A 55727-nucleotide genomic window follows, 5' to 3' on the forward strand; every position below is an offset into this window, starting at 1 on the left:
GCTCGACCAGGACGGCCTCCGCACCGAATTCCTCGCGAGCGACGCGCTCCAGATCCGGTCGACGACCAGCGAGAGCTGACCAGCGCGCTCGGGCAGGTTCGCGCCCTACTTGCCGAGTTGGGCCTCGAAGGCGATGCGGTCGCCGCGGTAGAGGGAGCGCACGCGTTCGACCGGCTCGCCGTACCGGTCGACGCTGCGCCGATGCAGCAGCAGTAGCGGCAGCGATGTGGTGCATTCGAGTAGGGCGGCCTCGCGCGGAGAGGCGAGCACCGTCTCGATTCGCTCGGTGGCGCTGCCGAGCTCCACGCCGGCGGCGCGCACCGCCGCGTACAGCGAGGTGGTCGGGTCGTAGGTGCCGCGCAGATGGCCGAAACGAGCGAGCGACATGAAGGTGCTCTCCAGCCCGATGCGCTCGCCGTCCGCGAGCAGCACCCGCTCCAGGTGCATGACCGGAGTGCCGATGGTGAGCCCGAGGTCGCGGGCGGTGTCGGCGTCGGCGGGCACATCGTCCCAGCCGACGAGCAGACGCCCCGGCACCCGGCCGTAACTGATGGCGCCCTCGGTATAGGAGCGCAGCTGCAACGGCTGCACCATCTTCGGCCGCGACACCACGGTGCCGCGGCCCTGGCGGCGGATCCGCCCCTCTACCAGCAGATCTCGCAGGGCCTGCCGGACGGTTTCGCGGGCGACCTCGAACCGAACGGCCAGATCCCGCTCCGAGGGGACCGGATCGCCCTCCTCCAGATCGGTCAGCAGCTGTTCGAGTTCGGTGCGCACCAGGTAGGACTTCGGCAGCCGCGGCGCTAAATCGATGCGCCCACTGCGCATTTCATCGCCATCGGTTCCCGTCGCACCTGATGTCTCCATGCCGACAGCCTACCCGGTATTGGTCTATACCAATTGTTAACCTGCCGTTCGCGCACGAAACACTCCTTGGTCTAGACCATTGCCCACTATGTACCCATGCGATTGGTCATCATCGGCGGCGGCATCCTCGGCACCGCACACGCCATGGCCGCCATCGGCCGTGGTCACGAGGTCGTGCAGCTGGAGCGCGAGCCCGAGGCGCGCGGCGCGACGGTGCGCAACTTCGGTCTGGTGTGGGTGTCCGGACGTTCGGCCACCGAACTCGACTTCACCCTGCGCTCCCGACAGCTATGGGAGGAGATCGGCGGCAAGGTTCCCGGTGTCGGTTTCCGACCCATCGGATCGGTCACGCTGGTCAAGACGCCGACCGAACTGGCGATCGCCGAGGCCGCCGCGGCGAGCCCGCATGCCCAGGCCCGCGGCTTCGAACTGCTCGAACCCGAACAGGTGCGCGCGATCAATCCGGCGCTGCGCGGTAAATTCCTTGCCGGACTGCGCTGTTGGACCGATGCCGCCGTCGAATCGCGCCAGGCGCTGCCCGCACTGCGCGCCCATATGACCGCATCGGACCGCTACACCTTCCATGCCGGCACCGAGGCTCGCACGGTTACCGATACCGGTTCCGGTGCAACGATTCTCGACGATCATAGCCGCATCTTCGAGGCCGATCTGGTGCTGGTCTGCCCCGGTGCCGCGCACACCGGCCTGACCCGCGAACTCGTCGGCACCATCCCGGTCCGCCGGGTCCGGCTGCAGATGATGCAGACGGCACCGCTGGGCGAAGCGCTGACCACCGCGATCGCCGACGGCGACAGCTTCCGCTACTACCCGGGCTTCGCCGGGCCGGAGTTGGACGTGCTGAACGCCGAGCAGTCCCAGACCGCCATCGCCGCCGAGCACAAGATGCAACTGCTGTGTGTACAGCGCCTGCACGGCGGCCTGACCATCGGCGACACCCACGAATACGAGGAGCCGTTCGCCTTCGACGTGGACGAGGCCCCGTACGAACACCTCACCGCCGTCACCGAGGAACTGCTCGGACGCAAACTGCCGCAGGTGATTCGGCGCTGGGCGGGCGTCTACAGCCAGAGCATCGATCCGGCCACCATCGTGACCCGCGCCGAGGCCGATGCGCACATCTGGGTCGTCACCGGGCCGGGCGGCCGCGGTATGACCCTCGGCCCCGCGATCGGCGAGGAAACCGCCGATCTGCTCAACCTCTGAGGAGCGCTGTGTCGGATAAGAACATTGCCCTGGCCGTCCTCGATATGGCGGGCACCACGGTCGCCGACGGCGGACTGGTCCTTCGCGCCTTCGATATCGCCGCCACCAGCGCCGGTATCGAAACCGAAGGGCCGCAGCGCGATAGCGCCCGCCAATATGTGCTCGACACCATGGGCCAGTCGAAAATCGCGGTCTTCCGTGCCCTGCTCGGCGACGAGGAGCACGCGCAGGCCGCCAACCTCGCCTTCGAGGCCGCCTATGACGCATTGATCGACGAGGTCGAGATCAGCCCGATTCCCGGTGCGGCCGAGGCGATTACCGCGCTGCGGGCCGCGGGCGTCAAGGTCGCACTCACCACCGGCTTCAGCCGCACCACCCAGGATCGACTGCTGAATGCGCTGGGCTGGAACGAGATCGCCGATCTGACGCTGGCGCCATCGGATGCCGGACGCGGCCGTCCCTATCCGGACATGGTCCTGACCGCGCTGCTGCGCCTCGACATCGATGCCGTGCATCAGATCGCGGTACTCGGCGATACGACCAGCGATATCGCCAGCGGTCTGGCCGCTGGTGCCCGCATCGTCGCTGGCACGCTCACCGGCGCACATGACGCGGCACAGTTGCGTGCCGCCGGAGCCACCCATGTGGTGGCCTCGGTCACCGAATTCGCCGAGCTGATCCTCGCCAGCAGAACCTGACAGCCTCCCGGCGAAAGCCGGGCCCAGAACCGCGATCCCGGCGTCGGCCGAGATGACGGAAACCCCCGCCCCTTCGATTCCACACCCACACGAACCGAAAGTTGCAGTCATCGTGCGTACTTCGAACACGCAGGGCCGTCTGGCACGCACCATTTCCCGGACCGCGCTGGCCGTCGCCGCCGTCACCACCGTCGCGCTCACCGCGGCCTGTGGCGGCACGGGCACCGACAGCGGCGACGGCAAGACCATCACCGTCTACTCCGCCGACGGCGTCGGCAACTGGTACACCACCCAATTCGCCGAATTCAAGAAGAAGACCGGCATCTCGGTCAACCTGGTCGAGGCCGGTTCGGGTGAGGTCGTCAACCGGGTGGACAAGGAGCAGTCCAACCCGCAGGCCGATGTGCTCGTCACGCTGCCGCCGTTCATCCAGAAGGCGAAGAGCTCGGGGCTGTTGCAGGACAGCGGAATCGACACCAGTTTCGTCGCGGCGACCGATAAGGATGCCGACGGCAAGTACGTCACGCTGGCGGGCAACTACCTGTCCTTCATTGCCAATCCGTCGGTCGACACCACCAATCTCACCTGGGACGACCTGCTGAAGCCGGAATTCAAGGGCAAGCTGCAGTACTCGACGCCAGGTCAGGCCGGTGACGGCACCGCGGTGCTGATCCTGCTGCAGAACCTGCTCGGCAAGCAGGGTGCACTGGATTACCTCGCCAAGCTGCAGGCCAATAATGTCGGTCCGTCCTCGTCCACCGGAAAGTTGCAGGCCAAGGTCGACAAGGGTGAGCTGGTGGTCGCCAATGGCGATGTCCAGATGAATCTGACCACGGTCAAGGACAAGGGCTCGAAGTTCACCGTCTTCTTCCCCGCGGCCGCCGACGGCAAGCGCTCCACCGTGGCCGTGCCCTATGTAATGGGACTGGCCAAGGGCGCGCCGCATCAGGGCGAGGCGAAGCAGCTCATGGAGTTCCTGCTGTCGGCCGATGCGCAGAAGTCGCTGCCCGACACCTTCGCGGTGCCCGCGCGCAAGGAGCTGCGTGATGCCCCCGCAACCGGTACCGGTCCCTCGGCGAGCGCGGTGCTCAAGGGCGTCGAAGTCGTGAATGTCGACTGGACCAAGGTGCTTTCCGAGCTGGACGCCGATGTGTCCGCCTATCAGAAGGCGACGGGACAGTAGCCGAATCCGGGAAGTAAGGAGCCGCAATCATGTTCGACGGTGACGCGCATTCGAAATCGGCCATCGCGACTGCCATGGCCGGAAAGGTCACGGCCGCAACGGAACCCGCGATCGTCTTCGACCGGGTCGGCGTCCGCTACGGCCGCGGCCGTAAGACCACAGTCGCCCTGACCGATTTCAATCTGCGCGTCGCTGCCGGTGAAACGGTGGCGCTCCTCGGACCGAGCGGATCGGGCAAGTCGACCGCACTCAAGGCGCTGGCTGGCTTCGTCCGTCCCACCTCGGGTGCGGTCCGGCTGGCCGGGCGCGATGTCACCGATCTGTCCCCGGCCAAGCGCGGGATCGGCGTGGTCGTCCAGTCATACGCCCTGTTCCCGCATATGCGGGTGCACGACAATGTGGCCTTCGGGCTGAGGGCGCATCGGGTGCCGCGCAAGGATATCGACGCGCGCGTGGCCGAGGCGCTGGAGATGGTCGGCATGGCGACCTACACCAAGCGGCTGCCGCGCGAGCTGTCCGGCGGTCAGCAGCAGCGGGTGGCGATCGCCCGTGCGCTGGCGATCCGACCGAAGGTGCTGCTGCTCGACGAACCGCTGGCCGCGCTCGACGCACAGTTGCGGCAGTCGATGCTCGGTGAGCTACAGGAGTTGCGAAAGGCGCTGCCGGATACGGCGATGCTGTATGTCACCCATGATCAGGCCGAGGCGTTGGCCTTGGCAGACCGGATCGCGGTGATGCGCGATGCCCGACTGGTCGATATCGATACCGCCGAGAATTTGTGGCGTCGCCCGCCGAGTGATTTCACGGCGGCGTTCCTCGGTGGTGCGAACCTGTTGTCCTGCACCGTGAATCGAGTATCGGGCACCTCGGCGCTGGTTACTGCCGGCACCTTTACGCTGCGGGCCGAGGCACCGGACGTCAGGCCGGGTGGTTGGGAGGTCAACGCACCCGGATTGCTGTGTGTGCGTCCACATACGGTGCAGATCGGTGCCACCTCGGAGCGCAATGCGGTACGCGGCACCGTCGTATCGAGTGTGTGGCGCGGGGCTTCGACTCGGTTGCGGCTGGCGGTCGACGGACTGACCGACGAGATCACCGCCGATGTGCCGGGGCATCTCGATACCGAGGTCGGCGCGGTCGTCGGCGTAAGGTTCCCGGACCCGGCGGGTGTGTTGATTCCGCCGATGTTCGGTGCCGAAACCACCAGTGCGGCAAAGACATCGGCCGCATCCGAGCCGGGCGCGCCGAAATGAGGGGCGGCGCGAATCCGGCTCGCTGTGTCGGCATCGTGTTCCCTGCTGTCCGGAGAAGTCTCCGTGGTCCCGGCGGCGACCGCAGCCCAACCGCCGAGCGCGCGCTGGTCTCCGTCGGGACGGACGGACTCACTGGCCCGGGGGTCCGACGATGAGCACTTCCGCACTGCTCGAACCCCAGATCCACGATGCAGCTCCGACTGCGGACACCGCGCTGCGGCGGAATTGGCGGCCGGTGCTGTGGACACTGCCGCCGCTGCTGGTGGTCCTCGTCATCGCGGTGTACCCGATCGCGCGGGTGCTCGCCGAATCGACCGAGACCAAGGACGGTCGAGGTACGGCGGTCTGGTCGCAGGTGCTCGGCTCCGAATCGTTCCGCAATGCGTTGTGGCGCACCATTTCCATTGCGGTGTGCGCCACCGCGGGATGTCTCGTGCTCGGTACCTTCCTCGCGATCGTGCTGGCGTTCGTGCCGTTCCCCGGTTCGTCGCTGGTCGGCAGATTGATCGATACGGTGCTCACGCTGCCGTCGTTCTTGATCACACTCGCCTTCACCTTCCTCTACGGCACCGCCGGTGCGGTGAATGCCCTGATCGCCCGGATCACCGGCAATCGAACGCCGGTGCTCGACTTCCTGAGCACCCCGCTCGGGGTGATCCTCGCCGAGATCACCTTCTTCACCCCGTTCGTGGTTCGCCCGCTGCTGGCCGGGTTCGCCCAGCTGCCGCGCGAACAACTGGATGTGGCCGCCAGTCTCGGCGCCTCGCCCTGGCGGGTGCTGCGTCAGGTGGTCCTGCCGGAGGCGTGGCCCGCGCTGGCGGCGGGCGGCAGTCTGGTCCTGCTATTGACGCTCAACGAATTCGGCATCGTGCTGTTCACCGGCGCAAAGGGCGTGACAACCCTGCCCGCGCTGATCTACACCCGCGGCATCGTCACCTTCGACCTGCCCGGCGCAGCGGTCCTCGCCACGGTGCAGGTGCTGCTGTCGCTGAGCCTGTACATCGGCTACCGACTGATCTTCGTCCGCTTCGGGCGCGCCGGAAAGGAGAGCTGAGCATGCTGGTCTGGACCCGTCGTGGCCGTGCGGCGGTGCTCGTGGTCTTCGCGGTCGTCGTGGTCGTGGTGTTCCTCGCCCCCATTGCGACCGTGATCGCGGCCGCGCTGGCGGGCAGTTGGACCGGCCCACTGCCCTCGAATCTCGGCCTCGCCAACTTCCGAGCGGCACTGTCCGGGCAGGATGCGGCGAGTCTATCGGTCAGCCTGCAGACCGCACTGCTCTCCGGCGGCTCGGCCCTGTTCCTGGGCACCTGGGCCGCACTCGCCGCCCGCGAGGCACCCGGCTGGTGGCGCAAGATCACCGACGCGGTCTTCCACCTGCCGGTGGCGGTGCCATCGGTGGCCATCGGCCTCGGCGTGCTGATCGCCTTCAACGAGCGACCGCTGCTGCTCGGCGGCACCAAATGGATTGTCATCGTGGCACATTCGGTGCTGGTACTGGCCTACGCCTTCAGCGCCGTCTCAGCTGCCCTGGATCGGCTCGATCCCGGCTATCGCCAGGCCGCGGAATCTCTTGGGGCAGGGCCGGTTCGAGTCTTGCTGCTGGTGACGCTGCCACTGCTGCTGCCTGCACTCGGCGCCGCCGCCGGGTTGGCCATCGCGCTGTCCATGGGCGAACTCGGTGCGACCATCATGGTGTACCCGGCCACCTGGAAAACATTGCCGGTCACCATATTCGGTCTCACCGATCGCGGTGAAGTCTTCGATGCGGCCGCGAGCACCTGTTTGCTGCTCATGGTGACGCTGGTCGCCTTGGTCGCGCTGGGTCGGCTGCGTGGCCGCGCCGCGCTGCGCTGACCCGGGGCGAACACCATACGATGACGCAATGTCAGCACTGCCCTTGATCTTCACCGCAGGCTGGGCGAGCGGGGTCAACGCCTATGCGGTGGTCCTGCTGCTCGGCATCTTCGGCGCGACCGGCCTATCCGACGATGTGCCGCAGGCACTGCAGCGCACCGATGTGCTGATCGCGGCCGCGGTGTTGTTCCTCATCGAGGCCGTCGCCGACAAGATCCCCTACCTGGATACGTTTTGGGACGCCGTGCACACCATCGTGCGTCCGGCAGCCGGCGCCGTTGTCGCCGCACTGCTCGCCGGGCAGGACGGCTCGCTGCCCCAACTCGCGGCCGGTGCCCTCGGCGGCACCACCGCCCTGGCCAGCCATCTCGTCAAGGCCGGTACGCGCATGGCGATCAACACCTCACCGGAGCCCGCGAGCAATATCATCATGAGCCTCGTCGAGGATCTGGCCGTCGGCGGCATTATCACCATCGCGATCTTCCATCCGATCGTCGCGGCCTGCTGTGCTGGCACCCTGCTCGTGATCGGCGTGATCCTGGTCTATCTGCTGGCGAGCCGGATCCGCCGCTATCTGAACCGGCGCAGACAACGCCGTGCCGCCAAACGCGCTGCCGCCGCCGTCTGATCGCGCACGGTAGCCGGTCCGAAAGGTCTGCAGCGCTAGCGATTTCAGTCGGATTCAGGCGGGTTTGCGCCACACCAATGAGTAACGCCAAAAGACCAGCCGTCGCACCCGCACACCGGGAAGTATCGTTGCCACCTGCTCTCGCACCTGCCGCGTCGTCAACGGCGGATCGAGCACAACCGGCATGACATCATGGGTCGCCTCGACCGCATACCAACGCCCCCGCCCCCGCGCGCGCAGGATCCGAAACACCAACCCCAGCACCCGATGCCCGATCGCCGCAACCAGCTCAATGGGCGCCTCCCGCACCAGATCATGGCGCGGCAAGGCCACGGCAGCGAGCACACCGCCCGGTCGCAATGCCCTCGCCAACAGCGGCAACACCTCATCGAGCGGCAGATGGTGCAACGTGCTGATCGACACGATGGCGTCGTAGGTTCCCTCGGGCAACGGCTCGGTCTGCACATCGCCGAGGATGCAGCTGACATTGTCCGGCGTTGCCTGCTTTGCGGCATCGATCATCACCGGTGATCGATCGATGGCGTCGACCTGCTCGACATGTCGGGCGAGTTCGGCCGCGAAAGCTCCTGCCCCACAACCGACATCCAGCACACGAATGCAACGGGCGGGCAGCTGCCGTATGAGAAACCGGTGGTAGTACGCGTTGTGACTCCAGCTGAACTTATTCATCGAGCACACTCCCGGTCGCCGGACACAGCCGCTGTGCCGATGCTCGCGCACCACGCCGCCACCGCGGGAATGGTGAACACTCGCCTGACTCCACCGATCACCGAATACCGGGACTGCCGTCGCACCACCACCCAGCCATAGTAGGTCGGTTGTGTACTCCCGTTCCTGCCGATCGACCTGACCGGCGTGCGCCCCTTCACCGGGCTCCCGTTCGCAATGGCCGGACTCGTCGTCGGGATCGTCGGCTGCACCGGACAACGCCGCGGCAGGGGCCTGGCGGTCACCGGAATCATCCTGTCCGCCATCGCACTTGCCCTCGAGTTCATCATGATCGTCAACCAGGTCGGCTGAACAGCATTGTCGAGGTCGTCCAGACAATCTGAAAAGGGTCCGGTCCAGGTCGAGCCCGAGGTCTAGATCGAGCGGCTACCTCGGATGTCACAGCGAATCTTGCGCACCATGTACCGGGCCCTCGGCCGCGGCCAGCGCACCCGGCTGGCCGACCCGTGCGGCCGGGAAGTGCGGCGCCGTTTCGGAGACGCGAGGCCGCGCGGGTCCTGCCGAATCGCGAGGCCGATGGTCACTGAATATTTGCCGGAGCTCGGCTACGTCGTCGGGAACTGGGCGGCATTGGGCCGCAGACACATCGATGCGGTCCTCGATCATGTCAGAGGGCACGCGACACAAGCGGGCGAGGGCGGATCGGCCGGGGCTATGGGAGTGGATCGCGGCGGTAGCGGTCCCCGTCGCGCCACGATCCTGCTCGGCGGCAAGCACTTCGGCTGGTCGACACCGTGGATTGAACTTCTCACCGCATTGCGCCCACCCGATACGGCCGATATTCGCGCCGCGGCGGCATCGACGTGGACGGGTTGCCGAATAAATTCCGACACTGCGTAATTCGATGGCGGGCGTGCCGCGCCAGTCGACCACGCGGCACGCCGGGCGGGGCGCCCCGTTGCGCCCGCCGTCACTGTTTCGGTGACGTTAGCGTCCGGGACGGGCCATTGGTCGGATAACGCGGACCCGGGACGTCACCTATTGCGCAGTGACGCTGTCGGGGCAGTGTCACTATTGCGGACGAGGGTCGCCGTCGGACTTTACTGCTCGGGCAGACGGCGGCGGCCACCGGCCACGTCGGTTACCAGATCAGTGTAGCCGTCAACGAGTTCTGCTAGGTGGTACCAATGTTTATGGGTATTGTCGCTGCGCGCGCCGTCGACATCGATGGCCGTGTTCGCGTCGACCCAACTGCGCGCCATCCGATCCACCACCGCCCCGAGGCTCTCGGTATGTAGCGAAGCACCGTTGCGATGCTGCGGGACCTCCTGCGTAATCCACTCATTGATATCGTCGACGAGTTCGCTACGACGGCAATCAATTTCGGCGATCAGGCTCATATCGCGGACTTGTGCACGACGTGCGTGCAGCTCGGCCAGCGCGTGCGCAGAACGCAGCAATTCAAGATCTTGGAAACGACGCCCCTGAAATGCGCACAAAATCTGCGGAGCGGTCGGCAGCACCCCTACCGTCGGCGCGCTCATCGCCATACTCCGAATTCACTCGACACCAACGCGCTTTGTACCAACATGATTGGCTCTCGATTCGGTTATCCCGGTCATCGGATCGGTTGTTCTCAACTAGCGTAGCTGGATCATGCTCTTACAAATGCAAGAACGCAAGAGTGCGTTCTCACTGCTGCGGTCCCCACCCCGATCACCAAGCCCCACCCCCACAACCACCTAGCAACAACAACTTTCACACGCGGCACACACCGACAACAGCACCAGTCGCCAAGAATTTGCCACCCCACCCCGCACCCCCCAACACTCCGACACCACACCGATCAGCGCCCACTCAGCGACGCGTCACAAATACGCCCTAGGCGCACACTCAGCCACCAACGAGCCCCCACAAGTCGACCAGCTCGACACCCCCACACCCCGATCCCATACCACCACCAAGCACCGACGAGAATGCACTGACGCTGGTGCGCTCTCGACGTTTACCTACATGAGCGCATGGTGATCGCTCGTCCAAGAGGCAACACCGGGTAGGTCTGCTGCCTGGTGGTGGTGAGTTAGATCGGGTGGTGTTGGTCGTCGTCGAGCCCGGTGGAATTTCGCCTCGTGTTCGGTCCGGTCGCCACCGGTGACAGGGCGGGGTGGGGGCTGGCGAAATCGTCATATTCTCGGAGGAAAACTCCGAACTTCCTTGCTATCAAAGGCGGTATTGTCTGCGTTATGGCAGGTAAGCGCACAGTCCTCACGGCGGGTTTGCGGCGGCTCTCGGTGCTGCTGACCGAGATGCGCGAACATGCGGGCCTCAGCAAAGAGGAGGTCAGCGGCAAGACCGGAATCAATATCACCACGCTCTACCGCATCGAGACGGCGCAGGCGCGGCCGCAGCGCCGCACGCTGATGGCGATGCTCGACCTCTACGGCGTCACCGAACAGCAGCGCGCGGATGCGGTGGAGTTGTTGTCGGACGCGCTCAAGCCCGGCATGTCGCGGCCCTACGAGGCGACGCTGACCGAGGTGCACGCGGCCTATATCAACTTCGAATCCGAGGCACTCTCGGCCCGGCACTACCAAACTTCCTATATCCCCGGGCTATTGCAGACCTCGGAGTACGCCGAGGCGGTCATCGACACCAATATGCCGAAGCTGGACGCGGCCACGGTGCAGCACAATGTGCGAGCGCGAATGGATCGGGCCATGCACCTCACCAAGACCGATCCGCTCGAGCTCTGGGTCGTGCTCGATGAGGCGGCGATCCGGCGCGTGGTCGGCGGGGTCGATGTCATGAAGGGGCAGCTGAAGCGGCTCCTGGACGATTCGCAGATGAAAAACGTTATCCTGCAGATACTTCCGTTCTCCGCAGGGGTGCATCCGGGCATGGCCGGTGCGTTCACACTGCTGGACTTCAAGGATCCGGCCGATCCGGAGCTGGTCTATGTGGAGGGCATCGCGGGCGACCAGCTGATCGAGGGGCATCCGCAGATCCGCCGCTTCGGCATTATTTTCGATCAGCTGCGGGCCATGGCTTTGAGCCCGCGCGACTCCATGATGCTGATCGCCAAGGCGTCCGACGAGATGCGCTGATCAGCTGCGACTGGCCCGCCGATAGCCCAGTGCCGCAGGTATCGCGAAAACTACGAGCGCGCCGACACACCAGGCGAGGGTGGCCAGCAGCGGCTCCCGCACCGGACCGCCGAGGGACAGACCACGCATGGCGTCGATGGCATAGGACATCGGCTGGTGGCGCACGATCGGCCGGGCCCACGCCGGATAGGCGGCCAGCGGTACGAACCCGGAACTGAAGAACATCAGTAGCGACGAGCCGAGCGAAACTGCCTCCACCAGTGCGGCTTTCGCACTGAAAACGGCAACCGCGGTGACCATGGTGGCGAAGGCGATACCGAACAGCAGCGGCACCCCGAACAGCGCGATACCAGCGAGCAGCCCCTGCTGGAATCGGAAGCCGAGCACCACCCCCACCGCGAACAGCACCGCGGTGCACAACAGGATCCGGATCCCCTCCGCGACGATGCGCGCGACCAGTCCGGACGCGCGGTGCACCGGCAGCACCCAGAAGCGGGCCAGCAAGCCCTCATCGCGCTCGCGTCCGAGGGTGATGGCACCGGCCACCGAACCGGACATCACTCCGACCAAGGCCACCATCGGCACCGAACCGTAGAGCGCGTTCACCCCGGAGAAGGCCGAAATCTGGTTTCCGAGAATGGTATTCAGCACGACCAGCAGGAGCGCGGGAAAGACGAGAGACTGTATGACGGTCAGCGGATCACGCCACCAGCGCACCAATAGCCGCTTGGTCTGAATCATCGTTTGCGGGATCAGCAAACGCCAGGTCTCGGTCCGACCGCTGACCCGCGGCAGTTCCCGGGCAGGATCCAGTACCTCGGTCATGACGACCTCCGCATCGACATGTATACCGCCCCGGCGCCGAACACCATGGCGGGGATGGCTATCCAGGCCAGCGCGGGCCCGAAGATCGACCAGCCGACCACGCCCGCATGGCCCGATGGATCACCGGCCAGCGCCCGCAGCCCGTACACCATGTGCGAGATCGGCTGGTTGCGTGCGAAACCCTGGATCCAGTGCGGGAATTGGTTGGCCGGTGCGAATCCGGTGGAGACCATGCCGAGGATCAGCTGGGGCAGGATGAGTGCCTGGGTGGTCGCCTCCGGGCTCTTGGTCGCGGTGCCGAGCAGATCCGCGCCCAGGCACAGGTCCAGTGCTATCAGCATCGCGAACCCGAGGAAACCGATTGTGTCCCACCAGCTTCCATAGAAGCGGAAGCCGATCACATGGGCGGACACCAGGGCCGCGGCCAGAGCGACCGCCGCCCGGAACAGTGCGGTCGTAACCCGCGCCGCGAGCGGCACCACCGAAACCATCGGCATCGATCCGAACCGGGTATTGAGCCCGTCCCTGGCATCGGAGGCCGACCGGAATGCGGCTGTGATAGCGCAGAAGGCGACCGCCTGCATGACGATCATCGGCGTGAGGTATTGCGCATAGCTGCTCAGCCCGTGCCCGCGCACGGTCATCACCAGATTCAACGGCACGTAGAACCCGACGGTGAAGACCGCTGGCGCGAGTAGTGCCATGATCAGTTCGCCATTGCGCCAGGACGGCCGGACCAGGCGCCAGGTCAGCGCCCACCATTGCGCCATGGTCGCCATGCGCGGCGGTGGCGCGTCCACCAGCCGCTGGCTGCTCAGACGGCGGGTTTCCCCGTCGCCGCGTTCCTGCTGGACGGTGCTCGATCCAACGTCGCTGCCGATGCTCATCCGCACGCTCCCATCTGCGCGTCACCCGTGCCCGTTGGTGGGGAACCAGCTGTTCTCAGCATGTCGCACACACCCGCGGCCGGTCCAGCTTTCCGCGCTGCTCCACTACCAGCGCAGTCCCCGACAGCACCTCAGCGGCCGTCATCGCGTCGCGGGCGATCCCGAGCACGTGCCCGCAAATGCGGTCTCTGACGTGCGGGCGCCAGCACCGCCCCGCGCCTCCCGAATCCCCCTCGGCCGAGCCGCCGAGTTCCGGCGCGACGAAGGAACCACTCACGCGTCCCGGATGGCCATCGTCGATGGCGGTCACGATCCCCGACGAACACCGCTCGCATAACATTGCGGTATCGATCACCCGGAGGTAGCCGGTGCCGAACGCACGACCGGCCCACAGACCGAACTGGGCCGGCACATCGAGATGCAGATCGCCGACTATCTCGATGTATCGGGCCACGGCCATCGGCGCCGACCCGGCTACCTGCTCGGGGAACCGGATACCGCGCTGGGCAGCCGACAACGGACACCGTTCGGCCGCCATATCGCGCCGAGACGTGTCCTCGCTATCCGATTCCACCGGCCTATACCGCATAGTTCCCTCGTCCGCTTTCGTCCCTGCCCACCGAAACCGGGCGCGCCGCCAGATCGCGTCGTGCATCAAATCTCGTAGACGAGAGCATGTTTGGATACCGCCCCCGGGTGTCGGAACGACGACTCCGAGGGGTCCGGAAATCCCCACCAAGGTGTATGAGCGTGATTTCCGTCATATCTCGCTTCGCGCGCCACGGACCGTGAATTATGCTGTGCCGCTATCACTCTCGGCGGAATGTCCGAATCGTGGGGTGACGACCGCGCACAGGGTGGGTAAGGTGTGCCCCGATGACCAGCATGGAAGCCCGTTTCCGTGACGCCGCACGGACCGTGCCCCTCCCCAGCCCTTGGAATCTGTCCGCCTACCTCGCAAATGTCGCCGCGCACCGTGGCCGTTCCATCTCGTTGCAGGCGGTCCCCGCGTCCGCGCTGGCGGATATCGGCTGCCGCGGCAGCGGACTCTGGGTGGCGCGCGGCCGCGACGACATCATCGTCTACGACACCTCCGCGACCGAGCGCAATGCGGACCACATCATCCTGCATGAAGTCGGACACATGCTCTTCGGACATGGCCGGAGCGAGAAAGATGCCGCCGCGCCGATCGCCACAACGCTGGCCGCACTGCTCCCTTCCATTTCACCGGCCTCCATCGAACATGCGCTCGGCCGCAACGAATTCGGCGCCGAGCGCGAACGGGACGCGGAGGTCTTCGCCGATATGACCATGGTCTATGCGACGCTGCCGCGCCGCAGAGACCGGTCGTTTCGCCTGTTCGGGCGCGGTCGCTAGGGACCGTCGGGTAACCGACGAGTTCCGGCGCGCAACTCGTCGACGAGATCCTGATAGGCGTCGGCCAATTCGTTGAGCTGCACCCATGCGTCGTAGAAGACCGACTCGGGCGCATGCGCGAGTGGAACGAAGGCCTGCGTGGTCATCCTGGCCAGTCGATCCACGATCTGGCCGACGGTCTCGGTGTGCAACCATGCGGCGGTGCAGGGCACCGGCATAGCCAGCGTTACCCAGAGGTCGATCGCCCGGACCAACTGAGCGCGCCGCCGATCCAGTTTGGCCATCTCACTTATCGGCGTCCGCTCGCGAATCTCGTGCAGTTGCGCCAGTTCCCCCGCCGCTTCCAACATCGGGTGGTCCTCATGCGGCAGCCCGCGAAACGCGGCCAGCAGCAGATCCCGCCCCGGCATCATCCGGTTGCTTCCGACATATCTCATCTCGGCCTCCCGTCGACGTCCGACCTCGTCGGCAAACCTCCCGACCAGCAATATCGTTGCCGCACCGCCCGACGGCACTCACCCCCCGATTATCGACCCGGATCCCCGCCCACGGCCAGAAACCGCCGATATCAATTTGTTATGGACCAGCCATCGGCGGCACTACCTGCCTCAATTGGGTGCGAAGAGTCGAGGCAGGGGGTTGCCGCGATGCCGATCAGCATCCGATGCCCCACCCGAGCACTGGACCGGCGCAGGACTCGAGCGGAGCAGGCACGGCCTCGATGACGAGGTGCTCGAACCGTTCGACACCAGAACCGACGCCACCGACCGTTCGACTACGCGGGTATGCCCTCCGCGCCGTCGGCCAGGTAGTCCGGACCACCGACATAGAAGGTACGGCCGGATTCGGTTGCGGCACTTGCGGCCTCGGCGACGATGGCGGCGAACTCCGCGATGGTGGGGAGTGCGCCGTGATCGCGGCGGGCCGAAACCGCATCGGGATTGCGGCGTTCGAGCAGGCGCACGATCATCGTGCCGTCGATCATGTCGCCGGACACCACATTCAGTCCGATCCCCCGCGCGGTCAGCTCGGGAACCATGGCGCGCAACGCGTCTTCGCCAGCCCGCTTACTCGCGGCGATCGGCTCGTAGTCCGCCGGAACAGGCTTGCGGCCGTGGAAGTGCGCTTGATGGCTGGTCACAAAGACGATCCGGCCGCCGGAGGGCAGATGCGGCGCGGCCTGGTGGACCAATCGAACCTGCGCGTCGCGGTTGAGCGCCATCGCATAGCCGGGACCGGCATTGCGCTCGAGTCCGCCGGATGCGTTGAGCACCAGCACATCCAGCCGCCCGAACTCCGCTACCACACCGGCGATCAGCGCGGCGGTCGACTCGGCATCCGCGATATCCGCGCCCGCGATCGATGCACTGCCACCGGCCGCGATGATCTCCCCGGCGATCGTCTCGGCGCGCTTGCGCTTCTCGCGGTAGTTGACGATCACGTGGTCACCGCCCGCTGCCAGCACCTTCGCCGTCTCGGCCCCGATCCCTCGCGAAGCACCGGTGATCAGCACAATCCGTCGTTCCGTCGAGTCGCCCACCGTTTCCCTTTCACCCATCAACCCACAGCAGTGCTTCTAATTTAGAATCACTATGGTAGTTCGAAATGAGAAGTGCAAGTGGAGCGAAACCGTCCAGGGGTCGAACCGACCCGGCGCACGGGCCGATATTGGCGACCATGGACCTGATCGGCCAACGCTGGATCCTGCGCGTCCTATGGGAACTCGAACCCGGCCGTCTGGGCTTCCTCGAACTGCGCCGCCGCATGGGCAACTGCTCATCGAGCATGCTCTCCACCCGCCTGCAACACCTCCAGTCCGCAGGCGTGATCATCAAAAGTCCGGACAAAACCTACGAACTGACCCCTGCCGGACAAGAACTCACCGAAGCCCTGCAACCACTCTGGAACTGGTCCGAACGCTGGCCCCCACCACCCTCCGACTAGCGGCACATCCCGCCGTCATCGGATCATGGGAGCTGGACACGACAGGTCTCCACTCTCGTGATGCTTCGCTTATTGTCGTCCAGATCCGCAGCCCCGTTCGGTAGCCGCATCTCGCGGGCGGTTCCGGCTGGTGGATACGACGAAGGCGGCCCCCGGAGCGAGCACATCCGGGAACCGCCTTCGGGGACAGCACTACTTCAGCCGAAGCTTGCCGAACAGACCTTCCTTCTCGTCCTCCGGCCCGGCGGTGAAGTACAGCGAGTCGGCGTCGCCGAGGCTTTCACCATTGCCGAACATCAGGGCCCACAGACCAGGGATCTCGACCGGCTTGCCCTTCTCATCGCGCAGGTAGTCGACGAACTTGCCGGTGGCGTCGTCATAGGCGAGCACATGGCCGAGGCCGCCGAAATTGCCGACGAGCAGCTTGCCGCTGATCGGACCGAAGTTCGCGGGAGCCACCGCGACACCCCACGGCGCGTTGAGGCGACCGCCGTCGTCGAGGATGCGGACCAGCTTGCCGTTGGCGTCGAACTCGGCGAGCTTGCCCTTGGCGGGCTTACCGTTGGCGTCCTTCTCCTGGTCCTTGTCGAGCGAATCCTCTTCGGCCTTGTCGAACTTCGTCGCGTCCTGTTCATCCGGCTTGGTGTCGGCGTAGGCGACGAAGACGCGGTTGCCGATGGTGGTCACATTGAACGGGGCCGGATCGCCGGGCTCGGCCTTCTTACCCTTTTCGGCTGCGGCCGGATCGATCTGGTCGCCGGTGGCGAACGGGTTGGCAAAGCCGACGGTCGGAATCAGCTGCCAGTCCTTGTCGAACGTGCGGATCTGCGGGTTCTCGCCGAAGTCGGCGGCGAGCAGCTTATCGGCGGACGGAGTCAGCGCGATGCCGAAGAACGCCATGCCCTGCGACTCGCCGTCGAAGACCAGATTCGCGGGACCGTCGTGCCGGATGATCGCGCCCTCCGGGCCGAGTTCGGTCCAGGCGGAGATCTTGCCGGAATCGGTGGCGAAGATGAATCGCGACGAACCGGTCAACAGCAGCGGGCCACCCTCGGCATCCACCGGTTGATCACGCACGACGAACAGGTCCGAGCTGATCGGCGCGCCGTTGAAGACGACACCGGTGGTCTTGCCGATGCTCTTATCCGAGGTATCGGCGTCCGCGCCCGGAATCGTGACGATCTTCAGCGGATCCTGGAACAGCTTCTGCACTTTGGGATCCGCCGACGCAGTGACATCACCGACGAACTGGAAGGACTTACCGCCCGCGCCCACCCAGAAGTGCCCGCCGGCACCCTTGGGGCGATCGGCCAGGCCCCAGGCATTCACCATGTCGGGGAAGGTGTACTGCGCCTTGTATTCGGCCTTGTTGGCGGCGAGGTTGGTCTGCGCGTAGTGATTGCCGTCCAGGGCGGGCACATCGTCGCTCGACGACTTCGAATCCGAGCATGCCGCGGCGACGACCAGGGCCGCACCGAGCACCGATACGCGCAGCAGACCATTGCGGGTCCGGGACCGCCACACCCCGTTCCGACGCAATTCACTCCAGCGTCCGTTCAACATCTTCGTCCTTTCCAGCCTTCGCTACCCTCATATGGCGATTAGGCGATGCTAACCTTAGCTTGGCGGAATTTCGACAGTATGGGAGCACCTCGGAATAGACAGGTTTAAGCTGTCGCCCGTGGTCGCCCCCCAGCCTTCCGTCGCACCCCATCCCGATATCGCTCCGCTCGCCGCGCTGCTCGGCACCTGGCGCGGCCCCGGGCACGGTGAATACCCGACCATCGAATCCTTCGACTATGTCGAGGAAATCAAATTCGGCCATCTCGGCCGACCGTTCCTCACCTACCGCCAGCGCACCCGCGCCGCCGACGGTAGCCGCCCCATGCACGCCGAAACCGGCTATCTGCGCTGCCCGCGCCCGGATCACGTCGAGCTGATCCTGGCGCATCCGACCGGCATCACCGAGATCTGCGAGGGCAGCCTCACCATCGCCGATGGTGTGCTGCAGATGGAGTTCGAATCGACCAGCATCGGCCGCAGCAGCACCGCGAAAGTGGTGACCGCTCTCGGCCGTTCGATCGTATTGACCGACGACACCATCGAATACACGCTGCGCATGGCCGCGGTCGGCGAACCACTCACCCACCACCTCGCCGCAACTCTCCACCGCGCCTGACCCACACACCGGGAGTCTCGCCGAGACCACAGGTGCGCGGCAACCAATTCGCAAAGCGGTATGCCAGATCAGTCGCGAATCGGGTCGGGGCGCCAGGGAATGTAGGGCCGCCCTTCGGCCTGGGCGGCGGCCTCGGCCGAGTGGAGCTGGTACGGCGTAATACCGCCCGATTCCCAGGCGCCGACCGAACCCGCCGCAATGGCCGCGGCCGCCTTCGGCGCCAAGCCGATCTCATTGCGCACCACCGCGATCGGACGGTCGGCCAGTGCGAACCAGTCCAGGTCCAGGAAGTCGTGGCTGCCGTGGGTCAGCGCGCCACGGCGCATGGCGTCCCCCAGGCGGGTCGCCATGCCAGCGGTGCTCAGATGTCCCTCATCGGCCTCGAACAACCCGGCGCCCGCATGCAGATAGCCGGTCTCGAACAGCGAAATCACCATGGCCAGCAGGCTGAACGCGCGCGGATCGTCATTGGCGCGCGCCATGAACGCGAACACCTCGATCTCGTTCTCCAGGGTGGTGCCGTATCCGGCGAGCACATGCACCCAATCGTGCTGGGCCAGCAGCGGCGGGGCCGAACCCGGCAGCCCCGGGGTGACGAAGCCGCGGTCGGCATAGAAATCCGAGACGCCGCGCCCGAGCGTGCCGACCGGCAGCTCGCGCAGGGTGGCCCAGCGCGCCGCCAAGGCCGGATCATCACTGACCTGTCCCCACGACGAATCCAGGCCCTCGGTGTGCAGCGCGGTCAACCGACTCGGATCCAATCCGCCGAGGTAACCGTTGCGGTCGAAGTCGACCGCGGCCAGTTCGATCGCGCCCTCGGCGTACTTCTGCGCCACCGCAATCATCTCGTCATCGACCTCGAGCGCATCGGCGAACTCCCGCAGTTCGGTCGCGACGGCCGGTGGTAGCGGCCGCACCACCAGTGCGGACAGCAGCATGGTCTGCACGATCCGCTCGCGGAAGATCCGGTTGCGCCGGGCCAGCCCGACCGCGAAGGTCTGGGCATCGATGGGCCGCAGCGTCTCCAGATCGACGCGATGGCCGGTCATCGACAGAAACAGCGACGGGATCAGCAACTGCTGCAATGGGGTCAATCCATCCGCACCACCCGCCGCGGCCACCACACCGCTCGCGAGCAGCGCGACTTCGGCCGCATCCGGCGCGGTCAGCAGTACATCGTCCATCCGGTCAACACTCCAGCAAGATCGCCAAGAACATCCACCGCCGCGGTGGACGATTCACAGTATCGAATCGAATTCCCCACGGCGACTACCCGTTTCGCCGAGGGCGTAGTCCGGATCGGTTCCACCACAATGCGCTACGAAATGCCAGAGCGGCCGGAGAACGGCAACCGCACCACGCGCCGACGTGGTCAGTAACCCGCGGGCAAGCCCGCGAGCATATCACGCGTTACCGCGACGGCGTGATCGGAGCTGCCGCCCTTGACGAGCAGGGTCGCGAAGGCGAGATCCCCGCGATAGCCCACGAACCAGGAATGCGATCCTCCGTCGACCTCGGCCTCCCCTGTCTTCCCGTACACCTCGCCCTGATCGGCAATGCGTTCGGCGGTACCCCCGGTGACCACCTTGCGCATCATCATGCGCAACCCGTCGACCACCTGCGTTTCGATGGCGGGACGATCGCCCTTGATCTCTGTGGTGCGACCGGCGATCAGATACGGCACCGGCGCGGAACCGCGCGCGACGGTCGCGGCGAGCACCGCCATCCCGAACGGACTCACCACCACCTTGCCCTGCCCGATGCCGTCCTCGGTGCGCTGGATCAGATCATCGGCCGGCGGCACCGAACCCGATTCGGTCGGCAGGCCAGGGACGATATATCCCTGTCCCACACCGAATTTCGCGGCTGTATCGTGCAGGGCGTCGCCCGGCAGTTGACTGGCCAGCTTCGCGAACGCGGTATTGCAGGACCGCTCGTAGGCGGTGGCCATCGGCACATCACCGAGCTGGAAGAGGTTGTAGTTCGGAATTGTCCGCTCCCCGATGACAATTCGGCTCGGGCACGGCAAAACCGTTTCCGGCGTCGCCTTCCCGGCCGACATCGCGGCAGCCGCGGTTACCGTTTTGAATACCGAGCCCGGCGGATACTGGCCGATGGTCGCCACCGGACCGGCACGATCGGCCGCCTTGTTCTGTGCGACAGCGAGAATCGCGCCGGTCGAGGGCCGCAGCACCACCATCATGGTCTGCTCCTCGCGGGCGCCGACGGCGCGCTGCGCGGAGTACTGCACATTGCGGTCGACGCTGAGCGAAAACGACGGTGCGGGTTGCGAGGGCACTTCGGTGAGCACGTCGGTGTCGGCGCCATTGGCATTCATGGTGACAACGCTCCAGCCCGCCTTGCCGTCCACCTCGGCGATCACCGTTTTGCGCACCTGCGCGAGCAGATCGGGCGCGAAATCGCGGTCGGTGGGGACCAGATCCCACTGCTGGGTCAGCGTTACCCCGGGCAAACCGATGAGATCGGTACTGACCTGGCCGAATTCGCTCTCGCTCAAGAGCGCGACGGTGTAGGCGCCCTTGGCGCCGTATGCCGCGCTGAGGATCGCCTCGGGGGTGAGCCGGTCGTCGAAGCGGTTCAGCGCCGCCGCCAATGCGGTCGCGGTGAACCCCGGATCCGGTCCGGAGGCCACGGTGAACGCGACCCGGGATACCTTGCCCGGCACCAGCACATCGCTGCCGGACTGTTCGTTCACCCTGGCGCGCGGGGCCGGGTTGGCACGCAATGCCATGGTCTGGGTGTCGCCGAGTTTGGGGTGGATATCGGAGGAGGTCCAACGCACCATCCAGCGGCCATCGCTGCGCCCCATCTGTAATTGACCGGTGTACTTCCAGATCCGGTCCTTGGGCAGCCGCCACTGGTAGGTGTAGTCGACGGTCGCGGTATCGCCGGTGACCCTGGCCGCGCCGGTATGCGCGGTCAGTTGTTCGGCCTGCAGTTCGTCCCACGCGGAACGCAATGCGGCGGTTGCCTTCTCGGGCTGACTGGTCAGCTCGGCTGCGGCCTCGACAGCACGGTTCGCGAAGGCGGCCAAAAAGGCATCGGCCGCCGGCACCGGTCCCTGCGGGCTGGCCGAACAACCGGTTCCCGCCACCGCGAGCGCTACGACGGCCAGCGTGAGAAACATGCGTGTCGACATCGGCACCGATCGTATAGCCAACCGCGGGCAAACGGCTGTGGCACACCGATGTTCGCCACGCCGTATTCAGTCGAGCAGAACGGTGGCGAAGGTGGCGATCTGCCGGAATCCGACGCGGCTGTAGGCTCGGCGGGCGATCTTGTTGTAGTCGTTCACGTACAGGCTGGCGGTGCGTCCCGAGGCCACCACCGCATTGGCGACAGCGGCCGTCCCCCGCGTGCCGAGTCCGGCGCCGCGACGTTCGGGATGCACCCAGACGCCCTGGATCTGCCCGGTGCGCCGCGACAGCGATCCGACCTCGGCCTTGTACACCACTTCGCCATCCTCGAAACGCGCCCAGGCGCGGCCGGATTCGATCAGGCTCTGGATCCGGCGACGGTAGCCACGGCCGCCGTCGCCCGCGCGCGGATCGACGCCGACCTCCTCGATGAACATGTCGATCGCCGCATTGAGATAGCGCTCCAATTCGTCCCGCCGGACCCGGCGGACCTGTGCATCGGCGGTGGCCAGTGCGGGTTGTCCGAGGGCGAGCAGCGGCTGCGCACCGCGCAGTTCCCGTGCCGGTCCCCAATGCGCGGACAACATCTCCCACAGCGGCAGCGTCAACTCCTGGCGTCCGACCACCGACGAGCACACCCGTGGCCAGCGGACCGCCCGCGTCGCGAACGCGCGCAGCGCATCCTCATTGCCACGCAACGGCACCAGATTCGCACCGGAGAAGCACAGCGATTCCGATGGTCCGCCGCGGCTCCACAGCTCGCCGTATCCCGCGCCGGTATCCAACCCGAATTCCTGCAACCGTGCCGCCACCATGCACGAGGCGACCGGATCGCTATCGAGGACTCGAAGCACCTGCGCCAGATCCCGGTTTGCGAGCTGACGCGCGGGGGCATCCTTGGCCCGTCGCGTCGGCTCCAACAGACTCCGCACATCGACAGCCTGCCATGAATCAACTCGAAGTGGTACGTCGATCCCGAGAAGCGGTACGCCGATCCCCAAAAGCGAACACGCCGCGCCGCAGCAGCGGCTAGTTGGACACCGTGACGACGGGTTCGCCCGCACCCACTTGCTCGCCCATCTCCTCGGCGATGCGCATCGCCTCTTCGATCAGGGTCTCCACGATCTGCGCCTCCGGCACGGTCTTGATGACCTGCCCCTTGACGAAGATCTGGCCCTTGCCATTGCCTGATGCGACACCGAGGTCGGCCTCCCGCGCCTCGCCCGGCCCGTTCACCACACAGCCCATGACGGCCACCCGCAGCGGAACCTCCATGCCCTCCAGCCCCGCGGACACCTCATTGGCCAGGGTGTACACATCGACCTGGGCCCGGCCGCAGGACGGACAGGAAACGATCTCGAGCTTGCGCGGCCGCAGGTTCAGCGACTGCAGGATCTGCCCGCCGACCTTGACCTCCTCGGCGGGCGGCGCGGACAGCGACACCCGAATCGTGTCGCCGATGCCCTCCGACAGCAGCGCACCGAACGCGACGGCGGATTTGATCGTGCCCTGGAACGCCGGACCGGCCTCGGTCACACCCAGGTGCAGCGGGTAGTCGGACTGGGCCGCCAGCTGGCGGTAGGCCTCGACCATGACCACCGGGTCGTTGTGCTTGACCGAGATCTTGATATCGCCGAAGCCGTGCTCCTCGAACAGGCTCGCCTCCCACAGCGCCGATTCGACCAGCGCCTCGGGGGTCGCCTTGCCGTACTTCTCCAGCATCCGCTTATCCAGCGAACCGGCGTTCACGCCGATGCGGATCGGGATGCCCGCCGCGCCAGCGGCCTTGGCCACCTCGCCGACGCGACCGTCGAATTCCTTGATATTGCCGGGGTTCACCCGCACCGCGGCGCAGCCCGCGTCGATCGCGGCGAAGATATAGCGCGGCTGAAAATGGATATCCGCGATGACCGGGATCTGGCTCTTGCGCGCAATGGTCGCCAGTGCGTCGGCGTCCTCCTGGCGCGGGCAGGCGACGCGCACGATATCGCAGCCCGAGGCCGTCAGCTCGGCGATCTGCTGCAGGGTCGCGTTGACATCGTGGGTCTTGGTGGTGGTCATCGACTGCACCGAAATCGGGTGATCGCTGCCGACGCCGACATTGCCGACCATCAACTGGCGGGTCTTGCGTCGAGGCGAGAGAACGGCCGCTGGTGCGGTCGGCATCCCCAATCCGATTGTGCTGGTCACTTTCGGCTGCCTACTTTCGTGCTTTCGTGCGTTCCGTTTGGGCCGTTCGCCTACCGAGCTTAGCCGCGTGGCGCGACCGCTCTTCTGTGACGGCCATGACACGGGCCATGACAGACGACTGTCCCGCGGTGCCAGCAATCCAGCGTTCGCGGGTGCTATCACGGCAGGACCACGACAGATCAGCGCGTCAGCGGAACAACTGAATGGGATTCACGATGTCGGCGACCAGCGTCAGCACCATATACGCACCGCCGATCACCACTGCGACGTAGGTCACTGGAAGCAGTTTCAGATAGTCGACCGGCCCGGCGGGTGCCAGCCCCTTCCAGCCACGGACGGTATTGCGGATCTTCTCGTAGAGCACCACCGCGATATGCCCGCCGTCCAGTGGCAGCAGCGGCACCAGGTTGAATGCGCCGAGGAAGAAGTTCAGGCTGGCCAGCACCAGGATGAATACGCCCCACAGACCGCGCTCCGCGGTCTCGCCGCCGATCTTGCTGGCGCCGTAGACGCTGACCGGCGTCTCCGGATCGCGCTCGCCGCCGGTCACCGCGGTCCACAGCGCGGAGACCTTCTGCGGCAGCTGGGCCAGCGATTGCACGGTGCGCACGAACATCTGCCCGGTGTATGCGCCCGCCGCCGGAATCGCGGCCAGCGCGTTGTACTGCAGGGGTTCGTAGTACTCCGAGCCGACGCCGACCGCGCTGACCTCGCGGGGGCCGTCCTCGAGAGAGCGTATGACGCGTTCCGGGGTGACCTCGATGGTTCTGGTCTGTCCGTCCCGTTCGATGGTGTAGCTGAACGGACCGGTCTGCTTCTGGGTTTCGGCGGTGAACTGCTGCCAGGTGGTGACCTTCACGCCGTTGACGGCTTTGACCACGTCACCGCGCTGCATACCCGCCCGCTGCGCCGGTCCGGTGCCCGTGCAGTCGGCCAGCGACTTGTCCGGGTTCTGCTGGGCGACACATTTCATCGCGCCGATGGTGGTGGCGGGCGGCTGATCGAAGCGCGGCAGCCCCCAGCCGACGGCGAGTACGACCAGCAGAATGAAGCCGAGCAGGAAATTCATCGCGATCCCGCCGAACATCACCACCAGCCGCTTCCAGGTGGCCTGCCGGTACATTGCGCGGTCGAGATCCTCGGGCTCGAGTTCGTCCAGCGCCGTCATGCCCGCGATATCGCAGAAGCCGCCGAGCGGGAGGGCCTTGAGGCCGTATTCGGTTTCACCGCGCCGGAAGGAGAACACCTTGGGACCGAAGCCGATGAAGTACCGCCGCACCTTCATGCCGGTGGCCTGGGCGGCCCACATATGCCCGCATTCGTGCAGCGCGATCGAAATCGTGATGCCGAGGGCGAACAGTACGAACCCCAACGCGAACACCATTTGCTGTACAGCCCTCCTGCGTTGCGCAGCTCGCCTCAAATGAAGTGCGGCCGCCCGCAGCGGCCGCGACTACCCGCGGACGCGCATCCATTCCCGCGCCGCGAGCACCCCGACCACAGTAACCGGACACCGAGCACCACTCACTGCCAAGTCTGCCAGGCCAGCATCCGACGGCGCGTCCGATCGCATCGAAGGTCGTTCGGTGCGGACGGCAGATCACCGATCGACGAGCGCACGGGCGTAGTCGCGTGCCCAGGTGTCGGCCGCCAGCACGTCCCGCAGTGTCTCGGGTTCAGCGCGCCACTGATCGGCCGCCTCGATGGCGCGTGCGACGGTGCGCACGATATCCGGGAAACGGATGTGGCCGTCCAGAAAGGCTTGTACCGCAATCTCATTGGCCGCGTTGTAGACCGCGGTGACGCTGCCGCCCGCGGTTCCGGCCTGTCTGGCCAGGTCGATGGCCGGGAAAACGGCATTGTCGACCGGCTCGAATTCCCAGGTCGACGCGGTACTGAAATCGCAGGCGGCAGCCGCGCCCGGCACCCGATCGGGCCAGCCGAGTGCCAGTGCGATCGGCAGCTTCATATCGGGCGGACTGGCCTGGGCCAGGGTGGAGCCGTCGGTGAAGGTGACCATGGAGTGCACGATCGACTGCGGGTGCACGGTGACGTCGATGCGGTCGTAGGGCACGCCGAACAGCAGGTGGGTCTCGATCAGTTCGAGCCCCTTGTTCACCAGCGATGCCGAATTCAGGGTATTCATCAGCCCCATCGACCAGGTCGGATGCGCCTTCGCCTCGGCCGGATTCACCGATTCCAGCATTTCGCTGGTCCAGCCGCGGAACGGGCCACCCGACGCCGTCAGCACCAGCCGATCCACCTCCTCGGCCCGGCCGCCGCGCAGGCATTGGGCGAGCGCGGAATGTTCGGAATCGACCGGCACGATCTGGCCGGGTGCGGCAGCACGGGTCACCAAGGAGCCGCCCGCTACCAGGGATTCCTTATTCGCCAGTGCCAGCCGGGTGCCCGCTTGCAGGGTTGCCAGGGTCGGCTCGAGGCCCAGCGAACCGACCAATGCGTTGAGTACGACATCCGCCTCGGTGCGGCGCACCAGTTCGGTGACCGCGCCGGGGCCGCTCAGTGACAGCTCGAGTCGCGTTCCGGCGGCGGGATCGGCGACCGCGACATTGCTGGTCCCGGTGGCGGCCATCTGCGCCGCGAGCAACTCGGTGTTGCCGCCGCGCGCGGCCAGGCCGACCACCTCGAATTTATCGGGATTGGCGGCAATCACCTCGAGCGCCTGGGTACCGATGGAACCGGTGCTGCCGAGCAGAAGGACTCTCACAATGTCGGACACGGCCCCATTGTCGCAGCGGGGCCAGCGACGCGCCCGAAGGCGGTAGCCCGCGTAACCATGTAGGGCGCCGCTCGCCGATCGAACACAGCCCTGCTGGCTACGACGAGCGGTCGTATGCCACGATAATCGGCAGCAACACCCATACCGAGCTAAGGAGCGATCGTGGCCGCCACGGAACTCGAACCCACTAGTGACCGTGCAATCGTCACCCACGTGGACACCGCCGAGGTTCCGTCCGCCGCATGGGGTTGGAGCGGGGAATCGCGCCGCACCTTCCGCGTCGCGGGCTGGATCGTCTGCTTCATCCTGCTGGCCATGACGATCGGCAACCACAAGGGCAAGATCGAAGATATCTTCCTCGTCGGCTTCGCCGCCCTGACCGCGGGCATCATGATCCGCGACTCGATCCTGCGTCGCAAGCCTCGGTAGTGCACACCGAAAGGTTTTGACTCGGTTAGGGATTCGCCCGCCTAACGCCCTCGTCGCTTGGCGGGCTTCTTCTTGGCACCAGGGTTCTTGACGAACCCCTTGGCTGCGCCGCCGCGCGCGCCCGCCGAGCGTTTGGCTCCGGTCTTCTTCGGCGGCTCGGCCTTCTTATGCTGGGTCGCGGCGCGCGAGCTGCGCTCGGATCGGCCGCGCACGATTCCGACGAACTCTTCGACCAGGTCGGTGGTCTGCGCGCTCGGCCAGGCCAGGGCGATCTCGGTATCCGGAACACCCATCATGGTGCGATAGACGAGGTCGCGGCGGGCGTGCAGACGGGCGATGGAATGCGGGACGATGGCGACGCCGACACCGGCCGCCACCAACTCGATGGTGCCCGCGATGGCATCGATATCGCTGGCGTCCTGAATCCGTTCGCCCTCCAGATCACCCATGCCGACCTGCTCGAACAGCGATAGCGTGTGGTCCTTGGGCAGCACGACAACGGGGAGTTCGCGATACAGCGGAATCGCGCTCAGACCAGCGCGATCGATCGGCAGGCGGACGAAGCAGGCGTCGACCCGACCCTCGCGCAGCGCCGCGAGCTGCTCGGCCATCGGGATCGGAACGACCTCCAGCACGGCACCGGGAAACCGCTCACCCCAGATCCGCGTCCACTTGGAGACCGTAACGCCCGGCACGAAGCCGACGCGCAGCACGACCTCCTCTCGGACAACCGGCTCGGGCTCTTCGGCTCGCGCGATGATGTCCTTGGCATCGCGCAGCAGTTGCTGTCCCGCCTCGGTCAGCTGAGTCGGCTGTGCCCCGGGCACAAACAGTTTGGTCCCGAGCTCCTGCTCCAGATCGATCACCGTATGGCTCAACCGCTGCCGGGAAATGTGCAGCGATTTCGCCGCGCGCGCGAAATGCAGTTCCTCGGCGACCGCGACAAACCAGCGCAGGCGGGTCACGTCGATGGACTCGGGGTTCATTCGTATGAGGGTATTGCCCTCGGGGCCGGGGACTCGCATCCGGCCGCGCCCATTAGGCTGTACCGGTGAGCCCGGATAAGAAACCGCAGACCATGAAGCCGCTCACCGCGGCGAACAAGCTCGGCATCTACCTTCCGGCGACGCCCGAGGAATTCCGCAATTCCCCGATCTCCCGCGCCGAACTCGAAGAACTGCGCACCAATCCTCCGGCCTGGTTGAGCGAACTCCGCAAAACCGGCCCCTTCCCCCGCGATATCGTGGCCCGCAAACTCGGCGTTTCCAATACCGGCCTGGCCCGCGCCGAGGTCTCCGATGCGATGAACGCCGAGGAAATCGCCGCCCTCCTCGCCGACCCGCCGGAGTGGCTGATCCGCGAACGCGAAAACTACGCGGCGGTGCTGAAGGAAGACGAGCGCATCAAAACCCAGCAGGCCGAACGACGCGCTGCCTCCAACCGCCCGGCCAAGAACCGCGGCTGAACTGGCGGTTTTTCAGCCGCATCCCTTCTCGCCACCCGTTGTGAATACACGAGGAGTGCCGATCCTGAGACAGCGTGCGAATTCGCAAGCAGCACATAGCGATCCGCTGTGGACCAAGCGATGGCCACTTGTCGGCTCGGCACTCGTTCGGGAAATCCATGGACCCGACGAGGGGTGCGGCTGCATCGTAGTCGCACCCCACAGGCGTCTGTTGCCAAAGCCGGTGGAAGTGCTTACGTCGCACCGGATTTCGTGGTGACCAGTTGACAGGTCCCGTCGGTGCAGGAGCGCTGCAACCGCCCCCGCGACAGGGTCTGGATCAGTCCGATCGTCCAGCAGGTCGGGCAGCCGCGCAGTGCGACCAGGCCGACCGGAAGCAGCACCAGGCTGATGGGGCCGAGCGCCGGTATCAATGCGACCGAACCGATCACGGCGCCGAATCCGACCGCGCCACGGACCAAATGGCGCGAGACCGACGCACTGGCGAACTCATGCCCGCCCGTCGCCCGATCACCGCTCATCAGGGAATCGCTAGGCGATGCTGTCCTCATTACCACCCTCCAAATGCTGGTGCACCGCCGAACGCGCCCGGTGCAACCGCGACTTCATCGCCGCGGTACTCAGTCCGAGCAGATCCGCGACCATTCGACCGCTATATCCCTGCACATCTCGCATGATCAGCACCCGCCGCTGATCCCCGGGCAGCGCCGCGATCGCCGCGGCCACCCGCTCGGCCTCCCAGCGATTGATCGCCTCCTCTTCCGCCGAGGCGATGGCCGAATCCGGAATCGGTTCCGCCCGTCGCACGCGCAACCGCAGTTGGCGCAGACATTCGTTGCGCACGATCCGAAACATCCACGACGCCAATGCCCCCGACGCCCGCAATGTCCCGATCTTGCGATAGAGAATGATCAACGCCTCCTGCGCCGCATCCTCGGCATCCTCCGGCGACGCGCACAGCGAATAGGCGAATCGCCGCACATGCGGATGCGATCCGGACACCAGCGTGGTGAGCGATTCGATATCGCCCTCGCGTGCCGCGGCGACGAGATGTTCGTCGGGCCAGCACACCTCAGCCACGGGACCGACTCCACCGACGCAGCACGGTGATACTGCATGCACAAATCAGCAGCAGTCCAACAACAATCGCGGCAATGATCACGACAAACCTCCCGTTCTCGTGCCGACCGTATTGCCGACACAAGTATGAGAGGAACGAACCGGCGAAAAGGATTCACCGCTGGCGAACCCTTGGTGAGGATCGCGTCGACCACTGGTCCGGCGGCGACAACACCTTCGAACTCCTCGACGCCACCGCACGCCGCCTCGGCGACAAGCTCTACCTACGCGGGAAATCCGAATGCACCCCACCGACGCCCGCAACTCGGCCCGCATTGCCGATCAACACAATTTCGCCACCGCAACCGACCGATCCGTCCGCGACCTTACGACCGGCCCGCGCGCTCGCGACATGATGCACTTCGGTCGAACTCGGGTCCTCATCCAAGTTGCTGTCGTGCCTAGCCTTCGGCGGCCAACTGCCCGCAGGCCGCGGCGATCTCCTGACCGCGGGTGTCGCGCACGGTGCACGGGACGCCTTGGGCGTTGACGCGTCGAACGAATTCGGCCTCAACGGGTTTCGGGCTGGCATCCCATTTGCTGCCCGGGGTCGGGTTCAGCGGGATCACGTTGACGTGTACGCGCGAGCCGAGGGCCTTGTGCAGTTTCTGGCCGAGCATGTCCGCGCGCCATGGCTGATCGTTGATATCGCGGATCAGGGCGTACTCGATCGAGACCCGGCGGCCGGTCTTATCGGCGTAGTAGCGGGCCGCGTCGAGCACCTCGGCGACCGGCCAGCGGTTGTTCACCGGGACCAGGGTGTCGCGCAATTCGTCGTCGGGCGTATGCAGCGACACCGCCAGGGTGACCGAGAGGTCTTCATCGGCCAGTTTGCGGATGGCCGGGGCCAAGCCGACCGTCGAGACGACCACATTGCGCTGGGAGACGCCGAAACCGTCGGGCGCGGGCGAGGTGATGCGCCGGACGGCGGCGACCACCCGCTTGTAGTTGGCCAGCGGCTCGCCCATACCCATGAAAACGATGTTGGACAGGCGGCCGGGGCCACCAGCGACCTCGCCATCACGCATGGCGGCGGCCGCGGCGCGGACCTGGTCGACGATCTCGGCGGTGGACAGATTGCGGTTGAGGCCGCCCTGACCGGTGGCACAGAACGGACAGGCCATACCGCAGCCCGCCTGGCTGGAAATGCAGAGCGTGGCGCGGTCCGGATAGCGCATCAGCACGCTCTCCAGCAGGGTGCCGTCGCCCGCGCGCCACAGGGTCTTTCGCGTCTCGCCGCCGTCACAGGCGACGTGTTTGACCACCGACATCAGCGGCGGGAACAGCGCCTCGCCGATCTTGTCGCGCACTGCGGCGGGCAGGTCGGTCATCTGCTCCGGATCGGCCTGTAGGCGTCCGTAGTACTGGCGCGCGATCTGGTCGGCGCGGAACTTCGGCAGACCGAGCTCCTCGACCACGGCCTTGCGCCCGTCGGCATCGAGGTCGGCGAGATGCCGCGGTGGCATACCACGGCGTGGAGCATCGAAGACGAGGGGCAGGGAGACGGTCATAGTCTCTCCAGTGTCCCATCCCGCACGTCGGCTTCCGACCGAAGGTGAGCATCACGACGCCGGACGCGACGAAGGTCACGTTCGATCGAGCGGCATCGGCACTCGCGAGCGGCCATGACCCGCTGTCACGATATGCCGATCACCGGCAATGAAATGCGTGCACCGACCATAGCGATCGGCAATGATCGGACTATGACCAGCCACGTCGAGTCGCCGGAGCCGGAACGCACCGGCGATGTCGCACCCTCGTCGCCGACCGGCCACGAGACCGTCGAGCCGACCGAGCGCAAGAGCGTCGAGCCGACCGGCCGCAAGACGGTGGCGAAGACCCGGACCGGCCAAACCTGGGTCGGTCTGATCGTCGCGGCGCTGATCGGGATCGTGGTGCTGATCTTCATCCTGCAGAACCTGGAGGAACAGCGCGTGGATCTGTTCTTCTGGGACTTCTCCCTGCCGGTCGGAATCATGGTCCTGCTGTCGGTGATCGCGGGTGCACTCGTCATGGCGCTGGTGGGCGGCGTGCGCATCTTCCAACTCCGCCGCGCCGCGAAGCGCTAGTACCGCGCCGCAATCACCGAGCACCCCGAGGGTGCGCACAGATCCGCGGAACGTACCGACCGATCAATGATGCGGAAAGCAATGTCTGCGATGTCCACACAACCGGCCATTGTCCAAGCCGAGTGATGGGCCGAATCGGTTCACTCAGATCAACGTGGACAGCACCAACCAGGACACGAATGCCGAGGGCAGCATCGAATCGAGACGGTCCATAATGCCGCCGTGTCCGGGCAGCAATGTGCCCATATCCTTGATGCCCAATTCCCGCTTGACCTGCGATTCGATCAGATCGCCGACCGTCGCCACCAGCACCAGGCCGACGCCGAGCACCACGCCGATCATCGAATTCGCGTCGAGCAGCAGGGTGACCGTCAGCAGACCGCCGATAACGCTGAACACCAGCGAACCGCAGAAACCCTCCCAGGACTTCTTCGGGCTGATCGCGGGCACCATCGGATGGCGCCCGAACAGCACACCGGCGACATAACCGCCGACATCGGAGCAGACCACCAGAATCATGAAGGTCAGCACCCGCAGATTGCCGTCGGGTTCCAGTAGCAGCAGGGTCGCGAACGATGCCAGCAGCGGAATCCAGGCCAGTGTGAAGATGGCGATCGCGGTGTCGCGCAGGAAATTTCGCGGCGCGGTCTGCAGTCCGTGATCGAACAGCCGCCACACCATGCAGATCAGCGTGGTCGCCGCGAATGCGCCCGCCACGCCGCTGGCGCCCCAGGGCCAGCCGAGCCAGAACACCGCCTGTCCGCCCACGATGAGCGGAATCCGCGGTACCAGGACATCCGCCTCCCGCAGCCGCTTGGCGACCTCCCAGGTGGCCACGCCGACCCCGGTGGCCGCCACCCCGATGAACACCTTCGGCACGAACAGCAGAATTGCGATGAGCGACAAACCGAGGCCGAAGCCGACGGCCAGCGCGGCAGGCAGATTGCGACCGGCACGCGAGGCGGGGGGCGAAGGTTCCGCCGGGTTCTCGTGCGGGGTCCCGGCGCTCACCGATTCATCGATCGATGATGCGGGCGTCGCGGATTCAGCACGCACATACCCGGAGGTCGCGGGTGCACCGAACGCCGGTTCAGAATGTGCGGCGTCCGGAATCGCGGCATCGACCGCGTGCCCGTCCATCGCATCAGCTGTGCCGTTGACCCGTCTCGGCTCCTCGGCCGCACCGGTCTCGGCGGCGTTCTCGGCCACGATTGTCCCGTCGCTCAACTCGTCGTTCCGTTCGTCCCCCGCCCGAGCGGGTCCTCGGTGTCTGATCGGCGGCATTCGCGGTGCCCTTCGTGGTTAGGCAAGCTACCGCCTCCGGGCCCGTCGCTCATGCCGCGGTCCGGCCTCAGACCTCGAGCAGTTCGGCTTCCTTGTGCTTGACCAGTTCATCGACCTGGCCGACATATTTGGCGGTGGTCTTGTCGAGCTCCTTTTCGGCGCGCCCGACCTCGTCCTCACCCGCCTCGCCATCCTTCTGGATCCGCGACAGTTCGTCCATGGCCTTGCGGCGGACATTGCGAATCGAGACCTTGGCATCCTCGCCCTTGCCCTTGGCCTGCTTCGCCAGTTCGCGGCGCCGCTCCTCGGTGAGCTGCGGGACGGAGATCCGAATGATGTCACCGTTGTTGGTGGGATTGACACCGAGATCGGAATTGCGGATCGCGGTTTCGATCGCGCCGAGGGTCGATTGCTCATACGGCTTGATCACCACCATCCGCGGTTCCGGCACGGTAATGCTCGACACCTGGGTGATCGGGGTCGGCGAACCGTAGTAGTCGATGACGATCCGTTGGAACATTCCCGGATTCGCGCGACCGGTACGGATGGACCCCAGATCGTCCTTCGCTACCGAGACGGCCTTCTCCATCTTCTCCTCGGCGTCGAAGAGCGCTTCTTCAATCACGACCGTTTCCTCCACAGCGTCGTCATCGTCATGATCCGCGGGCGCGGGGTCAGGACCGAACCAATGTGCCGATCTTCTCACCGGCGACCGCACGGGCGATATTGCCCTTCGTCAACAAATTGAACACCAGGATCGGCATCTGGTTGTCCATACACAGGCTGAAGGCCGTCGCGTCGGCGACCTTCAAGTCACGCTCGATGACCTCTTTATGCGTGATTTCGGTGTACATGGTGGCACTCGCGTCGACCCGGGGATCCGCGGTGAACACCCCGTCGACCGCCTTGGCCATCAGCACCACATCGGCACCGATCTCCAGCGCGCGCTGGGCGGCGGTGGTGTCGGTGGAGAAGTAGGGCATGCCCATGCCCGCACCGAAGATGACCACACGGCCCTTCTCCAGATGCCGCTTGGCGCGCAGCGGCAGATACGGCTCGGCCACCTGCCCCATGGTGATCGCGGTCTGTACCCGGGTGTCGATGCCCTGCTGTTGCAGAAAGTCTTGCAGCGCAAGGCTGTTCATCACGGTGCCGAGCATGCCCATGTAGTCCGAGCGGGCACGTTCCATACCGCGCTCCTCGAGTTCTGCGCCGCGGAAGAAGTTGCCACCGCCGATCACCACGGCCACCTGCACTCCGCTGGAGACCACCTCGGCGATCTGCTCGGCGACCGTCTGCACCACATCGGGATCGAGCCCGACCTTGCCACCGCCGAACATCTCTCCGCCGAGTTTGAGAAGCACCCGGCGATATCCTGGGCGTTCGGTCCCGAGGTTCGTCATGGGTGTTCGTCTCCTTCTGCGGTGGATTCGGTCTCGGCAGGGCCGGATGGCAGCGCGGAGGCTCTCGGATACCAAGACCCTCACTTACAGAGCGCCCTTATCCTGCCCTATTCGGTTTCGGAGTGGGTAGAAGACCCCCCTCGGACGCAACGAACTCGCCCGGTCAGGCTCGGGAATTGCCGATGAACGCGCAGCGTCCGGACAGCCGAAACCCCTCGTACACCGTATCTGGGTACGAGGGGTTCGCGGACGTTATCAGGCCTGGCCGACCTCGAAGCGGGCGAAGCGGGTCACGGTGACACCGGCCTCGTCCAGCAGGGCCTTGACGGTCTTCTTCGAGTCGGTGACCGACGCCTGCTCCAGCAGGACGACGTCCTTGAAGAAGCCGTTGACGCGACCCTCGGTGATCTTGGGCAGCGCAGCCTCGGGCTTGCCCTCTTCCTTGGCGGTCTGCTCGGCGATGCGGCGCTCGTTCTCCACCACATCGGCCGGGACCTCGTCGCGGGTCAGGTACTTGGCCTTGAGCGCGGCGACCTGCATGCCGACGGCACGTGCGGCCTCGGCGGCGGCGTCACCCTCGCCCTGGTACTCGACCAGCACGCCGACGGCGGGCGGCAGGTCGGTGGCACGCTTGTGCAGGTAGACGGCGACCGGGCCGTCGAAGGCGACGACGCGACGCAGCTCGAGCTTCTCGCCGATCTTGGCGGCCAGCGCCTGCAGCGCCTCCTCGACGGTCTGGCCGTCGAGCTTCAGCGCCTTCAGCGTGTCCAGGTCGGCGGGCTTGGCGGCGGCGGCGGCGGTCACGATCTTGTCGGCGAGGCCCTGGAACTCTTCGTTCTTGGCGACGAAGTCGGTCTCGGAGTTGATCTCGATCAGCACGCCGTCCTTGGCGACGACCAGGCCCTCGGCGGTCGCGCGCTCGGCGCGCTTGCCGACGTCCTTGGCGCCCTTGATGCGCAGCACCTCGACGGCCTTGTCGAAATCACCGTCGGTCTCGACCAGCGCGTTCTTGCAGTCCATCATCCCGGAGCCGGTGAGCTCCCGCAGCCGCTTCACATCCGCGGCGGTGTAAGTCGCCATGGGTGGCGATCCTCCTGTGTGTTGTCTCGGGTGGTAACACCACCTTGCCGACCGCTCCTACCAGGAGAGGTCGGCAAGGTGAACAAACGCTCCGCGGCGGAGGGAGCCTGGGTAACCAGACTGCCCGCCACCATCGGACACTGCGACGATCAGGCGTCGGCCGGGGTGGCGGGAGCCTCGGCGTCGGCCGCCTCGGTCTCGGTCTCGGCCGCGGCGGGGGCGGGGGCGGGGGCGGCCTGCGCAAGCAGCTCCTGCTCCCACTCGGCGAGCGGCTCGCCCGCGCCGGCTTCCGGCTTTTCGTCACCGGCGGAAAGACCGGCCCGCGCCTGCACGCCCTCGGCCACCGCAGAGGCGACGACCTTGGTCAGCAGAGCGGCGGAACGGATCGCGTCGTCGTTGCCCGGGATCGGGTAGTCGACCAGGTCGGGATCGCAGTTGGTGTCCAGGATCGCGATGACCGGGATGTTCAGCTTGCGCGCCTCGCCGACGGCGATGTGCTCCTTGTTGGTGTCGACGACCCAGATGGCCGAGGGCACCTTGGCCATATCGCGGATACCGCCGAGGGTGCGCTCGAGCTTGTTCATCTCACGCGTGAGCATGAGGATTTCCTTCTTGGTGCGACCCTCGAAGCCACCGGTCTGCTCCATCGCCTCGAGCTCCTTGAGGCGCTGCAGACGCTTGTGCACGGTGGAGAAGTTGGTGAGCATGCCACCCAGCCAGCGCTGGTTGACGTAGGGCATTCCGACGCGAGTCGCCTCGGCCGCGATCGACTCCTGGGCCTGCTTCTTGGTGCCGACGAAGAGGACGGTGCCACCGTGGGCGACGGTCTCCTTGACGAACTCGTAGGCCTTGTCGATGTAGGTCAGCGTCTGCTGCAGGTCGATGATGTAGATGCCGTTGCGGTCGGTGAAGATGAACCGCTTCATCTTCGGGTTCCAGCGCCGGGTCTGGTGTCCGAAGTGTGCGCCGCTGTCGAGCAGCTGCTTCATGGTTACGACAGCCATGGCTCTCGTATCTCTCTTTCGTTTGCCGGTTGACGCGGTGAATCGGTGATCCACCGCCCTGGCGCCTCCGAACCATCGGACCCGATCACGAGGATCAGGACCAGCCGATGATTCCCTGCTCCGCATGCGCACTGCCGATTACGAAGTCGAGCTCCGTTCGAACAGCGCCGCTACGAACAAGCACGGGGTGGCGCGCGAAGTCGATCCGTGCAGGCACAGACCGCTCGACCAGTCTACGGTCTCAGCGGGTCAGTTCCTAAATCGCCCTGTCATCGACGTAAACGGGCGATGTTCACAAACGGGAAAGTTGTCCACACTCGCCGGATCGGGGCTACTGCGGGTGCCGTGCCCGGCCGACGCTGGGAGGCATGAATCGCATAGCTATCTGGATAACCATGATCCTCCCGCCGCTGTTCCTGTGGTCGCTGTTTGTGGCACAGCCGGTTTCAGCCGCGCAGCCGGATGGCGCGGCTGCTGGTGCCGCGCCGTGGGGATCCGGGGCAATCGCTCCGCCTGGCGGTATTCGGCCTTACGTATCGGAAGTCGTGTTCGGGGAGTGCACGGGTTCGGCCCATTCCGCGCCGCATCCGGGTGGTGGGCTGGCGCCGGTGCCGCTCCAGTTGGCGCCACTTGTCGTGAATGTCAGGCCGAACGCGCTGCGTGTGAACGGCGCGCCTGGTGCACTCCGGGTGGAAGTTGCGCTCGACGCACTCGGCGTGAACGTCACACCAGACGCGCTCCACGTGGCCCCCGCGCCGGATGCACTCCGAGTAGATCGCGCACCCCACGCACTCCATGTGGACCTTGCACCCGATTCGCCCCGCGTGAACGTCGCTTCCGACGTACTCCGCGTCGACGTTGCGCCCAATGTGGCATCTGTGGACCTCGCGCTCGACGCACTCCACGTCGACCTCGCACCCGACATACCCCATGTGAGCGTCACACCAGACGCGCTCGACGTGAATGTCGCGCCCAACGAAATACGGATGGACCTTGCGCCCAACGCGCTGCGGGTGGACGGTGCGCCGACGCCGGTTTTTGGGGCAGGTATGGCTCCGCTCCCGACCGATATCGTCCGTGGGCAGGGCACCGGATCGGCGAGTTCCTTGCCCCAGGTGGTCGATGATCTGCTGTCGCGGCTGTTGGAACTGCTCCACCGAGCTCCGCTCCAGCTGCCTCGCTGATCTCGAATGAATACAGTCTGCAGGGTCGGATGGTCGCGCGGGCGGCGACTGGTTTCGATTGTCGTCGCGGTCATCGCTTTACTGGGATTCGTTGCGGAGCAGGCGGTTTCGGCTGCTCCGCAGGGAGAGTTCAGCTGGCCGTTGCAACCGCGGCCGAGGGTCGAGCGACAGTTCGACAAACCGGTGCGGGACTGGCTGCCCGGACATCGCGGGGTCGATCTGGCGGGCACACCCGGGCAGGCAGTGCTCGCGGCCGGAGACGGGATCGTGGTGTTCGCGGGGACGGTCGCGGGCAAACCGGCGGTGTCGATCGACCATCCGGGTGGGCTTCGGACTACATATGAGCCGGTCCGAGCGGAGGTTGCGGTGGGGCTGCGGGTCGGTCGCGGGATGCGAATCGGCACCTTGGAGGCGGGTCACGAGGGTTGCGGGCCGGCCGCGTGCCTGCACTGGGGTGCACGACGGGACGCGGGCAGGCACAGCAGACACGAGTATGTCGATCCGCTCGGCCTGCTGCATCCGACTCCGCTGCGTTTGAAACCGGTCACCTAGTGGACGACAGTGCAGGCGGATGTGTCGGACCGCGCTCTTCCATCGCAATGATTCCGGGACGAGGATCGACCCATGGGATATGCGCTCGGGGATCCGCCGTTCACCTATGCCGAGGTCGGCGCGACGAAGGGTGTGCTCCCGGCAGGCTACCACCGGTTTCGACTGTGCCGCCGAATCGGGCGCGGACGTGCACTGTTCGAGCGCGCGGGCGCGGAGCTGCTGGCGTACCGAATGCAGAAGGGTACCGGCATATTTCGGGAAGCCGACACCCCGACCGCAGCGCCGGGGACCCGGCTGACGGTCCGACTCGGCGTCGGTCCGCTCGGGATCACCGCACCGTGCCGAGTGGTGTACGTCCTGGACGAGCCCGACCGCCGCGGCTTCGCCTACGGCACACTGCCCGGCCACCCGGAGATCGGCGAGGAGCTGTTCGCCGTCGAATACGACCCCACCGACGACAGCGTCTACGGCTTGGTGACCGCATTCTCACGCCCGGGCGCGTGGTATGTCCGCCTCGGCGGACCGGTTGTCCGAGCCATCCAGCACATCATCGCCGGAAAGTACATCGACACCCTCCCGACCTCGATCTAGGCAGCACCAGGCGGGGCATACGGATTCGGCTGCTGAACAACCGAATCCGTGACGATGCCGGCGGGACCGTGGCTCAGAGCTGCGCGGTCAGTGCTGCCGCTTCGGCGCGAAGTACATCGCCGTGATCGGAGCGGCCCAGGGTGTCGTATTCGTCGGCGGCCTTGTGGCGGTCGGTGATTTCGGCACGAACGATCTCTTCGATATCGGACTCCGTGAGGTCGCGACGGCGGACTTCGGCCGCACCGAGGCCTACGGCGCTGGTCTCGATGGCACCGGCCTTGATGTCCATGATGTCGATGGCCTCGGCATTGTCGATCGCGCCGAGCGCGGAGCGCAGACCAGCGATGGCGCTGCGGTTGCGGGTCTTCATTGCAGCGGACAGGGCGGTGCGGAGGCGATCGCGCAGCGGCACGGATTTGTCGATGGCTTCGGTGGACATGGTCGCCGACCGTACGCGCCGGAGACCTCGCGGGTCGAGGGATTATCCGACGACACGCGAGGTCACCGCGAGTTCGACGCCGATTCATTCACGGTGTGACGATGGCGAAGTCCGGGTCCGGCTGGTCGAAGACGCCGACGATATCGGCGAGTCTGGTCGGGTCGCCGCCGAGCGTGATGGCGCCGGAGGAGACCAGTGCACCAAAGTCCTCACCCGACAGCAGGACTCGGATCAGTATCGGCCGGGTCAGGGTGAACGAGGCGTCGGGGTCGGGAAGGGCAACGCCGTCGGGCCGGTCGTAATGCGTCAGGCGACCGTTGCGCAGTTCGAGGCGGTGGATGCGGTTTTCGTCGGTGAGATGCCAGTCGGTCACCACCCGCATATCCCACGCCTTGGGGCCGTCGACGCGCAATGCCATGGCGTCGAAGATCTGCTCGACGGTCAGGGCGGCGAGCATGGTGGGAGCATTCGTCGTCGTCGGCGTGCCGAACGAGCCGTTGCGCAGTTCATACGCACCGCTGAGGTAGAAGTTGCGCCAGGTGGCATTCTCCGCGCCGTAGCCGAGTTGTTCGAAGGTATTGGCCTGCAATGTTTTCGCGGCCTGGTTGTCCGGATCGGCAAAGATGACGTAATTGACCACCTGGGCGACCCATCGGTAGTCACCGGCATCGTAGGACACCTGCGCCTTGCGGAGCACTTCGTCGGCACCACCCATGAATTCCACATGCCGCCTGGCGGATTCGACCGGCGGATGCTCCCACAGATGCGCCGGATTGCCATCGAACCAGCCCATATACCGCTGGTAGATGGCCTTCACATTGTGGCTGACCGATCCGTAATAGCCGTGTGTGTGCCAAGCATTTTCGATGGCGGGCGGCAGCGCGATCAACTCCGCGATCTCACTGCCGACATGGCCCTGATTCAGCAGCCGCAACGTCTGGTCGTGCAGGTAGCCGTACAGATCTCGTTGCAGGGAAAGGAATTCCACGAGTCGATCGGTGCCCCAAGTGGGCCAGTGGTGCGATGCGAACACCACATCGGAATCACGGGCGTACAGATTGATCGCCTCGGTCAGGTACCCGGCCCACACATGTGGATCACGCACCAGCGCGCCGCGCAAGGTGAGCAGGTTGTGCAGGGTGTGCGTGGCGTTTTCGGCCATGCACAGCGCGCGGTGGTCCGGAAAGTAGAAGTTCATCTCGGCCGGAGCCTCGGTACCCGGGGTGATCTGGAAGATGATGCGCACCCCGTCCACCGTTTCCTGCTGACCGGTGGCGGTGATATCGACGGTCGGAGCGATCAGCGTCACGGTGCCCAGGGAGGTGGTCTGGCCCAGACCCGCACCGACCTGACCGAGCGGACCGCGTGGCAGTGCCGCGCCGTACATATAGGCGGCACGGCGAGCCATCGCGGTGCCCGCGTAGACGTTCTCGGCCACTGCGTGCTCCAGGAATCCGGCCGGAGCCAGCACCGGACAGCGGCCCGCCGCAACGTCTTCGGCGCTGGTCACGCCCAGCGCACCGCCGAAGTGGTCCACATGCGAGTGGGTATAGATGAGTCCCGTGATGGGGCGGTCGCCGCGGTGTGCGCGATAGAGGGCCAGCCCGGCGGCGGCGGTTTCCGCGCAGATCAGCGGATCGATGACGATCACACCGGCAGTGCCCTCGACCAACGTCATATTCGACAGATCGAGTCCGCGTATCTGATAGATCCCTTCGCCGACCTGGTACAGACCCTGTTTGACCACCACGCCGGACTGGCGCCACAGACTCGGGTGCACCGACGCCGGGCACGGCTCGCGCAGGAAGTCGTAGGAGTCGTTGTCCCACACCACCGTTCCGTCAGCAGCGGTGACAATGCCCGGTTCGAGCGCGGCGATGAACCCGCGGTCCGCGTCCGCCAGGTCGGCGGTGTCCGCGAACGGCAGCGTCGTGGCCGCACGCCGCTGGCTCTCAACGATCAACTCGCTCGGCTCGGTCGATGTCGTCATGTCCACCCTCCTTGTCAGCTGAACTTTCTGGGCCTGCCGTTGATATATCGAGCCTCAGTGCTTCAGGGCGGTGTTTCCGTCGATGCGATCACTGCCACGATGACAGCAACGACCAGCACCGCCACCGTCGTCGCGGCAACCGCGCCGCGGCCGTGACCGAAGCGACCTTCGTGCAATGTGCGATTACGCGAAAAACACAATCCCGCAAGCGCCGCCATCGCGATAGCCGCACCGATCGTCGCGACGGCAGCGGGTCGCCACCCGCTGGTCACCGCATGATTGAGCAGCAGCGCGGCGACAGCCATCGCGCTGGTGGCAGTGCGCCGCCAAGAGAGCGCGGTGCGCTCTGCGGCCAGACCGTCGCTCATCGCAGCAACACCGCGACGCAGGCCAGTGCCGATACGATGGCGATGCCCAACGACAGGATCGGCACCATGACGGTGTTGGGCAGCGGCTCGCCATTGCGCATCGCCGCGCCGACGCGCCGCCAATGTCCGTACGCACCAACCGCGACGATTACCGCGAGCGCGATGCAGCTCATAGCGAGCGCCCGCCGCAGGCCCGCCATCCGGAACGGTTGCACCAGCGTATGCACGGCAACACCACCGGCGAGCAGCCCGAGCGATGTGCGGATCCAGGCCAGGAAGGTCCGCTCGTTGGCGAGGGTGAATCGGTAATCGACTTCCTCTTCGCCCTCTTCGGATTCCTCAGCGGGATTGGGGAGAGTCACGTCACCTCGGTTTCGACTATCGACCCCTCGGCTTCGGAGGGGCGGGGCCCGTTGGCGCGCACCCACAGCCAGGTCACCGCGAGCATGACGACCAGTGCGGGCTTGCCGAGAATCAAGGCCACGGTGCCGAGGATAACCACCTTGTTCGCCAGATACAGCGGCAACATGACGGCCACATGGACGGCCCAGAACACGAACCAGGCCAGGGTGATTCGACGATGCAGGTGCAACCGGACCGCGGGATCGGCCGGTGCCGCCGGTTCGAGCCGGATTCGGCGGCTCACGGTGTAGCTCAGCGGTTTGCCGGTGAGCAGGGTCGATCCGAACAGCACGGTCAGCACAACGCACAGCGCCACTTCGGGCAGGTAGAAACCCCGGCCCTCGCCTGTGATCTCGACGAAGAGCGAGAAGACCAGGATGACCAATACCGAAGCGGCGACGACCCGGACCGAATCGCCCCTGATCAACCGGAAGGCCGCCAATACGACGGCGATCAGGATGGCGATAAAGACACCCACTTCCGCGCCCGCCACGGAATAGCCGAGCGGAAACCCGATGGCCGGTGTTGCCCCATCAATGATGTGCCGCGGACCATGCATCGCCTGGAACTTGCCCCAGATCTCGACGCGCACGTTGCTATGTTGCTGCCGGTCAAGGGCCGCAATGTGCTGCTCGTCGGGATTCACGGACACCTCTCCATCGCTGGCCGGTTTCCTGCCGTAAGCAAACGATCCGCTACGTCAGGTTACCGCCGTCGATGTGGTCTTCCACCGAGTTCGCTGCTCGCGGATGCGACCTTGCGGCAGATCCACCGTCAGAGGGGGTTGGCGTCCTGGAAGGTCATCGCGAGTCGATCCACGACCGACGCCATGAGCGCGCGTTTGGGTAAACCGACGGATCGCAGCTCATCGGCCCAGGCATGGTCGCCGAGGGACAACTCGGCACCGCCGGGCCGGGCACGCATACCGGACGGTTCCATCTGCCACTGTGTGCATCGGGTGATCCCGTCGATATGGGAGTAGGCGTCGAACGATGCGGCACCGTTGCGGCGTCCCGGGACGGACAGGCCGGGCCGGATGGTGAGATCGACGATCAGTTGCCCGTTCTGATGCAGCACGCCACGACGCACACGGCCTTCGTGCTGTGCATCGAAATCCGCGATCTCCTTGGGAAATCCCCAGATCCCGCGGCCCGCGGCGAGGGTGAATTCACCATCGACCGGGAGACGATGGATGAAGACACCAGCTCCGCCCGTGGACAGGGCCCGGAGATCGCCGAGTGCGGCGGCGGGTCCGGAGGTGTGGTGGCGGACCATGAACGACACGCCGAATTCGTTGTACGGACCCAGATCTCCGTCGATGTAGTCGACGAAGACGAGCGTGCACATGGCGCGCCCGCCGGGCAGCCGCAGAATCTCCAGCCCGGAATAGTCGATCACCCGCTGCGCAGCTGCCGCGGACACCGCATAGGTCGCCATGAACGCGTGCGCGAGCCGGATCCGCACCGGCATCCGGACTTCCTTGCCCAACACGGTGTGGGTGCTCATCGAACCTCCCGCCCTGGGCCGCGGCGCGAGCCGACCGCGGGCCGGTCAACAAATCGTGCGGCGTTCACGAATCCTCCAAACTAGAACCCGTTTCAGAATAGCGATAATTTCACCCCATCTTCATCAGTTCCCGCCACGCGAACACATTTCAGAATTTCGACCGGCCCGATGTTCGCCAATGGTCGCGGCCTATTTGATGGACAGCGCCTCGACAAGGTCCGCGACGGCATCGAAGGCGATCACACCATCGAGCGGATCCTGGAGGCGGCACGCGAGGCATTCACGACCGATGGTGTTGGCGTGACCCTGGACGTGATCGCACGCCGGGCCGGGGTGGGACCGGGGACGGTTCACCGTCACTTCCCGACGAAGAATCAGCTGTACGACGCGATCGTCGCCGTACATCTCGATGAACTGCGGCGCGAGGCGCAGGCGGCGCTGGACGGCGGAGACAAGGGCACGGGATTCTTCCCATACCTCACCGGCCTTATTGGACGCGCGGGGCCCAAGCAGGACGTGACCGAAGCGCTCGCGGCCGCCGGCGTAAAACCCGGCCCCGGCGCGCAGCAGGCAGCGGCGGAGCTGCGGGACGTGTTCGGCGCGCTACTGAACGAGGCGCGAGAGTCGGGAGAGGTCAGAAGCGATGTGAACGGCGAGAACGTCCAGGCTGTCGTGGTGGCAGCACTCGCGGCACAGCGGTACCGCAGAGACAATGGGCGGATCGCGAACCCGATACTCGGTTGCCTACGGCCTCAGCCGACCGGTCAGGCGCGAGGATGGGCCTGGTCGTGGACTTTCTTCAGGCGCTCGATGGAGACGTGGGTATACAGCTGGGTGGTGGCCATGCTGGCGTGGCCGAGCAGCTCCTGCACGACGCGTAGGTCGGCGCCACCCTCGAGCAGGTGGGTTGCCGCCGAATGTCGCAATCCGTGCGGGCCCATATCGGGTGCGCCCGGGATCGCCGAAACGACCTCGTGGACAACCGTTCTGGCCTGGCGCTGATCGAGGCGTTTGCCGCGGCGGCCCAGCAGCAGGGCGCGACCCGAGTCGGCGGTGGCGAATGTGGGGCGGCCGTACCGCAGCCAATTCGCAATCGCTGCATCGGCCGGAACGCCGAAGGGCACCGATCGCTCCTTGTTGCCCTTGCCGAGTACGCGGACCAGGCGCCGCTCTCGATCGATATCGTCGAGATCGAGTCCGCACAATTCGCTGACCCGGATTCCGGTGGAGTACAACAGCTCCACGATCAGCCGATCGCGTAAGGCCATTGGATCACGTTGCACCGCACCGGATTCCGCCGCATCCATGGCCGCCACGGCCTGCTGGGTGCCGAGCACCGTAGGCAACACCCGATGCGCCTTCGGCGAACCGAGCCGAAGTCCGGGATCGATCGCGAGCCGCCCGGTACTGGTCAACCACGCGGTAAATGTCCTTGCCGAGGACGCCCGCCGCGCCATGGTCGTGCGCGCCGCACCACCGGCCGACTGCGCGGCCAGCCATGACCGCAACAACGCCAAATCCATCTCTCGCACTGCCGAATCCGCCGACCGCGCAACCAAATGCGCCAGCAACGACCGCGCATCCCCCACATACGCCCGCGCCGTATGTGCCGACCGATTCCGCCCCAACCGCAGATGCCGCCCATACTCCATCAGCAACGCCTCGAGATCCTCCGGCAACTCCATCTCCCCACCGTCACCACCCCACCCGCTATTGGCAAGTCAGCGCGCCGCACCGACAGCGGATTCATCTACCTTTCACCCGCCCGCCGAGCAGATCCAGCAACGTCGGTCCGAGGTGCGAGCGCTGCAAAGTCTCGAAGGGCGAACCGGTCACGGTGTCGGCGGAGCGGGAGGGCCAGCACCGCTCAGCGCACGGGCATGACCCGGTGCTCGAGCTCTTCGGGTTCGGGAGCGCGGGACAGTCATTGTTGCGTCTTCTTCGTGGTTCGGTACCAGCCGTTTTCGTCCATTCCGACGAGTCCGGCCAGTTCGAGTGCGGGGAGAATGGCGCGGACGGTGGCCACTTCGAGACCGGCGTCCTCGGCGATGGCTCTTGGCTGGCGGGAGCCGATTTTCGGGAGTACCGCGAAGACCGATGCTTCGTCGCCGAGCAAGCGGTCGCCTGGGTCGGACGATTGCTGAGTCGGTAGCGAAAGACGCAGTGGGCCTGCTTCATCGATGACCTCCTCGGCGCGGGTGACCAGCAGAGCCTCACCCTCGCGGATCATGCGGTGGCAGCCAACCGAGGATGCCGAGGTGACGGGACCGGGGATGGCGAGGGCGGGGCGGCCGAGGCGGCGGGCCCATTTGACAGTGTTTCGTGCACCGCTGCGCAGCCCCGCCTCCACCACGAGAACGCCGTCCGCCAGGGCCGCGATCAGCCTGTTGCGGGCCAGGAATTGGTTCTTGTGGGCAACCGTGCCGGGCGGGTATTCGCTGATCACCAAACCGGTTTCGGCGATCTCGGCCAAGAGCCGCTCATGCTGGGCGGGATAGGCGCGGTCGACGCCGCAGGCGAGGACGGCAATGGTCGGGGCGCCAACGGCCAGAGCGGCGCGATGCGCCATACCGTCGATACCGAAGGCAGCACCGGACACCACCGTCCAGCCTTGCGCGGCCAGATCACCGACGATCTCACCGGTGACGCGATCACCGTACCCAGTACTGCACCGCGCCCCGACCACCGCGATGGCGCGCTCACTCGACTCCAACAGCGACCGCGGCCCACGCACCCATAACACCAGCGGCACGGCCCCGTCCCGATCGCGTCCCGGCTCGAGTTGGCTGAGACCCAACATCCGCCAGGCAGGCCATTCCGAATCATCTGGAGTAACCAAACGTCCACCGATCCGCTCCATCACCTCGAGATCGTTTGCCGCACAATCGATCTCGCGCCGCCTCGAAGTAGGCCCCAACAACGACTCCGGCAACGCACACTCCCGCACCGCCCGCGCCGCCTCCACCACCCCAACCGACTCGATCAACAACGAGAGCGCCGCACACGGCCCCGCCACCACGCGCGACAAATATGCCCACGCCAACCGTCGCTCATCCCCGCCAACAACCACCTCGGTATTCGCCGACCCCCGATCGTCCAGGTCCACAACCCCATACCCCGAGCGAGGGGATCGGCCGCTCACCACCCCACCAGCACACCCCGCCACCGCTGATACGTATCCCACATCGGCCCCCTCAGCACCTCTCGCCCAACCGCAATCCGCCCCGGGGATGCCGTCATCCGCCGCATGCTCGCCTGCTGCCGACGCCCCAGCTGTCCGGTCCTCATTCATCGCCCACCCCGCCGCGGAAGTTCGACGCCGCCAGCACATCCCGCGCACCACCGAGGTCGATGCCGCCGTATGCGGTGCGCACGGCTACCCGCGCTGGATCGGTCCTGCCGCAAGCAGCCGTCGCCCAGCTCTGCGCCGCAACCAACCGATCGACCATTGCCGCGCCAGCAGACCCCGAAGCGGACCCTGCGCCCACCCGGCAGCGCTCCCTGCCCCCGAACGCCCGCACATCTCGCAATGACCGCTCTGCGCTCACCGAGCCCCCACAGCCGGAAGTCCAAGGCGACCAATACATCTTGGCCGGCGAGGAAGACGGACAGACCTGCATCCCAGGAGCACCCGCACCTGCTGCACCAAGCCGTTCGCTCAGCACTGCATCGCGGCCAACCCGTCGACCACCACTACGCGAGCACACCCTGAGGCGACCGCTGGGCCGCCCGCACAACGGCAATCCCCGCCTCCGATGGCCCCCGCATCTACCCGCGCCGCGCTCAGTGTCCGCCACCACCGGAAGTCCAAGGCGACCAATACGTCTTGGGCCCTGAGGAACACGGACAGACTCGCATCCGACGAGAACGGCGACCATCGCTGAATCGCCCCCGTCGCACATAGCCCCATCTGCCGACGACCTCACTCCCCCGCTCACTGTGCACCCCGCTGTCGAAAGTTCAACGCCGCCAGTACATCCTGGGCTCCAGGAAGGTCCGCGCCGCGGAGGTCGCAGATTGTCCACGCGACGCGGATGGCGCGGTCGGCGCCGCGAGCGGAGAGGCGGCCCAGGCGGAGGGCGGCCTCGACCGGGGCGGTTGCTTCGGAGGGCAGTCGGAATCGTTGGCGGAGTATGTGACCTGGGACTTCGGCGTTCGTAGCCCAGCCAAAATCCCTCCAACGGTGCGCTGCGGCTTGCCTTGCCGCCGCTACTCGGCCGCGCACGACCGCACTGCTCTCGGCCTCCGCGGCGGCGAACGATGCGCCCGACTGGCCGTGCATCTGGACCCAGATGTCTATGCGGTCCATCAGCGGTCCGGACAGTTTGCCGAGGTATCGGCGGCGGGCGAGCGGCGGGCAGATGCAGTCGACATCGCGGGCCGGTGCGCAGGGGCAGGGGTTCGCGGCGAGCACCAGTTGGAATCGGGCCGGATAGCGCGCCACCCCGTCGCGACGGGCGATGCGAACTTCGCCCTCTTCCAAGGGAGTTCGCATCGCTTCCAGGACCTTGGTGCCGATCTCCGCGCATTCGTCGAGGAACAGCACGCCCCGGTGGGCGCGGCTGACCGCGCCCGGGCGTGCCGTCCCCGATCCGCCGCCGACCATGGCGCTGGCCGAGGTCGAATGATGGGGAGCGACGAAGGGCGGCATGGTGATCAACGGGTGGTCGTCTGAAAGCGCGCCAGCGACCGAGTGGATGGCCGTCACCTCGAGGGCTTCGGATTCGGTGAGGGGCGGCAGTAGGCCCGGAAGACGTTGCGCCAACATGGTTTTGCCGATTCCGGGCGGTCCGGTGAGCAGCAGGTGATGACCGCCCGCCGCGGCCACCTCCAGTGCCCACCGCGCCTCGTCCTGGCCGACCACCTCGCTCAGATCGCCGCCGTAGCGACCGGTGTCGGGCAGGATGCCATTGGGTTCGACGAGGACGCCCTCGCCGCGCAGCCACGCGACAACGGTGCGCAGGCTGGCGGCGCCGAAGACCTCGATACCATCCACCAGACCGGCTTCGGCCAGCGCGGATTCCGGCACGATCACCCGAGACCAGCCCGCATTGCGCGCCGCGATCACCGCGGGCAGTATGCCGCGCACGCGGCGCACCCGGCCGTCGAGCGCCAATTCCCCTAACAGCACAGTCTTTCCGAGCCGATCGGAGGGAATCGCGTCCGCCGCGTCGAGTACCGCGACCGCAAGGGCCAGGTCGTAAACGCTGCCGATCTTGGGCAAGGACGCCGGGGACAGCGCCAGAATCACCCTGCCGTCGGGCCACTTCTCCCCCGTATTCGCCACCGCCGAGCGCACTCGATCCCGGGATTCCTGCAGCGCGGTGTCGGGCAGTCCGACCAGATGCACCGAGGGCAGGCCCTGTCCGATATCCGCTTCGATCTCGACCAGTTGACCGTCCACCCCGGTCACCGCGACCGAATACGCCACCCCCAGCGCCATCAGAACACGGCTTTCAGGTGGTCGATGACCGGACGGTGGCCGCGGTGCAGCAACACCGAGACGACATCGAACCGGATATTGCGCCACGGACCGTCCTGTTCGGCCAGCCACACCAGCGCAAGCCGCCGTATCCGCTGCTGTTTATCGAAGGTGACCGCCTCGGCGGGCGTGCCGAACTTGGCCCCGGTTCGGGTTTTGACCTCTACGAAGGCGGTGACCTCGGTGTCCTTGGCGATCAGATCCAGCTCGCCGTATTTGCACCGCCAATTCCTGCCGATGATCTCCATCCCGGCGGCCTGCAGGAATCGTGCCGCCAGCTCTTCCCCTTGTGCGCCGAGCGCCCGGTTATCTGCCACGAGCTCAGCGTGCCCGGACCGCACCTCCGGTCGACGCCAGCGACCTGGGCGAACAGAAAACCTGTGGATAACCGCTGAGCTGTGCACAACCCGAGCGCCCAGTATTCACGTGCGCCGTATTTGTCGGTGCCCCGTGCTATGGAGCCGGATCGGCGCCCATGCGACCACCCCGCAGTGTGGGCGCCCTACTCCGGCAACCGCAGATCCGGCTTCTCCAGCTCCTCGATATTCACGTCCTTGAACGTGATCACCCGAACATGCTTCACGAAGCGCGCGGGCCGGTACATATCCCATACCCAGGCATCGCTCATGCGCACCTCGAAGTACACCTCGCCGTCGGCGTTCTGCGGCCGCAATTCGACGGAGTTGGCCAGATAGAAGCGGCGCTCGGTCTCCACCACGTACGAGAACTGACCGACGATGTCCTTGTACTCCCGATACAGCGAGAGCTCCATCTCGGTTTCGTATTTCTCCAGGTCCTCGGCACTCATCGGGTGGGACGTCCTCCTTCTCGCCGCACTGCGTGTATTGACATCATCTCGCATGCGCCGGGTCGGTAGCCACTCGGCTATCCGGTTCGGCGCCGTCGACCAGAACCGCACCGGCCAAAACCTCATCGGCCAGTACCGCGTCGGCGTACTCGGCGGCGGCGACCGGCCGCAGCCCCGCCGCCTCCCGCACATTGCGCCAGGATCGGCGGTGCTCACTGCTCGGTCCGAGCCGTTCGAGCGCGGCGGTATGTTCGGGCGTGTTGTAGCCCTTGTGCGCGGCGAAACCGTAGCCGGGAAAGCGCTCGTCGAGTTCGACCATTATCCGGTCCCTGGTCACCTTGGCCAGAATGCTCGCCGCCGCGATGCAGGCCGCGGCCGCGTCACCACCGATGACCGGCAGCGACGGCACCGGAATACCGGGCACCCGGAATCCGTCGGTGAGCACATATCCGGGCGTCCGCCCGAGCCCGGCGACCGCGCGGCGCATACCTTCGATATTGGCGACATGGATGCCGATCGAGTCGATCTCCCAGGCCGGAACGACCACGACCTGCCAGGCCAGCGCCAGCCGGGTGATGACCGGGTAAAGCTGCTCGCGCACCGATTCGGTGAGCTTCTTGGAATCGTCGAGTCCGGCCAGCTTGTCGTAGGCCTTGGGAGCGAGCAGACAGGCGGCGACCACCAGCGGTCCGGCACAGGGGCCGCGCCCGGCCTCGTCGACGCCCGCGACGGGTCCTAGTCCGCTGCGGATCAGTGCTGCCTCCATGGTGCGCAATCCGCCTGCCCGACGCATGACAACGCGCGGCGGCCACCCGTTGCCCGGAGTCGCGCCCTTAGCCTGTGCCACTCGACCCTGCCCCACCGTCTAATTATCCTGCGGCCCGCACCGATCAGTTCGTCTGGGGATCCTGCGCTTTCACCGGGCCGATGCGGGTGGGCGGCCAGATCTTGAAGACGGTCTTACCGCGAACATTGTCGATCGGGACGGTGCCCTGCAGATTGTCGCTGACGTGGGCGCGCGAGTCGGCGGACTGATTGCGGTTGTCGCCCATCACCCACAGGTTGCCCTCGGGCACCTTCACCGGGCCGAACACCCGGCCCGCAGGGTAGGTCGCATTCTGCTGTCCGGGATACCACGGGTAGTCGTTCTTGACATACGGCTCGTCCAAGGGCTTGCCGTCCACCAGGACCCGGCCCTGTGCGTCACAGCACTGCACGGTCTGCCCGCCGACGGCGATCACCCGCTTCACCAGATCATTCTCATCCGGCGGCACGAGCCCGAAGAAGGAAAAGAAGTTCTGCACGCCGCGCACGACGACATTGCTCGACCGGATGGACTGGTAGCGGGTATTCCACGACGGCGGACCGACGAACACCACGACATCACCGGGCTCGGGATTGCCCCAGTAATAGCTCGGCTTCTCCACGTAGATGCGGTCGCCGATGAGCAGAGTCTGTTCCATCGACTGGGACGGAATGACATACGGGCGCCCGACGAAACTGACCATCAGGGCCGCGATCACCGCAGCGATGACAATGAGGACCGGCAGTTCCTGCCAGAAAGGGCGTTGCTTGCGCTTCGCGCGTCGCGAGCGACGGCCCGCACCCTCGTCGTCCGAACCGGACACAGTCATCGACCCACTTTCGTCTGCCACGCCGAACAGATTAGCCCGGCACCATGACTCACGTCCGGTGCCGGGCTACTGAATAACTATCGTGCCGAGCTGCGTTGTGCTACAAGGTCAGCGCTTTTCCTTGATCTTGGCAGCCTTGCCGCGCAGATCGCGCAGGTAGTACAGCTTGGCCCGGCGGACATCACCACGGGTCACGACATCGATGTGGTCGATGTTCGGGCTGTGCACCGGGAAGGTGCGCTCCACGCCGACACCGAACGACACCTTGCGGACGGTGAAGGTTTCGCGGATGCCACCGCCCTGGCGCCGGATCACGACGCCCTTGAAGACCTGGATGCGCTCCTTCGAGCCTTCGATGACCTTCACATGCACGTTGAGCGTGTCACCCGGCCGGAAGTCGGGGACGTCGCTGCGCAGCGACTTTTCGTCGACGAAGTCAAGGGTGTTCATTTCATCCTTCTGATGTTCGCGCGAGCAGAGGACCCTGGCGGCACTCGCGTACTCGACCGGTTCATGCTCCGAATAAGGGGTGCTCCATGGGCGGAAAGCACCCAGGGCAACCTGTGCATTGTGCCAGATCGGCGGGGCACCGGAAAAATCGCCCCGGTCCTGCCACGGGAAAAGCCCCGCTCCGCGGGTGACCGCGCGGTGCACCGCCACCGCCTCGGTCACGCGACCGACCGGCAGCGCAGCAGTCCGAGCGGCTGCCCTGCGCCCCGGGCGCAGGCCACCGGAGGCGAGGGCGATGCCAGCAAACCCCAACGGTCCGAGCCATACCAACGGCCCTTCGTGAACGAACACGACCTGGCCGACCGATTCGAGGCGCGACCTCCTTTCCACCCCCCACCTCCCCCAGCTCATCCCGTGAGAATGCGCTGGTGTAGGCAAACGCCGGGAGCACCCTGCACCAGCGCATTCTCGTGAACGCGAGAGCTCAGTTGTGGTGGGAGTGGTCGGCCATGGGGAGGTGCCAGTGGGCGGGGGCGGGTGGGGCGGGGACTACGGTGCGGGCCAATTCGGCTTCGGCGGCCTCGCGGACGTGGACTACGTCGGGTTTTCCGGCGACCAGGTCTTGGACGAAGATTTTCGCGCGGATTACTGGGCGGCGGTATCGGCGTTCGCGGACGATGGCGCGGTACATCAGCCGTCGCTTGCCGGGGTAGCGCCAGCGGGCCCATGGTGCGCCCGGTCTGCTCAGGCGTAGCGCGCCTACGACGAGTAGGGGTAGGAAGTACATGCCGAACAGGCCGGTCCAGATCTTGCCTTTCGCAATGACGATGGCCGCGAGCCCGAGGTTCACCACCGCGAAGACGACGATGGAGATCCGGACCTCCATGCTGGGGTCGCGGCGGAAGTCATTGACATCCAATAACCACAGCGGATGGAAGCCGAGCAGTAGCAGTCCCGTCACGGCGAGCGCGACGAAGACCGCGTCGACCGAGGTGCGGCCCTGTTCCTCCCAGTACACATCGCGCAGATAGAAGATCAGCGCGAATTCGTCGAGGGTGAGGGCCGCACCGACACCGAAGGCGGCGGCGAGCAGGCTCGCGGTGAGCGTATCGGCGCTCTGGTAGGTCGTGACCAACCCGATGCCGGACAACAGCACGAGGATGACCCCGAACACCATGTGGTGGATGTGCACGCCGCCGGAGCGCAGATTTCCGGGCCACCAGCGGACCTGCTTACGGATCAACCGGACGCTGAGCCGGATCAGCAGGAACCCGACGATAAATCCGAGCAGAAAGCACGCCAACGGCAGACGACCATGCGCGATCACATCATCTTCGAGCCACCGTCGCATGGCCGCCTACAACCTCCGCCCGTATCGCCCTACTGTCCGAAACCGGCCCGCCGCAGTGCATCCGCCATCGAACCGCTCGGCGCGGGCGTGTTACGACGCTGGTTGCCCTGGTTGCGGCCCTGATTCTGCTGGCGCCCCTGGCCCTGCTGCTTACCCTGTCCATTCTGCCGCTGCCCGCCGCGATCGGGTCCGCCCCGACCACCCTGGCCACGGCCACGGCCGCCCTCGGCCTTGACGGCACCCGGTTCGTCGTCCAGCCGCAGCGACAGCCCGATGCGCTGACGTGCGACATCGACCTCGAGCACCTTCACCTTGACGACATCGCCGGACTTCACGACCTCGCGCGGATCCTTGACGAAGTTGTGTGACATGGCCGAGACGTGCACGAGTCCGTCCTGGTGCACGCCGATATCGACGAAGGCACCGAATGCGGCCACATTGGTGACCACACCCTCGAGCACCATGCCCGGCTCGAGGTCGGCGACCTTCTCTACGCCCGCCGCGAATTCGGCGGTCTTGAACTCCGGACGCGGGTCGCGACCCGGCTTCTCGAGTTCGGTGATGATGTCGGTGACGGTGGGGATACCGAACTTCTCGTCGGTGAAATCGGCGGGCTTCAGCGCGCGCAGTGTCCCGGTATTGCCGATCAGTTCCGACATGCCGCGTCCGGTCGACTCCAGAATGCGCCGCACCACCGGATAGGCCTCGGGGTGCACGGCGGAGGTGTCGAGCGGATCGTCGCCGCCGCGGATGCGCAGGAAGCCCGCGCACTGTTCGAAGGCCTTCGGGCCCAGGCGTGGCACATTCAGCAACGCGGTGCGGCTGCGGAACGGACCGTGCTGATCACGGTGCGCCACAATGCTTTCGGCGTCCTGTTTCTATCGTTTATGAGTTAACCGATAAAGGAAAAGCACTTGCTGAGGCTTTAAGACCAATTGAAGCATGGGCTAGAGATTACGTCACATTAGAACATAACGATTCAGTTAAATAATATAGTTAAAAGGTTGGAGTTTATATAAACTTTAACCTTTTAATTATGTTTAAATAACATCAAATCGGATATATATTAGACATACACATTCTTAAGGAGTGAATCATTGATGAGAAATTATACTCAACAATATATTAATGGTGAATGGATTGATAGTGAAAGTAACGAAACAATTGATGTAATTAATCCAGCAACAGAAGAAGTTATTGGAAAAGTTGCAAAAGGTAATGAAAAAGATGTAGAAAAAGCGGTTCAAGCTGCTCATGACGTATATTTAGAATTTCGCCATAGTTCAGTTGAAGAAAGAAAACAACTACTAGATAGAATAGTAGAAGAATATAAAAATAGAAAACAAGATATTATTGAAACAATTACAGCAGAGTTAGGCGCTCCACTAACTGTTTCAGAAAATGTTCATTATCAAATGGGTTTACAACACTTTTCAGAAGCACGTAGAGCTTTAGATTCATTTGAATTTGAAGAACGTCGCGGAGATGATTTGGTAACTAAAGAAGCGATTGGCGTTTCTGGATTAGTTACACCATGGAATTTCCCAACTAATCAAACATCTCTTAAATTAGCAGCAGCATTTGCTGCAGGTAGTCCAGTTGTGTTAAAACCTTCTGAAGAAACACCATTTGCTGCAATAATTTTAGCTGAAATCTTTGAAAAAGCAGGCGTTCCTAAAGGCGCATTTAACTTAGTTAATGGTGATGGTGAAGGTGTAGGTAATCCATTAAGCGAACATCCTAAAGTTAGAATGATGTCATTCACTGGTTCTGGAGCTACAGGTTCTAAAATTATGGAAAAAGCAGCTAAAGATATCAAAAAAGTATCTCTTGAATTAGGTGGCAAATCACCATATATCGTACTTGACGATGTAGATATTAAAGAAGCTGCAAAAGCTACAACTGGAAAGGTTGTTAATAATACTGGTCAAGTATGTACTGCAGGAACAAGAATCTTAGTTCCAGAAAGTATTAAACAAGAATTCTTAACTGCCTTAAAAGAAGAGTTTAGTAATGTTAAAGTTGGCGATCCACTTGATAAAAATACCCAAGTAGGACCAATCATTAGTAAAAAACAATTCGACACAGTACAATCTTATATTGATAAAGGTATTGAAGAAGGCGCTGAATTATTATATGGTGGTCCAGGTAAACCAGAAGGATTAGATACAGGTTATTTTGCTAGACCAACTATTTTTATAAATGTTAAAAATGATATGACTATTGCACAAGAAGAAATTTTTGGTCCAGTTGTTTCAGTAATCACATATAATGATTTAGACGAAGCAATCGAAATTGCTAATGATACTAAATATG

General features: G+C 65.2%; 61 protein-coding genes and 2 pseudogenes (1 of these 63 running past the window's edge). 21 read left to right on the top strand and 42 right to left on the bottom strand.

The genetic code is table 11. The annotated features are described in order from the left end of the window. Positions 1-105 precede the first annotated feature (105 nt). On the bottom strand, positions 106-828 hold the full coding sequence (locus ABZW16_RS17745) for a GntR family transcriptional regulator (protein WP_354957033.1): 723 nt from the start codon (positions 826-828) through the stop codon (positions 106-108). A gap of 135 nt (positions 829-963) precedes the next feature. On the opposite strand from ABZW16_RS17745, the gene ABZW16_RS17750 reads away from it, so the two are divergent. The 7 genes from ABZW16_RS17750 to ABZW16_RS17780 all read left to right on the top strand — a co-directional run bounded on the left by ABZW16_RS17750 (position 964) and on the right by ABZW16_RS17780 (position 7707). Next, entirely contained in the window at positions 964-2091 is a 1128-nt protein-coding gene (locus ABZW16_RS17750) for a TIGR03364 family FAD-dependent oxidoreductase (RefSeq protein ID WP_354956982.1), read from the top strand. A gap of 8 nt (positions 2092-2099) precedes the next feature. Beyond that, positions 2100-2789 (top strand): phosphonatase-like hydrolase, encoded by a 690-nt coding sequence (locus tag ABZW16_RS17755; RefSeq protein WP_354956983.1) that lies wholly within the window; start codon positions 2100-2102, stop codon positions 2787-2789. A gap of 151 nt (positions 2790-2940) precedes the next feature. Next, a complete protein-coding gene (locus ABZW16_RS17760) occupies positions 2941-3972 on the top strand; it encodes a 2-aminoethylphosphonate ABC transporter substrate-binding protein (RefSeq protein ID WP_354957034.1) in 1032 nt (343 codons plus the stop codon). Positions 3973-4046: 74 nt separating this feature from the next. After that, positions 4047-5225 carry an ABC transporter ATP-binding protein gene (locus ABZW16_RS17765; RefSeq protein WP_354957035.1) on the top strand — a complete coding sequence of 393 codons (1179 nt, stop codon included), beginning with the start codon at positions 4047-4049 and terminating at the stop codon, positions 5223-5225. A 151-nt stretch (positions 5226-5376) separates the two neighbouring features. Continuing rightward, complete coding sequence (locus ABZW16_RS17770) at positions 5377-6279, top strand: 2-aminoethylphosphonate ABC transporter permease subunit (RefSeq protein ID WP_354956984.1); 903 nt, start codon at positions 5377-5379, stop codon at positions 6277-6279. A gap of 2 nt (positions 6280-6281) precedes the next feature. Beyond that, positions 6282-7079 carry an ABC transporter permease subunit gene (locus ABZW16_RS17775; RefSeq protein ID WP_354956985.1) on the top strand — a complete coding sequence of 266 codons (798 nt, stop codon included), beginning with the start codon at positions 6282-6284 and terminating at the stop codon, positions 7077-7079. 28 nt (positions 7080-7107) lie between these two features. After that, positions 7108-7707, top strand: coding sequence for a DUF4126 domain-containing protein (locus tag ABZW16_RS17780; protein ID WP_354956986.1), 600 nt, complete (start codon positions 7108-7110; stop codon positions 7705-7707). A 54-nt stretch (positions 7708-7761) separates the two neighbouring features. On the opposite strand, the gene ABZW16_RS17785 is transcribed toward ABZW16_RS17780, so the two are convergent. After that, positions 7762-8397: a class I SAM-dependent methyltransferase gene (locus tag ABZW16_RS17785; protein ID WP_354956987.1), complete on the bottom strand. Its 636-nt coding sequence runs from the start codon at positions 8395-8397 to the stop codon at positions 7762-7764. 186 nt (positions 8398-8583) lie between these two features. On the opposite strand from ABZW16_RS17785, the gene ABZW16_RS17790 reads away from it, so the two are divergent. Both ABZW16_RS17790 and ABZW16_RS17795 read left to right on the top strand, forming a co-directional pair. Next, the gene (locus ABZW16_RS17790) at positions 8584-8748 is read left to right on the top strand and encodes a hypothetical protein (protein WP_354956988.1); all 165 of its coding nucleotides are present in this window, start codon (positions 8584-8586) and stop codon (positions 8746-8748) included. 225 nt (positions 8749-8973) lie between these two features. Further along, positions 8974-9297 carry a hypothetical protein gene (locus ABZW16_RS17795; protein ID WP_354956989.1) on the top strand — a complete coding sequence of 108 codons (324 nt, stop codon included), beginning with the start codon at positions 8974-8976 and terminating at the stop codon, positions 9295-9297. A 200-nt stretch (positions 9298-9497) separates the two neighbouring features. Here ABZW16_RS17795 and ABZW16_RS17800 read toward each other — a convergent pair whose 3' ends face one another. After that, positions 9498-9857 (bottom strand): DUF4254 domain-containing protein, encoded by a 360-nt coding sequence (locus tag ABZW16_RS17800; protein ID WP_354957036.1) that lies wholly within the window; start codon positions 9855-9857, stop codon positions 9498-9500. Positions 9858-10640: 783 nt separating this feature from the next. Here ABZW16_RS17800 and ABZW16_RS17805 point away from each other — a divergent pair. Next, positions 10641-11501, top strand: a complete 861-nt coding sequence (locus tag ABZW16_RS17805; RefSeq protein ID WP_354956990.1) for a helix-turn-helix transcriptional regulator — start codon at positions 10641-10643, stop codon at positions 11499-11501. Here ABZW16_RS17805 and ABZW16_RS17810 read toward each other — a convergent pair whose 3' ends face one another. Genes ABZW16_RS17810 through ABZW16_RS17820 form a run of 3 tightly spaced genes read right to left on the bottom strand, consistent with a single transcriptional unit; the run spans position 11502 to position 13802 of the window. Continuing rightward, entirely contained in the window at positions 11502-12326 is an 825-nt protein-coding gene (locus tag ABZW16_RS17810; protein ID WP_354956991.1) for an ABC transporter permease, read from the bottom strand. Continuing rightward, a complete protein-coding gene (locus ABZW16_RS17815; protein ID WP_354956992.1) occupies positions 12323-13213 on the bottom strand; it encodes an ABC transporter permease in 891 nt (296 codons plus the stop codon). The genes ABZW16_RS17810 and ABZW16_RS17815 overlap by 4 nt, the downstream gene beginning before the upstream one ends. 55 nt (positions 13214-13268) lie before the next feature. After that, on the bottom strand, positions 13269-13802 hold the full coding sequence (locus ABZW16_RS17820; protein WP_354956993.1) for a hypothetical protein: 534 nt from the start codon (positions 13800-13802) through the stop codon (positions 13269-13271). A 287-nt stretch (positions 13803-14089) separates the two neighbouring features. Here ABZW16_RS17820 and ABZW16_RS17825 point away from each other — a divergent pair, with 287 nt between their 5' ends. Then, positions 14090-14590 carry a hypothetical protein gene (locus ABZW16_RS17825; protein ID WP_354956994.1) on the top strand — a complete coding sequence of 167 codons (501 nt, stop codon included), beginning with the start codon at positions 14090-14092 and terminating at the stop codon, positions 14588-14590. On the opposite strand, the gene ABZW16_RS17830 is transcribed toward ABZW16_RS17825, so the two are convergent. Continuing rightward, entirely contained in the window at positions 14587-15027 is a 441-nt protein-coding gene (locus ABZW16_RS17830; protein ID WP_354956995.1) for a DUF4254 domain-containing protein, read from the bottom strand. The two genes, ABZW16_RS17825 and ABZW16_RS17830, sit on opposite strands and share 4 nt — an antisense overlap. A gap of 338 nt (positions 15028-15365) precedes the next feature. Then, on the bottom strand, positions 15366-16148 hold the full coding sequence (locus ABZW16_RS17835; RefSeq protein WP_354956996.1) for an SDR family oxidoreductase: 783 nt from the start codon (positions 16146-16148) through the stop codon (positions 15366-15368). A 119-nt stretch (positions 16149-16267) separates the two neighbouring features. On the opposite strand from ABZW16_RS17835, the gene ABZW16_RS17840 reads away from it, so the two are divergent. Continuing rightward, the gene (locus ABZW16_RS17840) at positions 16268-16534 is read left to right on the top strand and encodes a helix-turn-helix domain-containing protein (protein WP_354956997.1); all 267 of its coding nucleotides are present in this window, start codon (positions 16268-16270) and stop codon (positions 16532-16534) included. 192 nt (positions 16535-16726) lie between these two features. Here the strand turns inward: ABZW16_RS17840 and ABZW16_RS17845 are convergent, their stop codons facing one another. Further along, complete coding sequence (locus ABZW16_RS17845) at positions 16727-18097, bottom strand: TIGR03118 family protein (protein ID WP_354956998.1); 1371 nt, start codon at positions 18095-18097, stop codon at positions 16727-16729. Between the two features lie 109 nt (positions 18098-18206). Between ABZW16_RS17845 and ABZW16_RS17850 the strand changes: the two genes are divergently transcribed. Continuing rightward, on the top strand, positions 18207-18713 hold the full coding sequence (locus ABZW16_RS17850) for a peroxynitrite isomerase (RefSeq protein ID WP_354957037.1): 507 nt from the start codon (positions 18207-18209) through the stop codon (positions 18711-18713). A 68-nt stretch (positions 18714-18781) separates the two neighbouring features. On the opposite strand, the gene ABZW16_RS17855 is transcribed toward ABZW16_RS17850, so the two are convergent. From ABZW16_RS17855 to dxr, 6 genes are all read right to left on the bottom strand, one after another. Beyond that, positions 18782-19897, bottom strand: a complete 1116-nt coding sequence (locus ABZW16_RS17855; protein WP_354956999.1) for a hypothetical protein — start codon at positions 19895-19897, stop codon at positions 18782-18784. A 188-nt stretch (positions 19898-20085) separates the two neighbouring features. Then, a complete protein-coding gene (locus tag ABZW16_RS17860; protein WP_354957000.1) occupies positions 20086-21873 on the bottom strand; it encodes a penicillin-binding transpeptidase domain-containing protein in 1788 nt (595 codons plus the stop codon). A 66-nt stretch (positions 21874-21939) separates the two neighbouring features. After that, positions 21940-22803 carry a GNAT family N-acetyltransferase gene (locus tag ABZW16_RS17865; protein ID WP_354957001.1) on the bottom strand — a complete coding sequence of 288 codons (864 nt, stop codon included), beginning with the start codon at positions 22801-22803 and terminating at the stop codon, positions 21940-21942. A gap of 97 nt (positions 22804-22900) precedes the next feature. Next, a complete protein-coding gene (gene ispG, locus ABZW16_RS17870; protein WP_354957002.1) occupies positions 22901-24061 on the bottom strand; it encodes a flavodoxin-dependent (E)-4-hydroxy-3-methylbut-2-enyl-diphosphate synthase in 1161 nt (386 codons plus the stop codon). Between the two features lie 187 nt (positions 24062-24248). Next, positions 24249-25445, bottom strand: a complete 1197-nt coding sequence (locus tag ABZW16_RS17875) for a site-2 protease family protein (protein WP_354957003.1) — start codon at positions 25443-25445, stop codon at positions 24249-24251. A 216-nt stretch (positions 25446-25661) separates the two neighbouring features. Next, positions 25662-26801, bottom strand: a complete 1140-nt coding sequence (gene dxr, locus ABZW16_RS17880) for a 1-deoxy-D-xylulose-5-phosphate reductoisomerase (RefSeq protein WP_354957004.1) — start codon at positions 26799-26801, stop codon at positions 25662-25664. Between the two features lie 162 nt (positions 26802-26963). Here dxr and ABZW16_RS17885 point away from each other — a divergent pair, with 162 nt between their 5' ends. Beyond that, entirely contained in the window at positions 26964-27230 is a 267-nt protein-coding gene (locus ABZW16_RS17885) for a DUF2631 domain-containing protein (RefSeq protein ID WP_354957005.1), read from the top strand. 41 nt (positions 27231-27271) lie between these two features. On the opposite strand, the gene ABZW16_RS17890 is transcribed toward ABZW16_RS17885, so the two are convergent. Beyond that, entirely contained in the window at positions 27272-28216 is a 945-nt protein-coding gene (locus tag ABZW16_RS17890; RefSeq protein WP_354957006.1) for a LysR substrate-binding domain-containing protein, read from the bottom strand. A 65-nt stretch (positions 28217-28281) separates the two neighbouring features. On the opposite strand from ABZW16_RS17890, the gene ABZW16_RS17895 reads away from it, so the two are divergent. After that, entirely contained in the window at positions 28282-28695 is a 414-nt protein-coding gene (locus tag ABZW16_RS17895) for a DUF5997 family protein (RefSeq protein ID WP_354957007.1), read from the top strand. A gap of 233 nt (positions 28696-28928) precedes the next feature. Here the strand turns inward: ABZW16_RS17895 and ABZW16_RS17900 are convergent, their stop codons facing one another. The 3 genes from ABZW16_RS17900 to rlmN form a co-directional block, all read right to left on the bottom strand. Beyond that, positions 28929-29216, bottom strand: coding sequence for a hypothetical protein (locus ABZW16_RS17900; RefSeq protein WP_354957008.1), 288 nt, complete (start codon positions 29214-29216; stop codon positions 28929-28931). 10 nt (positions 29217-29226) lie between these two features. Then, positions 29227-29775 carry an RNA polymerase sigma factor gene (locus ABZW16_RS17905; RefSeq protein WP_354957009.1) on the bottom strand — a complete coding sequence of 183 codons (549 nt, stop codon included), beginning with the start codon at positions 29773-29775 and terminating at the stop codon, positions 29227-29229. A gap of 440 nt (positions 29776-30215) precedes the next feature. After that, the gene (rlmN, locus tag ABZW16_RS17910) at positions 30216-31325 is read right to left on the bottom strand and encodes a 23S rRNA (adenine(2503)-C(2))-methyltransferase RlmN (protein WP_354957010.1); all 1110 of its coding nucleotides are present in this window, start codon (positions 31323-31325) and stop codon (positions 30216-30218) included. Positions 31326-31517: 192 nt separating this feature from the next. On the opposite strand from rlmN, the gene ABZW16_RS17915 reads away from it, so the two are divergent. Next, positions 31518-31883: a lipopolysaccharide assembly protein LapA domain-containing protein gene (locus ABZW16_RS17915; RefSeq protein WP_354957011.1), complete on the top strand. Its 366-nt coding sequence runs from the start codon at positions 31518-31520 to the stop codon at positions 31881-31883. A 144-nt stretch (positions 31884-32027) separates the two neighbouring features. On the opposite strand, the gene ABZW16_RS17920 is transcribed toward ABZW16_RS17915, so the two are convergent. The 5 genes from ABZW16_RS17920 to rpsB form a co-directional block, all read right to left on the bottom strand. After that, a complete protein-coding gene (locus tag ABZW16_RS17920; protein WP_354957012.1) occupies positions 32028-33110 on the bottom strand; it encodes a phosphatidate cytidylyltransferase in 1083 nt (360 codons plus the stop codon). Between the two features lie 124 nt (positions 33111-33234). Beyond that, positions 33235-33792 (bottom strand): ribosome recycling factor, encoded by a 558-nt coding sequence (gene frr, locus ABZW16_RS17925; RefSeq protein ID WP_040693344.1) that lies wholly within the window; start codon positions 33790-33792, stop codon positions 33235-33237. A 49-nt stretch (positions 33793-33841) separates the two neighbouring features. Continuing rightward, positions 33842-34570, bottom strand: coding sequence for a UMP kinase (gene pyrH / locus ABZW16_RS17930; RefSeq protein WP_354957013.1), 729 nt, complete (start codon positions 34568-34570; stop codon positions 33842-33844). A gap of 255 nt (positions 34571-34825) precedes the next feature. Next, positions 34826-35650, bottom strand: a complete 825-nt coding sequence (gene tsf / locus ABZW16_RS17935) for a translation elongation factor Ts (protein ID WP_354957014.1) — start codon at positions 35648-35650, stop codon at positions 34826-34828. 149 nt (positions 35651-35799) lie between these two features. Then, positions 35800-36654 carry a 30S ribosomal protein S2 gene (rpsB, locus tag ABZW16_RS17940; RefSeq protein ID WP_354957015.1) on the bottom strand — a complete coding sequence of 285 codons (855 nt, stop codon included), beginning with the start codon at positions 36652-36654 and terminating at the stop codon, positions 35800-35802. 395 nt (positions 36655-37049) lie between these two features. Between rpsB and ABZW16_RS17945 the strand changes: the two genes are divergently transcribed. The 3 genes from ABZW16_RS17945 (at position 37050) to ABZW16_RS17955 (ending at position 38981) form a co-directional block, all read left to right on the top strand. Further along, the gene (locus ABZW16_RS17945; RefSeq protein WP_354957016.1) at positions 37050-37838 is read left to right on the top strand and encodes a hypothetical protein; all 789 of its coding nucleotides are present in this window, start codon (positions 37050-37052) and stop codon (positions 37836-37838) included. A 6-nt stretch (positions 37839-37844) separates the two neighbouring features. Beyond that, complete coding sequence (locus tag ABZW16_RS17950; RefSeq protein WP_354957017.1) at positions 37845-38390, top strand: M23 family metallopeptidase; 546 nt, start codon at positions 37845-37847, stop codon at positions 38388-38390. Between the two features lie 72 nt (positions 38391-38462). Continuing rightward, positions 38463-38981: a DUF1990 domain-containing protein gene (locus ABZW16_RS17955; RefSeq protein WP_354957018.1), complete on the top strand. Its 519-nt coding sequence runs from the start codon at positions 38463-38465 to the stop codon at positions 38979-38981. 73 nt (positions 38982-39054) lie between these two features. Here ABZW16_RS17955 and ABZW16_RS17960 read toward each other — a convergent pair whose 3' ends face one another. The 7 genes from ABZW16_RS17960 to ABZW16_RS17990 all read right to left on the bottom strand — a co-directional run bounded on the left by ABZW16_RS17960 (position 39055) and on the right by ABZW16_RS17990 (position 44040). Further along, positions 39055-39420 (bottom strand): hypothetical protein, encoded by a 366-nt coding sequence (locus tag ABZW16_RS17960; RefSeq protein WP_354957019.1) that lies wholly within the window; start codon positions 39418-39420, stop codon positions 39055-39057. Between the two features lie 88 nt (positions 39421-39508). Next, positions 39509-41410 carry an alkyl sulfatase dimerization domain-containing protein gene (locus tag ABZW16_RS17965; RefSeq protein WP_354957020.1) on the bottom strand — a complete coding sequence of 634 codons (1902 nt, stop codon included), beginning with the start codon at positions 41408-41410 and terminating at the stop codon, positions 39509-39511. 62 nt (positions 41411-41472) lie between these two features. Further along, positions 41473-41778: a DUF202 domain-containing protein gene (locus ABZW16_RS17970; protein ID WP_354957021.1), complete on the bottom strand. Its 306-nt coding sequence runs from the start codon at positions 41776-41778 to the stop codon at positions 41473-41475. After that, on the bottom strand, positions 41775-42140 hold the full coding sequence (locus ABZW16_RS17975; protein ID WP_354957022.1) for a DUF202 domain-containing protein: 366 nt from the start codon (positions 42138-42140) through the stop codon (positions 41775-41777). Before ABZW16_RS17975 ends, ABZW16_RS17970 begins: the two co-directional genes overlap by 4 nt. Continuing rightward, positions 42137-42826, bottom strand: coding sequence for a DUF3159 domain-containing protein (locus ABZW16_RS17980; protein WP_354957023.1), 690 nt, complete (start codon positions 42824-42826; stop codon positions 42137-42139). The genes ABZW16_RS17975 and ABZW16_RS17980 overlap by 4 nt, the downstream gene beginning before the upstream one ends. Before the next feature lie 128 nt (positions 42827-42954). Next, positions 42955-43686 carry an acetoacetate decarboxylase family protein gene (locus ABZW16_RS17985; RefSeq protein ID WP_354957024.1) on the bottom strand — a complete coding sequence of 244 codons (732 nt, stop codon included), beginning with the start codon at positions 43684-43686 and terminating at the stop codon, positions 42955-42957. Between the two features lie 189 nt (positions 43687-43875). Beyond that, positions 43876-44040, bottom strand: coding sequence for a hypothetical protein (locus ABZW16_RS17990; RefSeq protein ID WP_354957038.1), 165 nt, complete (start codon positions 44038-44040; stop codon positions 43876-43878). On the opposite strand from ABZW16_RS17990, the pseudogene ABZW16_RS17995 reads away from it, so the two are divergent. Further along, a pseudogene (locus ABZW16_RS17995) lies at positions 43999-44394 on the top strand (TetR/AcrR family transcriptional regulator); the annotation flags it as partial. The gene ABZW16_RS17990 and the pseudogene ABZW16_RS17995 sit on opposite strands and share 42 nt — an antisense overlap. Before the next feature lie 56 nt (positions 44395-44450). On the opposite strand, the gene ABZW16_RS18000 reads toward ABZW16_RS17995, so the two are convergent. The 11 genes and pseudogenes from ABZW16_RS18000 to ABZW16_RS18050 form a co-directional block, all read right to left on the bottom strand. After that, positions 44451-45371 carry a tyrosine recombinase XerC gene (locus ABZW16_RS18000; protein ID WP_354957025.1) on the bottom strand — a complete coding sequence of 307 codons (921 nt, stop codon included), beginning with the start codon at positions 45369-45371 and terminating at the stop codon, positions 44451-44453. A 239-nt stretch (positions 45372-45610) separates the two neighbouring features. Next, complete coding sequence (gene dprA / locus ABZW16_RS18005; protein ID WP_354957026.1) at positions 45611-46729, bottom strand: DNA-processing protein DprA; 1119 nt, start codon at positions 46727-46729, stop codon at positions 45611-45613. A 241-nt stretch (positions 46730-46970) separates the two neighbouring features. Continuing rightward, positions 46971-47135 (bottom strand): hypothetical protein, encoded by a 165-nt coding sequence (locus ABZW16_RS18010; RefSeq protein WP_354957027.1) that lies wholly within the window; start codon positions 47133-47135, stop codon positions 46971-46973. Between the two features lie 485 nt (positions 47136-47620). Further along, positions 47621-49129: a YifB family Mg chelatase-like AAA ATPase gene (locus ABZW16_RS18015; protein WP_354957028.1), complete on the bottom strand. Its 1509-nt coding sequence runs from the start codon at positions 49127-49129 to the stop codon at positions 47621-47623. Next, positions 49129-49485, bottom strand: coding sequence for a YraN family protein (locus ABZW16_RS18020; RefSeq protein ID WP_354957029.1), 357 nt, complete (start codon positions 49483-49485; stop codon positions 49129-49131). Before ABZW16_RS18020 ends, ABZW16_RS18015 begins: the two co-directional genes overlap by 1 nt. A 185-nt stretch (positions 49486-49670) precedes the next feature. Beyond that, positions 49671-49976 carry a DUF2469 domain-containing protein gene (locus tag ABZW16_RS18025; protein ID WP_011210678.1) on the bottom strand — a complete coding sequence of 102 codons (306 nt, stop codon included), beginning with the start codon at positions 49974-49976 and terminating at the stop codon, positions 49671-49673. Positions 49977-50019: 43 nt separating this feature from the next. Continuing rightward, positions 50020-50838 (bottom strand): ribonuclease HII, encoded by an 819-nt coding sequence (locus ABZW16_RS18030; protein WP_354957030.1) that lies wholly within the window; start codon positions 50836-50838, stop codon positions 50020-50022. 28 nt (positions 50839-50866) lie between these two features. Then, entirely contained in the window at positions 50867-51610 is a 744-nt protein-coding gene (lepB, locus tag ABZW16_RS18035) for a signal peptidase I (protein WP_354957031.1), read from the bottom strand. 108 nt (positions 51611-51718) lie between these two features. Next, the gene (gene rplS / locus ABZW16_RS18040; RefSeq protein ID WP_011210681.1) at positions 51719-52060 is read right to left on the bottom strand and encodes a 50S ribosomal protein L19; all 342 of its coding nucleotides are present in this window, start codon (positions 52058-52060) and stop codon (positions 51719-51721) included. Between the two features lie 484 nt (positions 52061-52544). Beyond that, the gene (locus tag ABZW16_RS18045) at positions 52545-53411 is read right to left on the bottom strand and encodes a hypothetical protein (RefSeq protein ID WP_354957032.1); all 867 of its coding nucleotides are present in this window, start codon (positions 53409-53411) and stop codon (positions 52545-52547) included. A 29-nt stretch (positions 53412-53440) separates the two neighbouring features. Next, a pseudogene (locus ABZW16_RS18050) lies at positions 53441-54280 on the bottom strand (S1 RNA-binding domain-containing protein); the annotation flags it as partial. 231 nt (positions 54281-54511) lie between these two features. On the opposite strand from ABZW16_RS18050, the gene ABZW16_RS18055 reads away from it, so the two are divergent. Continuing rightward, positions 54512-55727 carry the 5' portion of an aldehyde dehydrogenase family protein gene (locus ABZW16_RS18055; protein ID WP_002488147.1) on the top strand. Its footprint extends 212 nt past the window's final position, so 1216 of the gene's 1428 nt are visible here — the first part of the coding sequence; it begins with the start codon at positions 54512-54514; its stop codon lies beyond the right edge, outside the window.

Source organism: Nocardia sp. NPDC004604, from assembly GCF_040609795.1.
Lineage (GTDB): Bacteria > Actinomycetota > Actinomycetes > Mycobacteriales > Mycobacteriaceae > Nocardia.

What these genes read in the sequence shown, in the direction of transcription:
- ABZW16_RS17765 (WP_354957035.1), top strand. Translation starts at nt 4,047, where the DNA reads ATGGCCGGAAAGGTCACGGCCGCAACGGAACCCGCGATCGTCTTCGAC.
- ABZW16_RS17860 (WP_354957000.1), bottom strand. Translation starts at nt 21,873, where the DNA reads ATGTCGACACGCATGTTTCTCACGCTGGCCGTCGTAGCGCTCGCGGTG.
- rlmN (WP_354957010.1), bottom strand. Translation starts at nt 31,325, where the DNA reads ATGACCGTCTCCCTGCCCCTCGTCTTCGATGCTCCACGCCGTGGTATG.
- ABZW16_RS17900 (WP_354957008.1), bottom strand. Translation starts at nt 29,216, where the DNA reads ATGAGCGGTGATCGGGCGACGGGCGGGCATGAGTTCGCCAGTGCGTCG.
- ABZW16_RS17845 (WP_354956998.1), bottom strand. Translation starts at nt 18,097, where the DNA reads ATGTTGAACGGACGCTGGAGTGAATTGCGTCGGAACGGGGTGTGGCGG.
- pyrH (WP_354957013.1), bottom strand. Translation starts at nt 34,570, where the DNA reads ATGACGAACCTCGGGACCGAACGCCCAGGATATCGCCGGGTGCTTCTC.
- ABZW16_RS17840 (WP_354956997.1), top strand. Translation starts at nt 16,268, where the DNA reads ATGGACCTGATCGGCCAACGCTGGATCCTGCGCGTCCTATGGGAACTC.
- ABZW16_RS17965 (WP_354957020.1), bottom strand. Translation starts at nt 41,410, where the DNA reads ATGACGACATCGACCGAGCCGAGCGAGTTGATCGTTGAGAGCCAGCGG.
- ABZW16_RS17750 (WP_354956982.1), top strand. Translation starts at nt 964, where the DNA reads ATGCGATTGGTCATCATCGGCGGCGGCATCCTCGGCACCGCACACGCC.
- ABZW16_RS17745 (WP_354957033.1), bottom strand. Translation starts at nt 828, where the DNA reads ATGCGCAGTGGGCGCATCGATTTAGCGCCGCGGCTGCCGAAGTCCTAC.
- tsf (WP_354957014.1), bottom strand. Translation starts at nt 35,650, where the DNA reads ATGGCGACTTACACCGCCGCGGATGTGAAGCGGCTGCGGGAGCTCACC.
- rpsB (WP_354957015.1), bottom strand. Translation starts at nt 36,654, where the DNA reads ATGGCTGTCGTAACCATGAAGCAGCTGCTCGACAGCGGCGCACACTTC.
- rplS (WP_011210681.1), bottom strand. Translation starts at nt 52,060, where the DNA reads ATGAACACCCTTGACTTCGTCGACGAAAAGTCGCTGCGCAGCGACGTC.
- ABZW16_RS17855 (WP_354956999.1), bottom strand. Translation starts at nt 19,897, where the DNA reads ATGGACGATGTACTGCTGACCGCGCCGGATGCGGCCGAAGTCGCGCTG.
- ABZW16_RS17810 (WP_354956991.1), bottom strand. Translation starts at nt 12,326, where the DNA reads ATGACCGAGGTACTGGATCCTGCCCGGGAACTGCCGCGGGTCAGCGGT.
- ABZW16_RS17825 (WP_354956994.1), top strand. Translation starts at nt 14,090, where the DNA reads ATGACCAGCATGGAAGCCCGTTTCCGTGACGCCGCACGGACCGTGCCC.
- ABZW16_RS17815 (WP_354956992.1), bottom strand. Translation starts at nt 13,213, where the DNA reads ATGAGCATCGGCAGCGACGTTGGATCGAGCACCGTCCAGCAGGAACGC.
- ABZW16_RS17835 (WP_354956996.1), bottom strand. Translation starts at nt 16,148, where the DNA reads ATGGGTGAAAGGGAAACGGTGGGCGACTCGACGGAACGACGGATTGTG.
- ABZW16_RS17820 (WP_354956993.1), bottom strand. Translation starts at nt 13,802, where the DNA reads ATGCGGTATAGGCCGGTGGAATCGGATAGCGAGGACACGTCTCGGCGC.
- ABZW16_RS17785 (WP_354956987.1), bottom strand. Translation starts at nt 8,397, where the DNA reads ATGAATAAGTTCAGCTGGAGTCACAACGCGTACTACCACCGGTTTCTC.
- ABZW16_RS17805 (WP_354956990.1), top strand. Translation starts at nt 10,641, where the DNA reads ATGGCAGGTAAGCGCACAGTCCTCACGGCGGGTTTGCGGCGGCTCTCG.
- ABZW16_RS17985 (WP_354957024.1), bottom strand. Translation starts at nt 43,686, where the DNA reads ATGAGCACCCACACCGTGTTGGGCAAGGAAGTCCGGATGCCGGTGCGG.
- ABZW16_RS17890 (WP_354957006.1), bottom strand. Translation starts at nt 28,216, where the DNA reads ATGAACCCCGAGTCCATCGACGTGACCCGCCTGCGCTGGTTTGTCGCG.
- ABZW16_RS17970 (WP_354957021.1), bottom strand. Translation starts at nt 41,778, where the DNA reads ATGAGCGACGGTCTGGCCGCAGAGCGCACCGCGCTCTCTTGGCGGCGC.
- ABZW16_RS18000 (WP_354957025.1), bottom strand. Translation starts at nt 45,371, where the DNA reads ATGGAGTTGCCGGAGGATCTCGAGGCGTTGCTGATGGAGTATGGGCGG.
- ABZW16_RS17830 (WP_354956995.1), bottom strand. Translation starts at nt 15,027, where the DNA reads ATGAGATATGTCGGAAGCAACCGGATGATGCCGGGGCGGGATCTGCTG.
- ABZW16_RS17795 (WP_354956989.1), top strand. Translation starts at nt 8,974, where the DNA reads ATGGTCACTGAATATTTGCCGGAGCTCGGCTACGTCGTCGGGAACTGG.
- ABZW16_RS18045 (WP_354957032.1), bottom strand. Translation starts at nt 53,411, where the DNA reads ATGCGACGGTGGCTCGAAGATGATGTGATCGCGCATGGTCGTCTGCCG.
- ABZW16_RS17960 (WP_354957019.1), bottom strand. Translation starts at nt 39,420, where the DNA reads ATGTCCACCGAAGCCATCGACAAATCCGTGCCGCTGCGCGATCGCCTC.
- ABZW16_RS18015 (WP_354957028.1), bottom strand. Translation starts at nt 49,129, where the DNA reads ATGGCGCTGGGGGTGGCGTATTCGGTCGCGGTGACCGGGGTGGACGGT.
- ABZW16_RS18010 (WP_354957027.1), bottom strand. Translation starts at nt 47,135, where the DNA reads ATGGTCGATCGGTTGGTTGCGGCGCAGAGCTGGGCGACGGCTGCTTGC.
- ABZW16_RS17945 (WP_354957016.1), top strand. Translation starts at nt 37,050, where the DNA reads ATGATCCTCCCGCCGCTGTTCCTGTGGTCGCTGTTTGTGGCACAGCCG.
- ABZW16_RS17955 (WP_354957018.1), top strand. Translation starts at nt 38,463, where the DNA reads ATGGGATATGCGCTCGGGGATCCGCCGTTCACCTATGCCGAGGTCGGC.
- ABZW16_RS17775 (WP_354956985.1), top strand. Translation starts at nt 6,282, where the DNA reads ATGCTGGTCTGGACCCGTCGTGGCCGTGCGGCGGTGCTCGTGGTCTTC.
- ABZW16_RS17780 (WP_354956986.1), top strand. Translation starts at nt 7,108, where the DNA reads ATGTCAGCACTGCCCTTGATCTTCACCGCAGGCTGGGCGAGCGGGGTC.
- lepB (WP_354957031.1), bottom strand. Translation starts at nt 51,610, where the DNA reads ATGACTGTGTCCGGTTCGGACGACGAGGGTGCGGGCCGTCGCTCGCGA.
- ABZW16_RS17875 (WP_354957003.1), bottom strand. Translation starts at nt 25,445, where the DNA reads ATGGTGTTCGCGTTGGGGTTCGTACTGTTCGCCCTCGGCATCACGATT.
- ABZW16_RS17950 (WP_354957017.1), top strand. Translation starts at nt 37,845, where the DNA reads ATGAATACAGTCTGCAGGGTCGGATGGTCGCGCGGGCGGCGACTGGTT.
- ABZW16_RS17770 (WP_354956984.1), top strand. Translation starts at nt 5,377, where the DNA reads ATGAGCACTTCCGCACTGCTCGAACCCCAGATCCACGATGCAGCTCCG.
- ABZW16_RS18025 (WP_011210678.1), bottom strand. Translation starts at nt 49,976, where the DNA reads ATGAGTGCCGAGGACCTGGAGAAATACGAAACCGAGATGGAGCTCTCG.
- ABZW16_RS17915 (WP_354957011.1), top strand. Translation starts at nt 31,518, where the DNA reads ATGACCAGCCACGTCGAGTCGCCGGAGCCGGAACGCACCGGCGATGTC.